At 71.7% G+C, this 57,671-nt stretch carries 49 protein-coding genes and 1 pseudogene (2 of these 50 only partly in view); 28 read left to right on the top strand and 22 right to left on the bottom strand.

All coding sequences use genetic code 11. The annotated features are described in order from the left end of the window. The 3 genes in view from QWI33_RS22805 to QWI33_RS22795 are tightly spaced (each overlapping or abutting the next) and all read left to right on the top strand, a layout consistent with a single transcriptional unit that may run on beyond the window. On the top strand, positions 1-1,260 hold the 3' portion of the coding sequence (locus QWI33_RS22805) for a hypothetical protein (protein WP_289959229.1). The gene continues 255 nt to the left of window position 1, outside the view; only the last 1,260 of its 1,515 coding nucleotides appear in the window; its start codon lies beyond the left edge, outside the window; the stop codon is at positions 1,258-1,260. Beyond that, positions 1,235-1,507, top strand: a complete 273-nt coding sequence (locus tag QWI33_RS22800; protein WP_289959227.1) for a hypothetical protein — start codon at positions 1,235-1,237, stop codon at positions 1,505-1,507. The genes QWI33_RS22805 and QWI33_RS22800 overlap by 26 nt, the downstream gene beginning before the upstream one ends. Further along, complete coding sequence (locus tag QWI33_RS22795; RefSeq protein ID WP_289959226.1) at positions 1,479-2,003, top strand: hypothetical protein; 525 nt, start codon at positions 1,479-1,481, stop codon at positions 2,001-2,003. The genes QWI33_RS22800 and QWI33_RS22795 overlap by 29 nt, the downstream gene beginning before the upstream one ends. Before the next feature lie 61 nt (positions 2,004-2,064). Here QWI33_RS22795 and QWI33_RS29465 read toward each other — a convergent pair. After that, positions 2,065-2,247, bottom strand: a pseudogene (locus tag QWI33_RS29465) (LuxR C-terminal-related transcriptional regulator); the annotation flags it as partial. 323 nt (positions 2,248-2,570) lie between these two features. On the opposite strand from QWI33_RS29465, the gene QWI33_RS22790 reads away from it, so the two are divergent. Beyond that, positions 2,571-5,882, top strand: coding sequence for an AfsR/SARP family transcriptional regulator (locus tag QWI33_RS22790; RefSeq protein WP_289959225.1), 3,312 nt, complete (start codon positions 2,571-2,573; stop codon positions 5,880-5,882). On the opposite strand, the gene QWI33_RS22785 is transcribed toward QWI33_RS22790, so the two are convergent. Further along, positions 5,866-6,558, bottom strand: coding sequence for a response regulator transcription factor (locus QWI33_RS22785; protein ID WP_289959224.1), 693 nt, complete (start codon positions 6,556-6,558; stop codon positions 5,866-5,868). The two genes, QWI33_RS22790 and QWI33_RS22785, sit on opposite strands and share 17 nt — an antisense overlap. After that, positions 6,549-7,700, bottom strand: a complete 1,152-nt coding sequence (locus QWI33_RS22780) for a sensor histidine kinase (RefSeq protein WP_289959223.1) — start codon at positions 7,698-7,700, stop codon at positions 6,549-6,551. Before QWI33_RS22780 ends, QWI33_RS22785 begins: the two co-directional genes overlap by 10 nt. Before the next feature lie 155 nt (positions 7,701-7,855). On the opposite strand from QWI33_RS22780, the gene QWI33_RS22775 reads away from it, so the two are divergent. Then, positions 7,856-9,067, top strand: a complete 1,212-nt coding sequence (locus QWI33_RS22775; RefSeq protein WP_289959222.1) for a serine hydrolase domain-containing protein — start codon at positions 7,856-7,858, stop codon at positions 9,065-9,067. A 68-nt stretch (positions 9,068-9,135) separates the two neighbouring features. Here the strand turns inward: QWI33_RS22775 and QWI33_RS22770 are convergent, their stop codons facing one another. After that, a complete protein-coding gene (locus QWI33_RS22770; RefSeq protein ID WP_289959221.1) occupies positions 9,136-10,293 on the bottom strand; it encodes a serine hydrolase domain-containing protein in 1,158 nt (385 codons plus the stop codon). A gap of 160 nt (positions 10,294-10,453) precedes the next feature. Between QWI33_RS22770 and QWI33_RS22765 the strand changes: the two genes are divergently transcribed. From QWI33_RS22765 to QWI33_RS22705, 13 genes are all read left to right on the top strand, one after another. Next, positions 10,454-10,960, top strand: coding sequence for a hypothetical protein (locus QWI33_RS22765; protein WP_289959220.1), 507 nt, complete (start codon positions 10,454-10,456; stop codon positions 10,958-10,960). Between the two features lie 117 nt (positions 10,961-11,077). Continuing rightward, the gene (locus QWI33_RS22760; protein WP_289959219.1) at positions 11,078-11,818 is read left to right on the top strand and encodes an SDR family oxidoreductase; all 741 of its coding nucleotides are present in this window, start codon (positions 11,078-11,080) and stop codon (positions 11,816-11,818) included. Positions 11,819-11,830: 12 nt separating this feature from the next. Further along, positions 11,831-12,415 carry a TetR/AcrR family transcriptional regulator gene (locus QWI33_RS22755; RefSeq protein WP_289959218.1) on the top strand — a complete coding sequence of 195 codons (585 nt, stop codon included), beginning with the start codon at positions 11,831-11,833 and terminating at the stop codon, positions 12,413-12,415. A 4-nt stretch (positions 12,416-12,419) separates the two neighbouring features. Continuing rightward, complete coding sequence (locus QWI33_RS22750; RefSeq protein ID WP_353895546.1) at positions 12,420-13,400, top strand: NADPH:quinone oxidoreductase family protein; 981 nt, start codon at positions 12,420-12,422, stop codon at positions 13,398-13,400. After that, positions 13,397-14,131 (top strand): glucose 1-dehydrogenase, encoded by a 735-nt coding sequence (locus tag QWI33_RS22745; RefSeq protein ID WP_289959216.1) that lies wholly within the window; start codon positions 13,397-13,399, stop codon positions 14,129-14,131. Before QWI33_RS22750 ends, QWI33_RS22745 begins: the two co-directional genes overlap by 4 nt. A gap of 116 nt (positions 14,132-14,247) precedes the next feature. Then, the gene (locus QWI33_RS22740) at positions 14,248-14,976 is read left to right on the top strand and encodes an ABC transporter ATP-binding protein (RefSeq protein WP_289959215.1); all 729 of its coding nucleotides are present in this window, start codon (positions 14,248-14,250) and stop codon (positions 14,974-14,976) included. After that, positions 14,973-15,689: an ABC transporter ATP-binding protein gene (locus tag QWI33_RS22735; RefSeq protein WP_289959214.1), complete on the top strand. Its 717-nt coding sequence runs from the start codon at positions 14,973-14,975 to the stop codon at positions 15,687-15,689. Before QWI33_RS22740 ends, QWI33_RS22735 begins: the two co-directional genes overlap by 4 nt. Positions 15,690-16,140: 451 nt before the next feature. Beyond that, positions 16,141-17,019: a branched-chain amino acid ABC transporter permease gene (locus QWI33_RS22730; RefSeq protein WP_289959213.1), complete on the top strand. Its 879-nt coding sequence runs from the start codon at positions 16,141-16,143 to the stop codon at positions 17,017-17,019. Beyond that, on the top strand, positions 17,016-18,029 hold the full coding sequence (locus QWI33_RS22725) for a branched-chain amino acid ABC transporter permease (RefSeq protein ID WP_289959212.1): 1,014 nt from the start codon (positions 17,016-17,018) through the stop codon (positions 18,027-18,029). The genes QWI33_RS22730 and QWI33_RS22725 overlap by 4 nt, the downstream gene beginning before the upstream one ends. A gap of 5 nt (positions 18,030-18,034) precedes the next feature. Next, positions 18,035-19,312: an ABC transporter substrate-binding protein gene (locus QWI33_RS22720; protein WP_289959210.1), complete on the top strand. Its 1,278-nt coding sequence runs from the start codon at positions 18,035-18,037 to the stop codon at positions 19,310-19,312. Positions 19,313-19,339: 27 nt separating this feature from the next. Then, positions 19,340-20,389, top strand: coding sequence for a phosphotransferase family protein (locus QWI33_RS22715; protein ID WP_289959208.1), 1,050 nt, complete (start codon positions 19,340-19,342; stop codon positions 20,387-20,389). Continuing rightward, entirely contained in the window at positions 20,365-21,615 is a 1,251-nt protein-coding gene (locus QWI33_RS22710; protein ID WP_289959207.1) for an acyl-CoA dehydrogenase family protein, read from the top strand. The genes QWI33_RS22715 and QWI33_RS22710 overlap by 25 nt, the downstream gene beginning before the upstream one ends. Beyond that, positions 21,612-23,195 carry an AMP-binding protein gene (locus QWI33_RS22705; protein ID WP_289959206.1) on the top strand — a complete coding sequence of 528 codons (1,584 nt, stop codon included), beginning with the start codon at positions 21,612-21,614 and terminating at the stop codon, positions 23,193-23,195. Before QWI33_RS22710 ends, QWI33_RS22705 begins: the two co-directional genes overlap by 4 nt. Here the strand turns inward: QWI33_RS22705 and QWI33_RS22700 are convergent. Further along, positions 23,192-23,617, bottom strand: coding sequence for an acyl-CoA thioesterase (locus tag QWI33_RS22700; RefSeq protein WP_289959205.1), 426 nt, complete (start codon positions 23,615-23,617; stop codon positions 23,192-23,194). The two genes, QWI33_RS22705 and QWI33_RS22700, sit on opposite strands and share 4 nt — an antisense overlap. Before the next feature lie 93 nt (positions 23,618-23,710). Between QWI33_RS22700 and QWI33_RS22695 the strand changes: the two genes are divergently transcribed. Together QWI33_RS22695 and QWI33_RS22690 are read left to right on the top strand one after the other, a co-directional pair. Further along, positions 23,711-24,895, top strand: coding sequence for an acyl-CoA dehydrogenase family protein (locus tag QWI33_RS22695; RefSeq protein ID WP_289959204.1), 1,185 nt, complete (start codon positions 23,711-23,713; stop codon positions 24,893-24,895). 11 nt (positions 24,896-24,906) lie between these two features. Next, positions 24,907-26,127 (top strand): acetyl-CoA C-acetyltransferase, encoded by a 1,221-nt coding sequence (locus QWI33_RS22690; RefSeq protein WP_289959203.1) that lies wholly within the window; start codon positions 24,907-24,909, stop codon positions 26,125-26,127. A 55-nt stretch (positions 26,128-26,182) separates the two neighbouring features. Here the strand turns inward: QWI33_RS22690 and QWI33_RS22685 are convergent, their stop codons facing one another. The 13 genes from QWI33_RS22685 to QWI33_RS22625 all read right to left on the bottom strand — a co-directional run bounded on the left by QWI33_RS22685 (position 26,183) and on the right by QWI33_RS22625 (position 41,482). Continuing rightward, positions 26,183-26,644 carry a MaoC family dehydratase gene (locus tag QWI33_RS22685; protein WP_289959202.1) on the bottom strand — a complete coding sequence of 154 codons (462 nt, stop codon included), beginning with the start codon at positions 26,642-26,644 and terminating at the stop codon, positions 26,183-26,185. Further along, positions 26,641-27,393, bottom strand: a complete 753-nt coding sequence (gene fabG / locus QWI33_RS22680) for a 3-oxoacyl-ACP reductase FabG (protein WP_289959201.1) — start codon at positions 27,391-27,393, stop codon at positions 26,641-26,643. Before fabG ends, QWI33_RS22685 begins: the two co-directional genes overlap by 4 nt. 38 nt (positions 27,394-27,431) lie before the next feature. Further along, on the bottom strand, positions 27,432-28,520 hold the full coding sequence (locus tag QWI33_RS22675) for an alcohol dehydrogenase catalytic domain-containing protein (RefSeq protein WP_289959200.1): 1,089 nt from the start codon (positions 28,518-28,520) through the stop codon (positions 27,432-27,434). A 268-nt stretch (positions 28,521-28,788) separates the two neighbouring features. Further along, complete coding sequence (locus tag QWI33_RS22670) at positions 28,789-29,712, bottom strand: LppU/SCO3897 family protein (RefSeq protein WP_289959199.1); 924 nt, start codon at positions 29,710-29,712, stop codon at positions 28,789-28,791. Between the two features lie 74 nt (positions 29,713-29,786). Then, positions 29,787-30,857: an alpha/beta hydrolase gene (locus tag QWI33_RS22665; RefSeq protein WP_289959198.1), complete on the bottom strand. Its 1,071-nt coding sequence runs from the start codon at positions 30,855-30,857 to the stop codon at positions 29,787-29,789. Next, a complete protein-coding gene (locus QWI33_RS22660; RefSeq protein ID WP_289959197.1) occupies positions 30,854-31,969 on the bottom strand; it encodes a serine hydrolase domain-containing protein in 1,116 nt (371 codons plus the stop codon). Before QWI33_RS22660 ends, QWI33_RS22665 begins: the two co-directional genes overlap by 4 nt. 161 nt (positions 31,970-32,130) lie before the next feature. Next, positions 32,131-34,398, bottom strand: coding sequence for a helix-turn-helix domain-containing protein (locus QWI33_RS22655; RefSeq protein ID WP_289959196.1), 2,268 nt, complete (start codon positions 34,396-34,398; stop codon positions 32,131-32,133). 118 nt (positions 34,399-34,516) lie between these two features. Then, on the bottom strand, positions 34,517-35,557 hold the full coding sequence (locus QWI33_RS22650) for a LacI family DNA-binding transcriptional regulator (RefSeq protein ID WP_289959195.1): 1,041 nt from the start codon (positions 35,555-35,557) through the stop codon (positions 34,517-34,519). 91 nt (positions 35,558-35,648) lie between these two features. Then, positions 35,649-37,424: a glycoside hydrolase family 35 protein gene (locus QWI33_RS22645; RefSeq protein ID WP_289959194.1), complete on the bottom strand. Its 1,776-nt coding sequence runs from the start codon at positions 37,422-37,424 to the stop codon at positions 35,649-35,651. A 104-nt stretch (positions 37,425-37,528) separates the two neighbouring features. Further along, positions 37,529-38,848 (bottom strand): ABC transporter substrate-binding protein, encoded by a 1,320-nt coding sequence (locus QWI33_RS22640; protein WP_289959193.1) that lies wholly within the window; start codon positions 38,846-38,848, stop codon positions 37,529-37,531. A 73-nt stretch (positions 38,849-38,921) separates the two neighbouring features. Continuing rightward, on the bottom strand, positions 38,922-39,824 hold the full coding sequence (locus tag QWI33_RS22635; RefSeq protein WP_289959192.1) for a carbohydrate ABC transporter permease: 903 nt from the start codon (positions 39,822-39,824) through the stop codon (positions 38,922-38,924). Position 39,825: 1 nt separating this feature from the next. Next, positions 39,826-40,743 (bottom strand): carbohydrate ABC transporter permease, encoded by a 918-nt coding sequence (locus QWI33_RS22630; protein WP_353895544.1) that lies wholly within the window; start codon positions 40,741-40,743, stop codon positions 39,826-39,828. 265 nt (positions 40,744-41,008) lie between these two features. Continuing rightward, entirely contained in the window at positions 41,009-41,482 is a 474-nt protein-coding gene (locus tag QWI33_RS22625) for a GNAT family N-acetyltransferase (RefSeq protein WP_289959190.1), read from the bottom strand. A gap of 167 nt (positions 41,483-41,649) precedes the next feature. Between QWI33_RS22625 and QWI33_RS22620 the strand changes: the two genes are divergently transcribed. From QWI33_RS22620 to QWI33_RS22585, 8 genes are all read left to right on the top strand, one after another. Further along, positions 41,650-42,642, top strand: coding sequence for an NADP-dependent oxidoreductase (locus QWI33_RS22620; protein WP_289959189.1), 993 nt, complete (start codon positions 41,650-41,652; stop codon positions 42,640-42,642). A gap of 47 nt (positions 42,643-42,689) precedes the next feature. Continuing rightward, entirely contained in the window at positions 42,690-43,547 is an 858-nt protein-coding gene (locus tag QWI33_RS22615) for an alpha/beta fold hydrolase (RefSeq protein ID WP_289959188.1), read from the top strand. Positions 43,548-43,556: 9 nt separating this feature from the next. Beyond that, the gene (locus QWI33_RS22610; RefSeq protein WP_289959187.1) at positions 43,557-44,351 is read left to right on the top strand and encodes a hypothetical protein; all 795 of its coding nucleotides are present in this window, start codon (positions 43,557-43,559) and stop codon (positions 44,349-44,351) included. A 119-nt stretch (positions 44,352-44,470) separates the two neighbouring features. Beyond that, the gene (locus QWI33_RS22605; RefSeq protein WP_289959186.1) at positions 44,471-45,073 is read left to right on the top strand and encodes a TetR/AcrR family transcriptional regulator; all 603 of its coding nucleotides are present in this window, start codon (positions 44,471-44,473) and stop codon (positions 45,071-45,073) included. Between the two features lie 120 nt (positions 45,074-45,193). After that, a complete protein-coding gene (locus tag QWI33_RS22600) occupies positions 45,194-46,414 on the top strand; it encodes a sulfotransferase family protein (RefSeq protein WP_289959185.1) in 1,221 nt (406 codons plus the stop codon). Between the two features lie 185 nt (positions 46,415-46,599). Next, positions 46,600-47,643: an ABC transporter permease gene (locus QWI33_RS22595; protein WP_289959184.1), complete on the top strand. Its 1,044-nt coding sequence runs from the start codon at positions 46,600-46,602 to the stop codon at positions 47,641-47,643. A 42-nt stretch (positions 47,644-47,685) separates the two neighbouring features. Continuing rightward, a complete protein-coding gene (locus tag QWI33_RS22590) occupies positions 47,686-48,720 on the top strand; it encodes an ABC transporter substrate-binding protein (protein WP_289959183.1) in 1,035 nt (344 codons plus the stop codon). Further along, entirely contained in the window at positions 48,717-49,511 is a 795-nt protein-coding gene (locus QWI33_RS22585) for an ATP-binding cassette domain-containing protein (protein ID WP_289959182.1), read from the top strand. The genes QWI33_RS22590 and QWI33_RS22585 overlap by 4 nt, the downstream gene beginning before the upstream one ends. A gap of 35 nt (positions 49,512-49,546) precedes the next feature. Here the strand turns inward: QWI33_RS22585 and lacZ are convergent, their stop codons facing one another. The 4 genes from lacZ to aztC form a co-directional block, all read right to left on the bottom strand. Beyond that, positions 49,547-53,296, bottom strand: coding sequence for a beta-galactosidase, LacZ type (gene lacZ / locus QWI33_RS22580; protein ID WP_289959181.1), 3,750 nt, complete (start codon positions 53,294-53,296; stop codon positions 49,547-49,549). 19 nt (positions 53,297-53,315) lie between these two features. Then, the gene (locus tag QWI33_RS22575; RefSeq protein WP_353895540.1) at positions 53,316-56,159 is read right to left on the bottom strand and encodes a glycosyl hydrolase family 95 catalytic domain-containing protein; all 2,844 of its coding nucleotides are present in this window, start codon (positions 56,157-56,159) and stop codon (positions 53,316-53,318) included. 256 nt (positions 56,160-56,415) lie between these two features. Then, positions 56,416-57,567 (bottom strand): zinc metallochaperone AztD, encoded by a 1,152-nt coding sequence (gene aztD / locus QWI33_RS22570; RefSeq protein WP_289959179.1) that lies wholly within the window; start codon positions 57,565-57,567, stop codon positions 56,416-56,418. A 53-nt stretch (positions 57,568-57,620) separates the two neighbouring features. Further along, positions 57,621-57,671, bottom strand: the 3' end of a protein-coding gene (gene aztC / locus QWI33_RS22565; RefSeq protein WP_289959178.1) for a zinc ABC transporter substrate-binding protein AztC. It continues 876 nt past the right edge of the window; the window shows 51 of its 927 coding nt (coding positions 877-927); its start codon lies beyond the right edge, outside the window — the gene reads right to left on this strand; the stop codon is at positions 57,621-57,623.

Genomic DNA, 57,671 nt, shown 5'->3' with positions numbered 1-57,671 from the left:
ACCGTGAAGGTGCTCTTCGTGAACGCGGACGGGCTGCTGGAGCTGAGCTTCCAGATGCCGGTGACCAACCGCGAGCGGTCGCTGGCGTTCCTCCTCTACGAGGCCGCGATGACCGGCGTGGTCGCCGCCGCGGGAGTGTTCGCACTGGTCGCCAATGCGGTCATCCTCCTCGGGCCGGCCTCGTTCGGCCCGATCACGGTCTCGGTGGTCCTGCCCGCGGTCCTCGCCTACCTCGTGCTGTCCGTGCTCCACCAGCTCATGACTCGACTGTGGACACTCGCGCGGCTCGAGCGGGTCGCGAGCATCCTCAACATCCTGGTCCTCTTCGTGCTCGTGGCGGTGTACGCCTCCCTCTCCGGCTCGATGATCACCCGCATCACCACCGCCTTCCTCGACGAGGAGCCCTCCCGCCTGTGGGCCACGGCGATCGCGGACGCAGCGGACGACCACGGCCTGGTGCCGGTGCTCACCGCATCGGTCACCGCGGCCGCACTCCTCGCCGTCCTCGCCGTCGCACTCTCCCCGAACCGCCACATTCGACAGTCCCGGTACCTGAACGTCCGGGCCGGCTCATGGGGCCGCAGGCTCCTCTCGCCCTACGACTGGTGCCTGATCCGCAGCTCCCACACCGCCACCGCCGCGATGCTCGCCGTCGCACTGTTCATCTACCTGCTGCTGACCGGCGCCGCCAACCCGATCTGGGCGCTCTCGCTCCTCACCGTCGGCGGCCTGTACCAGTTCACGGCCACCGCGGTGCTGCGAGCGATCCCCGGCACCCGGGTCCCGGCCCGGCGGGTGTTCGCCCGCCTGCTGCGCGCCCAGTGCGTGCTCATCAGTGTGTTCGCGGTCCCGTTCACGCTCACCGCGGCCGTCGTCGACCCCGACTGGGCCGCGGACGGCTGGCAGATGATCGCGGCCGCCGCCGCGAGCGCGGTCATCACCACCGGCATCGGCGTGATCTTCCCGGCGGAGAAGGACAACCCGCTCTCGGTGTTCCTCGGCCTCTCGGCCGTCGCCGTCGTCGCGGGCCTCGTCGTCATCGGGCTCGGCGTGCTCAGCCTCTCCCCGTGGGCGATGGGCGCCGTCCTGGCCGGCGCCACCGCGCTCTTCGCCGCATACGCAATCCAAGGCATCCACCTCGACGAATCAAGGAGGCGCAATGAGAAAGGCGCTGCTGGTCATCAACTCCGTAGCCGGAGCGGGACTGCTCACCCTCGTGATAACGGTCGGCGCCATGCTGGTGCTGATGTTCACCGGTGACAACAGCGGTGACGTCCACCGGACGGGCCTGTTCGGGGCCTTGAAGTTCGACGCCGTCGAACGCCCCGACGGGGTCGTGGACATCACCGCCGGGGTGGGGAACCCCGTGCCGATCATCATCATCTTCGCGGTGCTGGCCCTCCAGCTCGCCCTCATCCAGGTCATGTTCCGGCGGCTGAAGCAGCGGCGCGAACACCTGCTCCAGGAAATGCGCGGCCGTGGCGCGGACAACGTACCCGCCGGGTGAACTGCGGGTCCTCCGAGTGGCCTGGGCCGTGGCCGCCTCGGTCTGGCCGCTCGCCGCGTTCCTCGGGCTCCTCACCCTCGCCGCACTGGCCTGGTGGGCGCGCTCGGGCGACTCCGGCCTGGTCCTCCTGGCGCTCCTGTGCGCCAAGAGCGGGATGCTCGGGCTCGTCGCCTCGTTCGCCCTGCACGAGTCGGCGCACGCCATGGTGCTCAAGACCCTCCCGGGCATCACCGGTGTCACCGTGGAGACCACCGCATGGCGGACGTCCCTCATTCCAGAAGGGACCATCACACGCGGTGGGAACGCCCTCGTCGCGCTGGCGGGGCCGCTCGCCTGCGCCGCGGTCGGCGCCGTCCTCTGGCTGACCGGCACCGACCGCGACCTGGCCTGGTGGTACTTCCTCCACCTGGCGTTCCTCCTGCCCGTCTTCGGTGACGGGCAGGCGCTCTGGCGCTGTTTCCGGGGCGCTCGTGCGGCACCGCACGAGCGCCGCTGAAACCGAGATCGCCCTCGATCACGACCCCCGCCCGGTACGCGAGCGCACCCAGCTCCTCAGGGGACGATGCCCCGAGCGTGCGGATCATGCCGCGGATGTCCCGGTTCACGGTGCTCCGCGACAGGAACAGGTCGTCGGCGATGACCGCTCTGGTCTTGCCGCGCAACAGGTGTATGAGGATCTGCCGCTGGCGCGGGGTGATGTGGTCTATCGGCTCGAGATCGGGGTAGCGGCTGCCGGGCATAGGAAGTGTTCCCTTCTACACGACCGGCTCGCGATCGGCCTGCGACCGCGGCGCCCGCGCGCAGACCACTGCGCTCGGACGCCGCGGCGGTGGGGAGGCTGACGGACCGTCCGGGACCGTGGACGTCACGTCGGCGAGCCGGAGCTTGACCTGCCTCCCATGATGCCGAACCCCGCTTACAACTCCCTTACAACCGGCCTACAGCGCCGCCCGCCCGGCACCCGGCGCGGCGGACCGGATTTCGCCCCGGGGCCGCGGAAGCGGCTTCGTACTATCCTGTCCGAGACACGCACTCCTTGCGAGGCTGGTGAATCGTGCAGGCAATGTCGGATGCGCTCCAATTCAAAGTCCTCGGTCCCATGTCGATCGCCCGCGACGGCGATCCGTTACTCGTCCGCGCGCCGCTCCAGCGCCGACTCCTCGCGGCCCTGCTGGCCAGATCCGGCCAGGTGGTGACGCTCGAAGCGCTGGCCGATGCGGTCTGGGGCGAGACCGTACCCGATAACGCCCGAAACGCCCTTATGGTCTATCTGCATCGATTGCGGCGGGCGCTCGGATCCGACGGCCGGATCGTCCGCGAATCGACCGGTTACCGCATGATCGTGACGGCGGACGACTTCGACGCCAAGGCTTTCGAGGAATGGTCGGCCGCGGCGAAGCACGCGTCCAAAGAGGGCCGCCTCGAGCAGTCGGCCGCACTGTATTCGCGCGCCCTGGGGTTGTGGCACGGCGAGCCGTACGCGGACGTGCCCTCGCTCGGACTGGTCGCCGCCGAGGCCCTCCGGTTGAGCGAGCTGCGCTCGCTCGTGCACCAGGAATCGCTCGAACTGCGTCTGGACCTCGGGCTGCACGCCTCCGTGATCGGCGAGTTCGAGGCCCTCGCGAGCGACCACCCGTTCCGCGAGCGCCTCACCGCCCTGCGGGCCGTGGCGCTGTACCGGTCCGGCCGCCAGGCCGAGGCGCTCCAGGTGTTCCGCGAGAGCCGCAAGGCGCTGCGCGAGGAGCTGGGCATCGACCCGGGGCTGCTGCTCCAGCGCGTCCACGACGCGATCCTCAACGGCGACAAGCGGCTCGACACGGTCTCGACCGACAGCATCGAGGGCGAGTGGGCCCCGCCCGCCGAAGCGCGGATCGAGGTCGCTCCGGCGGCGGCGGTGACGCCCCGGGAGCTGCCCGCGGAGGTCGCCGCGTTCACCGGGCGGGCGAGCGAGTTCCGCGAACTCGAGGCCGCCCGCCTCGGCGACGAGTCCGAGGGCATCCCGCCCGCCCCGATCGTGGTGCTCTCCGGCATGGCGGGTGTCGGCAAGACCGCCTCGGCGGTCCACTGGTCGCGCCGCATCGCGCACGACTATCCGGACGGGCAGCTGTTCCTGGACCTGCGCGGCTACTCGGCGGTGCCGGCGCTGCGCCCGATCGAAGCGCTCGCGGCGATGCTGCGCTCGCTCGGCCTCGCCGACGACCAGGTCCCCGTGGACGTGGACCAGGCCGCCGCGCGGCTGCGCACCGAGACCGCGGACCGGCGCATGCTCGTCCTGCTCGACAACGCGCGATCGGCCGAGCAGGTCGCCCCGCTGCTGCCCGGCGGCCCGGGCTCCCTGGTGATCGTGACGAGCCGCAACCGCCTCGGCGACCTGCTCGCGCGCCACGGCGGCGTCCACCTCGCCCTCGCCCCCCTCGTGTCGGAGGACGCGATCTCGCTGCTCAAATCCCTGCTGCGGCTGCCCCGCTCGGCCCTGGACCGCGACATCGACCAGCTCGCCCGCCGGTGCGGCTACCTGCCGCTCGCGCTGCGGATCGCGGCCGCGAACCTCGCGGACCGCCCGCACGGCGTCGGCGAGTACACCGACCGGCTCTCAACGGGCGAGTTCCTGGCGGCCTTGCAGATCGGCGACAGCCCCGAGACGGCGGTCAAGGCCACGTTCGACCGCTCGTACGCCGCGCAGCCCGACGAGGCCCGGCTGGTGTTCCGCATGTTCGGCCTCGCGCCGGTCGGCTCCCTCTCCGTCGACGCGCTCGCCGCGGTCGCGGGCACCACCTGGGCGGCGGCCGAGCGCGCCGCGGCGCAACTGGTCAACGCCAACATGGTCAACCGGGACGGCCGCGGCAGGCTGCTGCTGCACGACCTGGTGCGCGACTTCGCGAACGGCCTCGTCGGCGCCGACGACCCCCTGCGCGCCGAGGCCCTGGAACGGCTCTTCGCGTGGTACCTCGAGACCGCCGACGCGGCCAGCGCGAGCCGGTACCCCGCCAACGCCCGGCTGCTGCATCCCGAACCGGCTCAAGGCCCCCCGCGGTTCGACACCCCCGAGGCGGCCACGCGATGGCTCGAGGAGGAGCGCGACCAGCTCATCGCGATCGCCCGCTACGCCGCCGAACACGGCCGCGGGGCCGTGGCCTGGCGCCTCGCGGACGCCCTGAGGGCCCACGCCTGGACGTCGATGGACCGCGTGGACTTCCTGGCGCTCGCGGACGCGGCCTTGACCGGTGCCCTCCAGGAGCGGAGCGGGCCGGGCGAGGCGGTGGCCGAGCTGTGCCTCTCCACCGCGTACGCCAAGGCCCGCGAGTTCGGGAGCGTGGTCGAGCACGCCGGCAGGGCCGCCGAGCTCTCGCGCCGCATCGGCTGGGTTGCGGGCCAGGCCTCGGCGCACCACAACATGACGCTGGCGTGCTGGCTGATCGGGCGGCCCCAAGTCGCGCTCGAGCACGGGACGGCGGCGCTCGAGATCAACCGGGCGCACGGGAGGCGGCGCGGCCAGAGCGTCAACCTCGGTGCGCTCAGTTCGGTCTACGGGATGCTCGGGGATCTGCGCCTGAAGGTGCTGCTGCGCCGGGAGGGGCTGCGCATCGCCGAGGAGATCGGCGACGTGCGGCTGCGGGAGTCGCACCTGTGCGGCCTCGTGTCGGCGTCGGTCGAGCTGGGGGACTTGGCGACCGCCGAGCGGCTCATGGACGAGGTCATGCGGATCGAGACGGCCTCGGGGCGCGGCGAGCTCACGCCGCTGGCGACGGGCAGCCTTGCGGAGGTCTACTCAGGACTCGGCAAGCACGAGGACGCGCTCCCGTACGCCGAGGCGGTGGCGCGGGCGGGGGTGGCGGGCTGCGACCGGCGGCACGAGTCGGACGGGCTGGTGGCGGTCGCCTTCTCGCTCAACCGGCTCGAACGCCATGCGGAGGCGGTGGAGGCCGCGAACCGGGCCCTGACGTCGGTGAAGACCGACCTCAAGGGCACCGAGATCCTCGCGTTGATCGAGCGCGCCATCGGCCGCCTCGGGCTCGGGCAGGTCGAGGCCGCGCGGAGGGACGCCTCGTCGGCGCTGGACATGGCCCGCGAGGTCGGCGACCGCATCCGCGAGGGCCTGGCGCTCAACGCACTGGCGGAGGCGGCGCTGCGCCTTGAGGAGACCGCTCTTGCGCGCGAACACGCCGAGCGCGCAAGGGATCTGCTGCGTCCCATCGGGCACTTCGCCGGCGGGACCTGGTCGCTGTGGCTCCTCGGGGCGGTCGCCCGCGCCGAAGGCGACGAGGCCGCGGCCCGCCGGTGCCAGCGCGAGGTGGAGGACGCGTACGCCCAGGCGGAGGTGCCCTTGCCGAGCCGGTACGACGTCGGCCCGCAACGGTCTACTTCGGAGGAATGAGCTCGGTGCGGCGGTCCGTCCCCGCGTTCCCGGTGTCGCCGTGGCGGCGGAGGTAGGCCAGCACGGCGAGGACCCGGCGGTGGCCGCTGTCCTCGACCGACAGGCCGAGTTTGAGGAAGACGTTGCCGATGTGCTTGTGGACGGCGTTGTCGCTGATGAACAACCGCCTGGCGATGGTCGCGTTGTCGTGCCCCTCGGCCATCAGCGCGAGCACCTCGCGTTCGCGCGCGGTCAGGGCGTCCACCGGATCGCCTTGCGCGAGCAGCTGGGCGATGACCTCGGGGTCCATGGCGGTGCCGCCGTCGGCGACGCGGCGCAGCGCCTCGGTGAACTCGGCGACGCGGCTGACCCGGTCCTTGAGCAGGTACCCGATCCCGCCCCGGGTGTCGGCGAGGAGGCGGCTCGCGTACGCCTGCTCGACGTACTGCGACAGGACCAGGATCGGCAGGCCGGGGTGGTCGCGGCGGGCCTGGACCGCGGCCCGGATGCCCTCGTCGCGAAAGCCCGGGGGCAGGCGTACGTCCACGATGGTGACATCGGGCCGATGGGTCTTTACGGCGGCAAGGAAATCCGGGGCGTCGGCGGCGATGGCGACGATGTCGAACCCCTTCGACTCGAGCAGGAGTTCGAGCCCGGACGAGAGCAGGACGTTGTCCTCGGCGATCACTACGCGCACGGCAGCTCCAAAGCGATGATGGTCGGTCCGCCCGGCGGACTGCTGATGGCCACGGCGCCGTCGAGGGCGGCGGCGCGGCGGCGGAGGCCGTCGAGGCCCGAGCCTCGGGAGGGGTCCGCCCCGCCGGCCCCGTCGTCGGTGATCCGGGTGCGCAGCAGCGCGCCGTCGCGGGTGACGCGGATCGAGGCGCCGGTGGCGCCGCTGTGCCGGGCGATGTTGGCGAGGGCCTCCGTGACGGCGAAGTAGGCGACCGCCTCGACCGCCGCGGGCACCTCGCCGAGCGGGCCGACATCGAGGCGGGTCGGCACCCCGGCCCGCGCGGTCACGGTGGTGAGCGCCCCGGAGAGGCCCTGGTCCGCGAGCACCGGCGGGTAGATGGTGTGGATGACCGAGCGCAGTTCGGTCATGGCGTCCTCGGTCTCGGTCTGCGCGTGGCGCACCAGGGCCGCGGCCGCTTCGGGGTCGTCGGCGTAGGTCTCCCCGGCGACCGCGAGCCGCATCGCGATGGCCACGAGCCGGGCCTGCGTGCCGTCGTGCAGGTCCCGCTCGATCCGGCGCAGCTCCGCGCTGTGCGCCTGGAGGACGTCGACGCGGGTCCGCGTGAGTTCGGTGACGCGCTCGACCAGCTGGTCTGCGGGTGAGGGCGCCAGGATCGCCAGGCAGCACCGGGCGTGCACGCGGGCGAGCAGCGGGAGGACGGCGGCGGCCAGCGCCGCCGGGACGACCAGGTTCACCGTGCCGAGCGACAGCGCCGCGCCCCAGCCGGTGATCGGGTCGCTGACCACGGGCAGCCACGGCGCCCGCGGAAGCGCCCACCAGAATCCGGCGATGAGCGGCGTGACCAGCAGGCAGCCCGACAGCAGCAGGGCGAGGGCGCCGGCCGGCAGGCCGAGAACGACCTGCGTTGCGAGCCAGGCGAAATTGCGGAAGGCGGCGCGCGGACGCGGCTCGACCCGCTGCCCCAGTAGCGCGCTCGCAAGCCGGCGGTGCCGTTCCGCCCACGGCCTCGCCAGCGCCGGAACGCACCAGAGGGGGAGCGCGGCGAGTGTGGCCAGTGCGGCGGCGAAGGTCTCCAGCAGGTATCGACCGCTGCGCCACGTCCTGAGCGCCCAGGTGCGGGCCGCGGCGAGCGCATCGAACACGGTCTCGTCCTCCCTTGTCGTAGATGGGGGATCGCCTATGACAGGCGGTTCACCCTAGATCGCCGGGCGGTCCGTTGGCACTACAGCTGGCTGTAGGTCGCGGACGGGAGTCCGGGGTAGCGACTCGCAGTACGGTGTCTTCCTAGCGTGGGGGCATGGAATCGACCAGTACCACCTCTTCCGGTCCGAGCACCTCCCGTCGCCGCGGCAAGTGGTGGCTCGCCGCCGCCGCCCTGGCCCTTGCCATCGGCGGCACGGCCGCAGCCGTCCACCTGCCGGACGACACCTCCGAAACCGACGCTCCCGCTTACGGCCTGGACGATCTCCAGCGGGACGCCGAGGCGATCGAGGCGCTGGGCGTCGTCGGCGTCCAGGCGCGGGTGACCACCGGCTCCGGCCCGGACCTGGTGGCCACCAGCGGTACCGCCGAGGCCGGCACCGACCGCCCGGTGGACGGCGACGGCTACTTCCGGATCGCCAGCACCGGCAAGGCGCTCGTGGCGGCCACGGTCCTGCAACTGGTCGACGAGGGCGACCTCTCCCTTGACGACACAGTGGACCGGTGGCTGCCGGGCCTCGTGACCGGCAACGGCAACGACGGCCGCCTGATCACCGTCCGCCACCTCCTCCAGCACACCGGCGGCCTCCACGACGACCTCCCCGGCTACGCCGACCACCAGGAGTACCTGGAGCACCGGTACGACACCTATACGCCCCAGCAGATCGTCGAGCGGGCGATGGGGCACCGGCCCGACTTCGAGCCCGGGACCGCCTGGGGCTACTCCAACACCGGGTACGCCCTGCTGGACCTGATCATCGAGGAGGCCACCGGCCGCCCCTGGCACGAAGCGGTAGCGGCGCGGATCCTGGATCCGCTCGGGATGGAGCACACCTACCTGCCGGGGGACGACCCCGCGATCCGCAGCCCCCACGCCCAGAGCTACGAGGTCTACCCTTCGGGCGAGCGGGCGGACGTCACCGAGGTGATCGTTCCCGATCCCGGCGGCTACGTCTCCACGACCGCGGACGTCAACCGCTTCTTCCAGGCCCTGCTCGGCGGCGAGCTCCTCTCCGCGCCGATGCTGGCCGAAATGCAGGACACCGTCCCGGTCGGTGAGGAGATGCAGGCGTTCTGGCCGGACGCCGGCTACGGGCTCGGCCTCGTCGGCCGGCCCCTCTCCTGCGGAGGGGGCTACTGGAGCCACGAGGGCGGCGAGAGCGGCTTCATCACCCTCAACGGCGCCACCGAGGACGGCGGCCGCGTCGTCACCGTCTCCATGTCCACCGCCCTGGGCGACGACCTCCTCCGGCAGGAGCAGACCGCCAGCGCCCTGGTCGACCGCGCGCTGTGCGGCAGCCCCGGATAGGCCGTGCAGCGGCCGAGCACTCCAAGCCGGCCAGGCCCTCCGGGCGGGGCGCACTGGTCAGGACTCGACTAGACATCGAGCTTGGCGGCGGCGGCCGTGACGGCGGCGGCGAAGCGGCCGCGTTCGGGGGCGTCGAAGGCGAACGCGGCGAGGCTGCGGGTGTAGCCGATCGCGATGCCGCGCAGCGGGTCCGCGATGCCGTCCGAACCGGCCGAGCCGGTGTGCCCGAAGGCCCGGGCGCTCAGGAACGGGTGGATGAGGCCCTTGGCCTCGAAGCCCAGAGCGAACGGGGAGTCGGGACCGGTGACGAGATTCGTGCCGGTGGAGTGGATCGCGGTGAACTCGGCGAGCGTCTCGCTCTTGAGCAGTGGCGCGCGTCCGTCGACCTCGCCGATCATCGCGGTGTACAGCTTCGCGATGCCGCGGGCCGAGGCGACCCCTCCGGCCGAGGCCGGCCCGGCCGCTCGGACGATGCGGGCGTTGGGGAAGGTCATCACGGTCTGCGGGGTGAAGCCGCGCTCGCCGAGGTTGTAGCCCATGCCGGCGATGCCGTCGGGGTTCGGCGAGTACGCGGCGAACGCCGCTTCCTGCTCGGGGGTCGCCGTCCACGGCCGGATCGGCCGGTATCGGGGTTCGAGCGCTTCGGGCAGTCCGAGATGGAAGTCCAGCCCGAGCGGTTCGCGGACGCGTTCGCCGTAGACCTCCTGGACGGTCTGGCCGGTGGTGCGGCGGACGACCTCGTTCAGCAGCGCGCCGACGGTGAACCCGGCGTAGCCGTGCGCGGTGCCCGGGCGCCAGAGCGGTGCTTCGGCGGCGAGGCGGTCGGCGACGAAGGGCTCGTCGACGAGTTCCTCGACGGTGAAGCCGCCCGGTATGCCGATCACGCCGCTGCGGTGGGCCATGACGTCCCGGACGGTGATGGCGCTCTTTCCGGCCCGGCCGAATTCCGGCCAGTACCGGGCGACGGGCAGGTCGAGGTCGACCAGGCCGTCCTGGAACAGCAGCGCCATCACCAGGCCGGTGGCGCCCTTGGTGACCGAGTGGACGCCGGTGAGATCCTCAGGGCCGGCGTCGCCGGTCCACAGGTCGACGACGAGCCGGCCCCGATGGTAGGCCGCGAGCTGCGAGCCGGTCTGACCGTCGGTCTCCTGGACGAACGCGGCGACCTCGTCGCGGACGGTTTCGAAGCCGGGCGCGACGGCGCCCTCGATGCGGGTGGTGTTCATGGTTTCCTCACTGTTGCTCGGCAAAGGAAGCTGACGCACACGCATGACGAACCAGCGCGCGCGGATGTGACCGCCTGCCGGGGAGCCCAGGCGCGCGTCGCGTCATTCGGCAGGTGGAACGGCTTTTCGGGCGCGGTGCGTGATCGGGGATAGTTGCAGGGTGACCGGTGCCTTCCTCCACCCCGACTTCCACGCCGCCGTCGCGCGGGTCCTCGTCGATGAGGTCGGCGGGCGGCTGACCGGCGTCTACCTTCCCGACGACCGGGTGCTCACCGACCTGTGGGCGATCGGACGCACGCCCAATGGCGGCGACCGGCTCAACCCGTACCGCGATGTCGCGCGCAACGTTCGCCTCGAAGGCGATCGCGCGGTGTACCTCGCGGCGGACGGCGCCCGCACGGCACTGCCCGTGCCCCGCGGGGGCATCGCCCCGCACGACGAGCCGCTGGCGCCGCGCGCGCTCGCGGCCGGTGTCTGGTCGAGCTTCCCCGAGGCGGACACTCGCCTCTACGTCCCGGTCTCGGGGACGTTCGACCTCGGCGGGATGGCCGACCTGACCGCGGTCGCCGGCGGTGTGGTCTACCGGGTGACGGTCGATGCCGGACCCCGCACGCTCAAGCGCTTCGTTCCCGATGTCTCGCAAGGCTTCCGCCAGAGTCCGCGGTAGACCCGCAGGGCGCATCGAGCGGCCCGGAGGCGATGAGTCCCGGGTCGCGGCCCGTTTACGAGTGGCCCGAGCGGTGGTAGAGTCCCCACATACCGACCAGACGGTTTGGAGTCGTGCATGCAGAGGTTCGAGGGCAGCGTCGCCCTGATCACCGGGGCGAGCAGGGGCATCGGCCTCGCCATCGCCCACCGGCTCGTCAGCGAAGGCGGGTCGGTGGTCATCACCGGCCGGGACGAGGACGCGCTGAAGGCCGCGGTCGCCGAACTCGGCGAGGAACGCGCATCCGGCGTCGCCGGCAAGGCCGACGACCCCGACCACCAGGCCGCCGCGGTCGCGCACGCCGCCGAACGCTTCGGCGGCCTCGACCACCTCGTCAACAACGCCGGCATCAACCCCGCCTACGGGCCCCTCACCGGCATCGACCTCGACGCCGCCCGCAAGATCCTCGAGGTCAACGTGATCGCCGCACTGTCCTGGACCCGCCGGGCCCATGCCGCGGGCCGCCTCAAGGCGGTCGTGAACATCGCCTCCATCGCCGGCACCGCCGCCAGCCCGGGCATCGGGTTCTACGGGATCTCCAAGGCCGCCTTGATCAACCAGACCGAGCAGCTCGCGGAGGAACTGGCCCCGGCCGTGCGCGTGAACGCGCTGGCGCCCGCGGTGATCAAGTCCCGCTTCTCGAAAGCGCTGTACGAGGGCCGCGAAGCGGAGGCCGCGGGCGCGTACCCGCTCGCCCGCCTCGGCGCGCCCGACGACGTGGCCGGACCGGCCGCGTTCCTGCTCTCCGAGGACGCCGCCTGGGTCACCGGGCAGACGATCCTCGTGGACGGCGGCGCGAGCGCGCGCCGCTCCTGGTGAAGGATGGGATCCATGAAGACCAAGAACGTGGCCGACGAGGTCCTCAGAGCCGCACTCGAACTGTTCGCCGAGCAGGGGTACGCCAACACCAGCGTCCAGCAGATCGTGCAGGCCGCCGGTGTCACCAAGGGGGCGATGTACCACTACTTCACGTCCAAGGACGACCTGCTCTTCGCGATCTACGAGCGGATGCTCTCGCTCCAGAAGCGCCGCCTCGACGAGATCACCGCCCAGGGCGGCGACACCGAGGCGGTCCTGCGGGCCGTGTGCGAGGACGTGGTCGTGACCTCGATCGACTTCCTGCCGGAAGGCACCGTGTTCTTCCGCAGCCAGCACATGCTCACCCCCGAGCGGCAGGCCGAGGTCAAGCGCCGCAGGCGCGAGTACCACGACAAGTTCGCCGAGCTCATCGTGCGCGGCCAGGCGGAGGGGCGCTTCCGCGACGACGTGCCGGTCTCGGTCCTCATCGCGCACTTCTTCTCCGACATCCACTACCTGCCCCACTGGTACTCCCACGACGGGCCCGAGAACGAGGCCGAGCTGGCCGCCCAGATCACCGAGCTGTTCCTGCGGAGCCTGCGGAGGACCGATGGCTGAACCCATGATCGCGTGGCGGGTCGCCGCCCACGGCGAGCCCGCCGACGTCATGTCGGTCGAGGAGGTCCCGGTCCCCGAACCGGGCCCCGGCGAGGTCCTGGTGCGCAACCGGGCCGTGGCCGTGAACTTCCCCGACGTGCTGCTGGCCCGCGGCATGTACCAGGAGCGGCCGCCGCTGCCGTTCACGCCCGGCATCGAGCTGTGCGGCGAGGTCGCCGCGCTCGGACCCGGTGTCGATGGCGGCGTCGACGGGATCGCCGTGGGGCAGCGCGTGGTCGCGACCGCGATCGGCGTCATGGCCGAGTACGCGGTCGTCCCCGCCACCTCGGTGCATCCGGCGCCCGAGTCGCTGGACGACGCCGCCGCGGCGGCGTTCCTCATCGCCTACCAGACCGCCTGGTTCGGGCTCCACCAGCGCGCCCGTCTCCAGAGTGGAGAGACGCTGCTCGTCCACGCCGCCGCGGGCGGCGTCGGCACGGCCGCCTGCCAGCTCGGGGCCGCCGCTGGAGCGAACGTGGTCGGCATCGTCGGCGACAAGGCGAAGACCCCGGTCGCCGAGACCGCCGGAGCCTCCCGGGTCCTGCTTCGCGGTGACGACTGGATCGGTGCGGTCAAGGCGGAAGGCGGGGCCGATGTCGTCTTCGATCCCGTGGGCGGCAAGGCGTTCGCGGGTTCGACGAAGGTGATCGCCTTCGAGGGCCGCATTGTCGTGGTGGGTTTCGCCTCGGGCGAGGTCCCGCCCGTGCGCGCCGATCACGCCCTGGTCAAGAACTACAGTGTGCTCGGCCTGCACTGGGCCCTGTACCAGCGCAAGCGCCCGGACCTCGTGGCCGAGGCGCACGCCGCGCTCACCCGGCTCGCCGCCGACGGCGCGGTGCGCCCGGTCGTGTCCGAGACCGTGCCGTTCGAGGACGCGGCGGCGGCGGTCCAGCGGCTCGCCGACGGCAACACCACAGGGCGGCTGGTCGTGGCGGTGGGGGAGTGAACGGGCTCGAGGGGCGCGTCGCGATCGTGACCGGCGGCGCGCGCGGCATCGGGGAGACCTATGTGCGCGCGCTCCACGCCGAAGGCGCGCGCGTCGTGATCGCCGACATCCTTGCGGAGCAGGGCAACGCGCTGGCCGAAGCACTCGGCGGCCGGGCCACTTTCTGCAGACTCGACGTCGCCGACGAGGCGGCCTGGGATCGCGTCGTGGCCGAGACGCTCGAGAGGTTCGGCGCGGTCGACGTGCTCGTGAACAACGCGGGGATGGCGAACGCGGCCCCGATCGAGCACTTCACCCTCGCGAAGTGGAACGCGGTCCTGGCGGTGAACCTCACCGGGACGTTCCTCGGCTGCCGCGCGGTCGTGCCGGCCATGAAGGCCGCCGGGCGCGGCTCGATCGTCAACGTGTCTTCAGTGGAGGGTCTGCGCGGCAGCGAGCGCCTCCACGGCTACACCGCCTCGAAGTTCGGCGTCCGGGGCCTCACGAAGTCCCTCGCCGTCGAGCTCGGCCGCGACGGCATCCGCGTCAACTCGATCCACCCCGGCTTCATCGAGACCGACATGACCACCCGCATCGACCCCTCGCGGCTCCTCATCCCGCTCGGCCGCCCCGGCGCCCCAGGCGATCTGGCCGGGGCCGTCGTGTTCCTCGCCGGGGACGCCTCCGCCTACGTCACGGGCACCGAAATCGTCGTCGACGGCGGCATGACCGCCGGCATCCCCCACACCTGAGCTGCCGCAAGACCCGCAACATATCGAAATGGATTCACTGTCCACAGCACATACCGTCCGGTCGGTATCTGGGGTATGGTGAGTCTACTCCGACACGAAGAGGTGCGAGTACCACGATGAACACCCCTCTCCCGCCCCGGCTCTCAGTGAGCGGCCTCGAGGTCGCCTTCGGCGGCCTCACCGCCCTCGACCGCGTCTCGTTCGACGTCCACGACGGCGAGACCGTCGCGCTCATCGGCCCCAACGGCGCCGGCAAGACCACGGTCTTCAACGCCGTCTGCGGACTCGTCAAGCCCCGCAACGGGACCGTCCGCATCGCCGGGCGCCCCGCGCCCGCCAAGGCCACCGGCCTCCTCAAATCCGGCGTCGCCCGGACCCTCCAGGGGCTCGGCCTGTTCGAGCGCATGAGCGTCCTCGAGAACGTGCTCGTGCCGCTCACGAGCCTGCGCGATCCCGGAGCGGTCGCCAAGGCGCTCGGCGTCCTCGCCGAACTCGACCTCGTGCACCTCGCCGCCCGGCCCGCCGGGACGCTCCCGTACCCCGAGCGCAAGCGCGTCGCCCTCGCCCGCGCCCTCGCGACCGATCCGAAACTGCTCCTCCTCGACGAGCCCGCGGGCGGCCTCGGCACCGCCGACATCGACGCCCTCGCCGATCTCGTCGCCCACGTCGCCGCCTCCGGCCGCGCCGTCCTCCTCGTCGAGCACCACGTCGACTTCGTCATGCGGGTCGCCGACCGGATCGTCGTCCTCGACTTCGGCCAGGTCATCGCCTCCGGCACTCCCGAAGCGGTGCAAGGCGACCCGGCCGTCGAAGCCGCCTACCTCGGGCTGGAGGCCGCCATATGAGCGCACTCTCCTGCGAGGGCCTCACGATCGGGTACGGCGACGGGGCGCCCGTCATCGACGGCCTCGACCTCGGCATCGCCGAGGGAGCCGTCGTCGCCCTCCTGGGCGCCAACGGCGCCGGCAAGACCACGCTCCTGCGGGCGCTCGCCGGGCTCGAACCCGTCCGTGACGGACGAATACTGCTCGGCGGTCGCGACCTGACCGACCGATCCACTGAGGACCGGGTGCGGTCGGGCCTCGCGCTCGTCCCCGAGGGGCGCAGCGTCGTCGTCGAGCTCACGGTGGATGAGAACCTGCGCCTCGGCGGCCTCTGGCGGCACAAGTCGAAGGCCCGCAAGGCCGCCGTCGCGCAGATGTACGAGCTGTTCCCGCCGCTCGAACGGCGGCGCGGCGCGGCCGGGCACACCCTCTCCGGCGGCGAGCGGCAGATGCTCGCGCTCGCCCGCGCGCTCCTGGCGCGGCCCGAGGTGCTGCTGCTCGACGAACCCTCGCTCGGCCTGGCGCCCAAGGCCACCGCGCATCTGCTCGGCGTGCTCCGCGAGACGGCGGCGCGCACCGGCCTCACGGTGCTCCTCGCCGAGCAGAACGTCACCGGCGCGCTGTCGGTGGCCCAACGCGGCGTCGTGCTCTCCCTCGGGTCGGTCGTCGCCGACCGCCCGGCGGCAGCGCTCGCCGCCGACCCCGCCCTCCGCCACGCCTACCTGGGGTTCTGATGGACCGACTCCTCGCCATTTCCGCCCGCACTGGCCGCCGAACCGAGGCGCGACCGCGTCGACGAGCCGCCACGACACGGTTCCCTTCGCCCGCCTCGCGGGGGCGCGGAACCCGGTCGCCGGCGCGCCCACGGCCCGTCCGCGCGGTCGCCGCGCAGCCGCATGGCCGATCGGGAGGGCCGTGCCGACACCGCGTGTCCTCCGAGGGACCGGTGTCGGTCGCCTCCGACCGCCGACTGCCCGTCTGCGCGGTCCGCCGACGGTCCGCTCTCGCCATGGCCGCGCAGCCGCATGGCCGATCGGGGGCGCCGTCGCGCCGACGCGACGCGTCTCCCCATACGCCGCAGCGGTTCAGCACGGTGGCGCTCCTGGCTCCCGAACGCCTCCGCCAGCGCCCGACGGCGATGCGCACTGGTCGAGCGGCGCTCGCAGGCGGATCGGGGTCGTCCTGATGGACCGGTTCGTCTTCCTCCTCTCCGCCGGGCTCGCCCGCGGGGCCGTGCTCGCGCTCTTCGCGCTCTCCCTCGTGATCGTCTGGCGCACTGCGCGAGTCGTGAACTTCGCGCAGGCCGCCATGGCCGTCGCGGCCGTTTACGCGGCCTTCGCCGTCACCGCCGCGACCGGGTCCTACTGGGCCGGCCTGCTCACCGGCCTCGCCGCCGGGGCGCTCCTCGGCGCGGGCGTGGAACGCGGCCTCATGCGCCGCCTCCCCGCGCACGCGCCCCTGCCGGGCATCATCGTCGCGATCGGGCTCGTCATGGTCCTCCAGGCCGGGCTCGCGATCGCCTTCGGGCCCGAGCACCGGCCGATGCAGCCGCCGTTCTCGCAGCGGCCCTTCATCATCGGCGGCATCCCGGTGCTCTCGCCCTACGACCTGTTCACGCTCGGGTCCGCCGCCGCGGTCATGGCGGCGCTCGCGCTCCTGTTCAACCGCACCTCCCTCGGCCTCCGGCTGCGGGCCGCCGCGTTCGCCCCCGAGACCGCCCGGCTCCTCGGCGTCCGGGTCCCGCGCATGGTCACACTCGGCTGGGCGCTCTCGTGCGCCGCCGCCTCACTCGCCGCACTCCTGCTGGTCCCCACCGAACTCGGGCTCAACCCGCACGCCGTCGACCTCCTCTTCGTGAACGCCTTCGCCGTCGCGGTCATCGGCGGGCTCGACTCGCCCGCCGGGGCGCTCCTCGCCGGGATCGGCGTCGGCCTGCTCGTCAGCCTCGTCACCGGGTACGCCTCGGCCTCGGCCGCGCCGCTCGCGGTGCTCGCCCTCATGACCCTCGTCCTGCTCGTCCGCCCCGGCGGCCTGTTCGCCCCGAAGGAGGCGAGGACCGCATGAGGACCACCTTGCGCGCCTTGATCATCACGCTCCTGGCGATCGGCGGGACGTTCGCCCTCGACCCGTTCCGCAACTACCAGCTCGCGCTCGCGGCGGCGTGCTTCGCGGCCGTCGCCGGCCTCACCGTCCTGGTCGGACTCACCGGGCAGCTCTCGCTCGGCCACGCCGTCCTCATGGCCGCGGGCGGCTACGGCTTCGCCTTCACCGCCTCGGCGGTCGACGGCCCCTGGCCGTGGGCCCTGGCGGTAGGCCTCGCCGCAGCCGCGATCGTCTCGGGCCTCCTCGGCCTGCTCCTCGGCGCGGCTGCGGCGCGGCTGCGCGGCCCCTACCTCGCCGGGCTCACGCTCGCCCTCGTCATCGCCCTCCCCGCCGCCGCGAACACGCTGCCGCTCGGCGGCGACCAGGGCGCTCCCGCACCGTTCTTCCCGGTCCCTGAAGCACTTTCGGCCCTCATCGCGGTCGAGCAGTGGCACGCCTGGCTCGCCATCGTCGTCGCCGCCATCGCGGTGGCACCCCTGGTGGTCCTGCGCTCGGGCCGGGCCGGACTGCGGATGCGTGCGGTCCTCGACGACGAGACCGCCTCCCGACTGTCCGGAGTGGACCCTGGCTTGGTGAAGACCGGCGCGTTCGCCGCCAGCGCCGTCCCCGCCGGGCTCGGCGGCGCGGTCCTGGCCATCGCCACGCAGCAGGTCACACCCGGCGGCTACGGCCTGGCGTTCTCGCTCCTGCTCGTCGTCGCCGCCGTCATAGGCGGCCTCGGCAGCATCGGGGGTGCGGCCATCGGGTCCGTCCTCGTGACCGTCCTGCCCTGGTTCATCGACGAGCTCGCCGCATTCGCCCCCGAGGACCTCGGCCGGCGCCTGGACGGCAACCTCGCGCTGCTCCTCTTCGGCGCCGGTCTCATCGCCTTGACCACCGCCTGGCCGGGCGGCGCCGCCCGCCTGCTCGACCGGCTCCGCGCCGCCCGGCCCCTCCGCTTCGCAACCCCTTCCACGACCACAGAGAGGTGATCGTCATGCGAATCCCGACGTCGTTCAAAAAACCCTTGAAGAGCGCGGCCGCGCTGGCCGCGGCGGCGGCACTCGGCCTCGCCGCGTGCAGCACGCCCGACAGCGACGAATCCGTACCGGGCGTCACCGACGACACGGTCACGATCGGCACCCACCAGCCGCTGACCGGCCCTGCCGCGGCCGGCTACGCGACCATCTCGGCCGCCACGGCCGCCTACTTCGAGTACGTGAACGCCAACGGCGGCATCAACGGCCGCGAGATCGAGTACCTCGTCAAAGACGACGGGTACGACCCCTCCGCGACCCAGACCGCCGTGCGCGAGCTGGTGACCGAGGAGAAGGTCTTCGCGATCGTCAACGGGCTCGGCACGCCCACGCACTCGGCCGTCCTGGACTACCTCGACCAGCAGGGCGTCCCCGACCTGTTCGTCTCCTCCGGATCGCTCACCTGGAACCAGCCGGACGTCTACGAGAACACCTTCGCGTTCAACGCCGACTACGTGACCGAGGGCGCGGCCCTCGCGCAGTACGCCGTCGACCAGCAGCCCGGGGCGAAGATCTGCGTGCTCGGCCAGGACGACGACTACGGCGACGGGATCATCGAGGGTGTCGAGACCGTCCTGGGCTCCAACGAGATCACCGACGTCCAGGTCTACTCGACCTCGGCCGAGGACCTGACCGCGCAGACGGGCGCGATGATGGCCGCCGGCTGCGAGGTGAACGTCCTCGGCACCATCAACGGCTTCACCGCGATGGCGGTGGGCACGGCCGCGCAGATGGAGTGGTTCCCGAAGTGGTACGTCTCCTCCTCGGGCGCCGACTACCCGACCCTCGCCGGCTACCTCGGCGCGGACCTCGCCCCGCAGCTCCTCCAGGGCATGGTGAGTGTCAACTACCTGCCGTTCAGCCCTGACGGGGAGTGGGTGGCGCTGTTCGAGGAGATCAACGCCGAGTACAACGACGGCGCGCCGTTCACCGGGAACACGGTGTTCGGCATGAGCGTGGGCTACCTGTTCGCCGAGGCGCTGGCCGCGGCCGGGGACGACCCGACGCGCGAGTCCCTGGTGGCGGCGGTCGAATCCGGAGACCTGGTGGGCAACGGGATCGTGCCGCTCTCCTTCGGGGAGGGCGACCACGCGGCCTACCGGTCCGTGGGCATCACCGTCGTGAACGAGGGCGTCCAGGACTACGTGGGCACCACGTACGAGGTCGGCGCGGGCAGCGTGTCCGCGGTCGAACCGAACCCCGTTCCGCTGGCGAACGAGGGCATCCCGGGCAGCTAGCCCGCAGCAACGAGGCGAAGGAGACCGATGACCGACGTGGACGTGCCGGGGCTGGACACTGCGGGGCTGGCCCGCTGGCTGGCCCGAGAGCACCCCGGGCTGGCCGGGGACGGCCCGCTGCGGGCCGCGCTCATCGACGGCGGCCGCTCGAACCTGACGTACCGGGTCGACGGCGCGAAGACGCCGCTGGTGGTGCGCCGGCCCCCGCTGGGCCACGCCCTGCCGACCGCGCACGACATGCGGCGCGAGCACCGGGTGATCTCGGCGCTGCGCGGCACCATCCCAGTGCCGGCCACAGTGGACGTCGTCGACGACACCGGGGCCGGCGAGGTCACCGGCACGGTCTTCTTCGTCATGGAGTTCGTCGACGGCGCCGTCCTGAACCATCCGCGGTGCAACGCCGACTGGACTCCCGAAGGGCTGCACCGCCTCGGCATCGAGGTCGCCGAGATCCTCGCCGACCTGCACGCCGCCGAGCCCGAACCGCTCGGGCTCGGCGGCTTCGGCAGGCCGGACGGGTACCTCGACCGGCAGATGCGCACGTGGCGGCGGCAGCTCGACGCGTCCCGCTCCCGCGAGGCGCCCGCGCTCGACGCGCTCGGCGAGCGGCTCGCGGCGGCCGTTCCGGACTCGGGCCGGTCGGGGATCGTCCACGGCGACTACCGGCTCGACAACATGCTCGTGGCCGGGGCGCCGGACGCGCCGCGCGTCGCGGCGGTCCTCGACTGGGAGATGGCCACCCTCGGCGACCCGCTCGTGGACCTCGGCATGCTCGGCATGTACTGGCACATCAGGGAACTGCCCGGCGGGGAGCGGGCCGCCGGCCCGATCGTCGCCGGGGCCGGATACCCCGCGTTCGACGAAGTCGCGGACGCGTACGCCGCCCGCGCCGGGACGCCCGTCCCGGACCTGCGCTGGTACCGGGCCTTCGCCTGCTACAAGCTCGCCGTCATCCTCGAAGGCGTCCACTACCGGTACACCAAGGGGCAGACCGTCGGCGAGGGATTCGATGCGATCGGCGCAATCGTCGCGCCGCTGGCCGAGGAGGGCCTGTGGATTTCCGACCGGACGAGATGACCGTCGCCTTCACTGACGAGGCGCGCGCGTTCCTGGACGAGCACGTGCTCCCCGCCGAACCCGTGCTCGCCGAGCAGATCGAGGACGGCCCGGGGGACTGGACCGTGCGGCCCGTCGTGCGCGCCCTCCAGGAGACCGCGCAGGAGCGCGGCCTGTGGAACCTGTTCCTGCCGCCCGGCCCGCACGGCTACGGCGGCGGCCTCTCGAACCTGCGGTACGCGCCGGTCGCCGAGCTCACCGGCCGCAGCCCCCGGCTCGCTCCGGCCGCCATGAACTGCGCCGCCCCCGACACCGGCAACATGGAGCTCCTCGCGCACTTCGGCACCGCCGAGCAGCGGGAGGCCTGGCTCGAACCGCTCCTGGACGCCCGCATCCGCTCCGCGTTCTGCATGACCGAGCCCGGCACCGCGTCCTCCGACGCCTCCCAGATCGGCACCCGCATCCACAAGGACAGGGGTGCGGGAGGCGCGGACGAGTGGGTGATCAACGGCCGCAAGTGGTTCGCCACCGGCGCGATGAACCCCGACTGCAAGCTCCTCATCGTCATGGGCAAGACCGACCCGAACGGGCCGCGCCACCGGCAGCAGTCCATGCTCCTGGTCCCGCGCGACACCCCCGGCGTCCACATCGTCCGGCCGCTCACGGTCTTCGGCTACGACGACCGCGACCACGGCGGCCACGCCGAGATCCTGTTCGAGGACGCGCGCGTGCCCGCCGCGAACCTCCTCGGCGGCGAGGGCGACGGCTTCGCCATCGCCCAGGCCCGCCTGGGACCGGGCCGCATCCACCACTGCATGCGGGCGCTCGGCATGGCCGAACGCGCCCTCGACCTGATGCGCGGCAGGGCGAACGACCGCGTGGCCTTCGGCGGCCCCCTCGTCCGGCAGGGGGTCGTGCGCGAATGGGCCGCGGACGCCCGCGTCGAGATCGAGGCACTGCGGCTCCTGGTCCTCAAGACCGCCTGGCTCATGGACACCGCCGGAAACCGCGCCGCCATGAAGGAGATCCAGGCGATCAAGGTCGCCGTCCCCCGTGCGGTGCAGCGCACCCTCGACCATGCGATCCAGCTGTTCGGGGCCGCCGGGCTCACCGGCGACCACCCGCTCGCCGAGATGTTCGCCGCCGCGCGGTCCCTGCGCCTCGCCGACGGCCCCGACGAGGTCCACGCGGCCGCGCTCGGGAAGACCGAACTGGCGCTCAAACCATTGGAAGGAGTGGCGCGATGACGCACCGCAACGACCCCGCCGTCGACGGCCCCGGACACGGGACCCTCTCGATCGCGGCCATCCTCGCCGAGAGCGCCCGCCGCCGGCCCGACGCCCCCGCCCTGCACTTCATGGGGCACACCGTGCACTACGGCGAACTGTGGGACCAGACCCGCGCCTACGCCGGGGCGCTCGCCGCCCGCGGCATCGGGCGCGGCTCCCGCGTCGCCATGCTCGTGCCCAACGTCCCCGACTTCCCGCGCGTCTACTACGCCGCGCTCGCGCTCGGCGCCGTGATCGTCCCGATCCACCTCCTGTTCAAGGCCGAGGAGATCGCGTTCGTGCTCGAGGACGCCGAGGCCGACCTCCTCGTCGCCGCCGCGCCGCTCCTGGCCGAGGCCGCCCCGGCCGCCGCCCGCGCCGGTGTCCCCCTCGTCTCCGTGCTCGCCCCCGAAGGCCTCGAGGTCGGCGGCCACCCGCTGCCGCGACTCGAAGCCGAAGCGGCGCAAGCCGAACCGATCCAGCGGTACGCCTCGGTCAACCCGCTCGACGCCGCAACGATCCTGTACACCTCCGGCACCACCGGCACGCCGAAGGGCGCGGTCGGCTCGCACCTGGCGATGATCGAGCAGGTCCACGTCTCGCTCATCGACTCGTTCCCCCTGCGCGCCGACGACGTGGTCTACGGCGGCCTGCCGTTCTTCCACTCCTTCGGGCAGATGGCCGTGCTCAACATCGCGTTCCGCCGCGGGGCCGCGATCATCCTGCTCCCGAAGTTCGACCCGGACGAGGCGCTGGCGCTGCTCAACCGGTACGGGGCGACGGTGTTCACCGCGGTGCCGACGAACTTCGCCGGGATGGTCGAGGCCGCCGGGCGCTCGGCGCACCGGCCGCCGCTGCGGTACGCCGTCTCCGGCGGCGCGGCGCTGCCGGTGGCGCTCCTGGAGGCGTTCGAGCGGGCCTTCGGCGCGCAGGTCCACGAAGGCTACGGCCTCACCGAGACCGCGCCGTCGTGCACGTTCAACAAGGTGGACGAGCCGATCCGGCCCGGCACCGTGGGCACCCCGATCTGGGGCGTGGACGTCGCGGTCGCCGATCCCGACACGGAGGACCGGATCGACCTCCTCGGCCCCGGGGAGCTCGGCGAGATCGTCGTGCGGGGCCACAACCTCATGAAGGGCTACCTCGGGCGCGCCGACGCCACCGCGCAGACCATCGTGGACGGCTGGTTCCGCACCGGCGACCTCGGCACCGTCAGCGCCGAGCACATCGTCACCATTGTGGACCGGAAGAAGGACATGATCATCCGCAACGGCTACAACGTGTACCCCACGGAGGTGGAGGCCGTCCTCGCCCGCCACCCGCACGTCTCGATCGCGGCCGTCTTCGGCGTGCCGCACGAGACGCACGGCCAGGAGGTGCACGCCGCGGTCGTCCCCGCCCACGGCGCCGCCGTCGACGCGGCGGAGGTCGTGGCGTACATGAAGGAGAAGGTCGCGGCGTACAAGTACCCCCGGGTCGTGCACGTGGTCGAGGAGCTCCCGCTCGGGGCGAGCGGGAAGGTCCTCAAGCGCGCGCTCGTCGAGGAGTACGGATCCTAACCGGCCGCCTCGCCGATCCGCAGCTCCGCTTCGACGGCGGCGCGGATCGGCGGGGGCACCGGCACCGGGCGCCGCCCGGCGCGGTCCACGAACACGTGCGTGAACCGCCCCAGCGCGATCGGGGCGTCCCGGTCGGGGGCGCCCTCGCGCAGGATCGCCAGGTCCCACGTGATCGAGGTGGTCCCGAGGCGGGCCACCGCGATGTCCACCTCCAGGACCTCGGGGAAGGAGGCGGGCGCCAGGAACTCGCACGACGAGGCCCGGGCCAGCCCGATCACGTCCCCGGCCGGGTCCAGGGCGGCGCGGTGCACCATCCAGGAGTTCACCGCCGAGTCCATCGCCTCGTAGTACACGGTGTTGTTCATGTGGCCGTACTGGTCGTTGTCGTTCCAGCGCAGCGGGAACAGATGGCGGTTGGTCACGGTCGCTCCTCAAAGTGGACGTCTCGCACCTATACTAGTAACATACCGACCGGTCGGTTTCGACGGCTCGGTCCGGAACCCACAGGAGACACCATGACCACCGCGCCCACCGGCCTCGACGCCGACTTCTACCACTTCCAAGACCTCCTCACCCCCGTCGAGCAGGAAGCGGCCCTGCGCATCCGCGACTTCATGGAACGCGAAGTCCGCCCCATCGCCGACGACTACTGGGAACGAGCCGAATTCCCCCACCACCTCATCCCCGGCATCGCCGCCACCGGCGTCATCGGCACCATGTGGCCCGAATCCCGCACCTTCGAGAACAGCGCCCTCTTCCGCGGCTGGGCCGCCGTCGAGATCGCCCGCGTCGACGCCTCCTTCGCCACCTTCGTCGGCGTCACCTCCGGACTCGCCATGGGCGCCATCGGCGTCGGCGGCTCCGACGCCCAGCGCGCCCAATGGCTCCCCGCCATGGGCCGCGGCGAGGTCATCGGCGCCTTCGGCCTCACCGAACCCCTCGCGGGCTCCGACACCGCCCGCGGCCTGCGCACCACCGCCACCCGCCGCGGCGACACCTGGATCCTCGACGGCGCCAAACGCTGGATCGGCAACGCCACCTTCGCCGACATCACCCTCATCTGGGCCAAGGACATCGACGACGGCCAGGTCAAAGGCTTCATCGTCCGCAAGGACGCCCCGGGCTTCACGCCTGCGAAGATCGAACGCAAGCAGTCCCTGCGCGGCGTCCAGAACGCCGACATCACCCTCGAAGGCGTCGAAGTCCCCGAGACCGACCGCCTGCAGCGCATCGACTCCTTCAAAGACCTCGCCGGCGTCCTCGGCCCCACCCGCATCGGCGTCGCCTGGGAGGCCATGGGCATCGCCGTCGGCGCCTACGAGGCCGCCGTCCGCTACGCCAAGGAACGCGAGCAGTTCGGCCGCCCCATCGCCTCTTACCAGCTCGTCCAGCAGAAACTCGCCGAATCCCTCGCCGACGTCACCGCCGGCCTCGCCGTCTGCGTCCGCGTCTCCCAGATGGACGACGCCGGCACCCGCCGCGACGAGCACGCCGCCATGGCCAAGGCCTTCTGCACCGCCCGCATGCGCGACACCGTCGCCCGCTGCCGCGAAGTCCTCGGCGGCAACGGCATCCAACTCGACCACGGCGTCGCCCGCTTCTTCGCCGACGCCGAGGCCGTCTACTCCTACGAAGGCACCTACGACATGAACACCCTGATCGTCGGCCGGGCGATCACCGGACACCAGGCATTCGTCTGAAAGGAACCGACATGACCGAGGCCTACATCGCCGCCACCGCCCGCTCGCCCATCGGGCGCGCCCACAAAGGCTCCCTCAAGGACACCCGCGCCGACGACCTCGCCGCGCAGATGGTCCGCGCCGCCGTCGACAAGGTCCCCGGGCTCGACCCGGCCCGCATCGACGACCTCCTCCTCGGCTGCGGCCTGCCCGGCGGACGCCAGGGCATGAACATGGCGCGCATCGTCGCCGTCATGCTCGGCTGGGACACCGTCCCCGGCGCCACCGTCACCCGCTACTGCTCCTCCAGCCTCCAGACCACCCGCATGGCCTTCCACGCCATCAAGGCCGGCGAAGGCGACGTCTTCGTCTCCGCCGGCGTCGAATCCGTCTCCGGCATGGACATCGGCTCCGCCGACGCCATCCCCGGCACCGACCTCGAGAACCCCGCCTTCAACGATGCGATGCTCCGCACTCTGAAGCGGGCCGGAGGCGCCGCCGACTGGACCGACCCCCGCGACGAGGGCCTCCTCCCCGACCCCTACATCGCCATGGGCCAGACCGCCGAGAACGTCGCCGCCCTCCGCGGCATCACCCGCGAAGAGCAGGACGCCTACGCCGCCCGCAGCCAGCAGCGCGCCACCCGCGCCACCGCCGAAGGCTTCTGGGCCAAGGACATCACCCCCGTCACCCTCGCCGACGGCACCGTCGTCACCGCCGACGACGGCCCCCGCCCCGGTACCACCATCGCCGCACTCGCCGACCTCGACCCGGTGTTCCGCCCCGACGGGACCGTGACCGCCGGGAACGCCTGCCCGCTCAACGACGGCGCCGCCGCACTCGTCATCGTCTCCGACCGCGTCGTCGCCGAACTCGGCCTCCAGCCGCTCGCCCGCATCGTCTCGACCGGCGTCGGCGGCATCTCCCCGGAGATCATGGGACTCGGGCCCGTCGAGGCCTCACGGCGCGCACTCGCGCTGGCGGGCATGGGGATCGAGGACATCGACCTGGTCGAGATCAACGAGGCGTTCGCCGCCCAGGTGATCCCCTCCGCGCGCGACCTCGGCATCGACGAGGACCGGCTCAACGTCAAGGGCGGCGCGATCGCCGTCGGGCACCCGTTCGGGATGACCGGCGCGCGGATCACCTCGACGCTCCTGAACGCCTTGGAGGACACCGGCGGGCGCTACGGCCTGGAGGCCATGTGCGTCGGCGGCGGGCAGGGCATGGCGATGGTGCTCGAACGACTCTGACTCGTTCCCACGCGAAAGCGGCGCAGGCTCACGAGGCCTGCGCCGCTTCGGCGTCCTATTCGGGGACGTAGAGCGTGATGGTCCTGGCCACGAGCGCGGGCTTCTCGGCGCCCTCGATCTCCACGGTCACGTCGTACCCGGCGCGCACGCCGCGCCCGGTGGTCTCGGCGGAGGCGAGCGCCACGACCGCCCGGACCCGGGCTCCGGCCGGGACCGGCTGGAGGAACCGGAGCCGGTCGAGGCCGTAGTTGACGGACATCGCGAGCCCGCCGATCGCGACCAGGCCCTGGAGGAGCCGGGGGAGGAGCGAGAGCGTGAGGTACCCGTGGGCGATCGGGCCGCCGAAGGGCCCGGCGGCGGCGCGCCCGGGATCGGTGTGGATCCACTGGTGGTCGCCGGTGGCGTCGGCGAACGCGTCGATGCGGTCCTGCTCGACCGCGAACCACTCGCCGGTCGCCTCGGCGCCCAGTGCGTTCTGGAGGTCCGCGGGCGAAGCCGCGGTGATCGGGCCGCTCATGCCTTGGGTCCTCCCGCCACGTACAGGACCTGGCCCGAGACGAACCCGGCGTCCTCGGAGCAGAAGTAGGCGACCGCGGCGGCCACGTCCTCGGGCTGCCCGACGCGCCCGACCGGGGCCTCCTTGGCGGCGTGGGCGAGGAAGTCCGCGAACGGGACGCCGATGCGGTCGGCGGTGGCCTTCGTCATCTCGGTCTCGATGAACCCGGGCGCGACGGCGTTCGCCGTGATCCCGAAGCGGCCCAGTTCGATCGCGAGGGTCTTGGTGAGGCCCTGCATGCCGGCCTTCGCGGCGGCGTAGTTCGCCTGGCCGCGGTTGCCGAGCGCGGAAGTGCTGGAGAGGTTGACGATCCGGCCCCATCCGGCGTCCACCATGGACGACTGGACGGCGCGGCTCATGAGGAACGCGCCCCGCAGATGCACGTTGAGGACCGCGTCCCAGTCCCCGGCGCTCATCTTGAACAGCAGGTTGTCGCGGAGGATCCCGGCGTTGTTGACGAGGATCTGCGGCGGGCCCAGCTCGGCGGCGACGCGCTCGACCGCGGCCGCGGCGGCGGCCTCGTCGGCGACGTCCGCGCCCACACCGACGGCCTTGCCGCCCTTCGCGTTGATCGCTTCGGCGGTCGCGACCGCCTGCTCCTCGGCGAGGTCGAGCACGGCGACGGCATGCCCGTCGGCGGCGAGCCGACGGGCGGTGGCGGCCCCGATGCCGCGCGCGGCACCGGTGACGATGGCGGTCCTAGAGGTCATTGAGCACCTTTTTCATAGGAGGGTCGGTAGGAGGAAGGTCAGAACACGATGAGCTGGCGCAGCGCCTCGCCCGAGGCGAGGCGGTCCAGGGCGGCCGGGAGGCCGTCCAGGTCGATCCTGTCGGAGACGAGCCGGTCGAGCGGGAGCCGTCCGGCGCGCCACAGGTCGGCGTACCGGGGGACGTCGTCGCCGGGCACCGCCGAGCCGAGGTAGGAGCCGACGACGGTGCGGGCCTCGGCGGTCAGGAGCAGCGGGGAGACCTCAGCGCGCGCGTCAGGATGCGGCAGGCCCACAGTGACGGTGGTGCCGCCGGGCGCGGTGAGCGCGAACGCGGTCTCGAACGCCCGCGCCGACCCGGCGGCCTCCACGACCACGGGCGCCCGCAGACCGCCGACCTCGTCGGGAGCGCAGGCTTCGGCGCCGAGCGAGCGGGCCAGGTCGAGCTTCGCCGGTACGGTGTCGACGCCGACCACCTGGTGGCCCAACGCCTGCGCCACGAGCAGCGCCGCCATGCCGACGCCGCCGAGGCCGACGACGACCACCGTCTCGCCCGCGTTCGGCCTGCCCGCGTTGACGACCGCGCCGCCGCCCGTGAGCACCGCACAGCCCAGAAGCGCGGCGATGTCCGGCGGCACATCGGCATCGACCGCGACCACGGAACTCTCGCTGACCACGGCGTGGGTGGCGAAGGCGCTCACGCCGAGGTGGTGGCTGACGCGCTCGCCCTCGCGGCCGATCCTGACGGCGCCGCCGACGAGGGTGCCGGCGGCGTTCGCGGCACTGCCGACCGAGCAGGGGAGCCGCCCGCCGGTGCCGCACGCTTCGCAGCTTCCGCAGCGCGGCAGGAACGTGAGCACGACCCGCCGCCCGACCGCGGTAGCGGTGCCGGGCCCGGCCGCCTCGACGATCCCGGCGGCCTCATGGCCCAGGAGCATCGGCACCGGCCGCACCCGGCTGCCGTCCACGACGGAGAGGTCGGAGTGGCACAACCCTGCGGCCTCGACGCGGACCAGCAGCTCCCCGGGTCCGGGCGCTTCGAGTTCCAACGGCCCCACCGTGATCGGCCGCGACTCGGCGTAGGGCGCGGGCGCGCCGCAGCGCTCCAGCACGGCTCCGGTGATTCGCACGGCGACCTCCTCGTCGTCACGTCCGCTCAGTCCACGACAGCATACCGACTGGACGGTTTGTGGCGCTACCCCTCACCGGGACAACCTCGGCAGGGAACGAACCGCCCCTGCGAGACTGCCCTGTCACCGCCCTCGCCCGCCCCTGGCATCGCACGCCTCGAGGACGGCGACGTCCTCGCCACGGGGTCCAGGACGGTCTGACCTCCGGGGCGCATGCGGTGCGGCGGTGACGATCGCGAGCCGGACGCAGCTGCCCGCAACGGGGTTGTCAGAGCCAGGCCCAGCAGACCGTGTACGAGTGGTCGGGGAAGGCGGTGCTCTGCCAGGTGGACCAGCCGTAACCGTCGCAGAAGTCGTAGGCCTCGTAGTCGGAGGTGCGGCCGGTGACGTAGACGTTCGACTGCGAGCAGTCGGCGAATGCGAAATGCATGTCGTCGTCGGCGCCGGTGGCGTACATGCAGGTGTCGACGCCGGCGAAGCCGATGTCGTCGGGGTACACGATCCGCATGCACAGCAGCAGGTCCTGTTCGTCGATGTAGCCGGGGAAGTCGACCGAGCCGTTGTAGTACTCCCACTCGGAGCAGTCGTACGAGCCCTCCTCGCCCCAGATCCGCTCCAGCACCTGGTAGTCGCCCGGGTCGCAGTCGGTGATCGCGTAGGCGCCGTCGTCGAGGAGGGTGACGCACTCGCCGGGCTCGGCGTAGTAGGCCTCGCCCCAAGGGTGGAGGTAGGTGAGGCAGAGGATCGCGCCGCCGCCGCCGGGGTCGTGGCTGAACAACGATCGGGGGACGCCGTCGCAGTCGTCCGTGTCGCCTCCGCTGTAGACGTCGGCCACTTCGAAAGCGCCCGGGTCGCAGCTCGAGGACTCCAGCGCGAAGACGTCGGTCGTGCCCTCGTTCGTGAAGCAGTCGCCCGCTTCGGGGACGGCGACGGCGTCGGTCGTCGTCTCCTCGGCTTCCGGTCCTGTCGGGAAGGGGGACTGCGACGGCTCCTCATCGGGAAGCACCGGTTCGTATGTCGACTCACGTGGGGCGGGCGGTTCGTAGATCGGCTCGTCCTCGCCGCCGAGGGCCAGGAACCCGATCACGAGTCCGGCCAGCACCTCGATCACGATCGCCATGCCCACCTTGCCGAACAGGCGGGAACCGGGCGAATCGTCGCCCTGGTCAGGGCCGTTGTGGGGGTTCGTCACGCTCGCCTCCTTTCCGCAGCGGGGGAGCGTATGCGGCGCGGCGATGTGGGTCGCCGCGCCGCCTCGGTGGTGGGTCAGGGGTGCTCGAGACCGGCCATGATCAGCGAGACGAAGTGGTCCATGTCGGCCTGGAGGCAGGCTTGCTGCGAGTGCTTGCCGGTGCATCCGGGTGCCCACGAGCTGCCGTCGCCGTAGTCGAGGAACTCGTGCGCGATGCCCGCGGCGTCGAGGTAGTCCGAGGTCACCACGGCCGTCTGGCGGGCGCGGTGCTCCACGATCGCCTGGATCGGATCGACGGTGAGGTCGCCGCCGTTCCCCGCGTACAGTGCGATCCCCATGCCGCGCAGGGATTCGACGTGCTGCGCCGGGCTCAGTCGGTTCCAGCCGCCGTCGAGCGGCCAGAACGGCGGGCCGAAGATCGCGTCCGGAGCGACCGTCGGGGTCCCGAAGGCCGCCAGCTGGGTCGAGCCGAGCACGGCGGCGCGCATCTCCTGGTTCAGCAGGTCGAGCCCGCCGGAGAACGACCCGACGTAACTGAACAGGTCGGGGCGGCGTTCGGCGTATCCGAGGGCGCCGAAACCGCCCATGGAGTGGCCGGAGACGGCCCGTCCCTCCTTGCCGGCGATGGTCGAGAGGTTCGCGTCGATGAACGGGATGAGCTGCTCGAGGTGGAAGTCCTCCCAGTTCTGCAGGCCGAGCCCGCCCGGGTACCGCCAGTTCGTGTACCAGCCGCGGCCGCTGCCGTTGGGGGACACGGTGATAACCGGTTCATCCGCAGTGGACGACTCGACGATCGTCCTGAGCCGCGCGCTGTTCGGGTAGTCGCCGCCGCCGTGGAGCGTGTAGTGCACCGGGTATTCGATGCTCTCGTCGTAGCCCTCCGGCAGCGTCACCATCACGACGTGCTCGCCCGAGACCTGGCCCGGCATCACCGCGTACTCCGGGACCTCCGCGGTGGCCACGGTGAACGTGAACGTGCGGTCGCTGCCTTCGGACCACTCCGGCTGCTGAAGGACGGTGAGCCCGTGCTCGTCGTTGAACTGCGGCAGCGCGGTCGCCGCGTGCGCTGCGGGGGCGGCGAGGCCGCCTGCCGCCGCGGCCGCGACCGCGGTGACCAGGCCTAGTGCCCGAGTCAAGCGCCTCATGCCGCCTCCCCTTCGCACAGCGCGGCGTCGAGGACTGCGACGCGGGTCGGGGCGGGCGGGTCCTTGAGGAACGCGTTGGTGACGAGCGAGGCGAAGCGGCCGTCGTCGGTGACCATCGTGATCGACGAGGCGCCGGTGGTGAGGTTCCCGGCGTGGCCCCACGCCTCGCCGCCGCACGAGAGATCCCAGCTCATGAGGCCGAGCCCGTAGTCCGCGCCGTACACGGTGGAGGGTACGGCCGTGCGCATCTCGGCGAGCGAGCCCGCGGACACGACCGATCCGGCCGCGAGCGCCCCGTAGAAGGCGACCAGGTCCTCCATCGTGGAGGTCATGGCGCCGGCGGTGGCGTTGAAGGACATGTCCTCGATGAACGTGACGTCGTACCAGTAGAAGAACGGCCCGAGCCGGCCGCCCGTGTACCCGGGAAGGTACGGGCTCGGCAGCGTCCCGTCGTCGGGCACGGGGAACGAGGTCCCGGTCAGGCCCAGGGGCTCGATGATGCGCTGCGTGATCGCCTCGGCGGCGCTCACGCCGGTGAGCTCCTCGATGAGCATGCCCGCGAGGTGGTAGTTGATGTTGGAGTAGCCCCAGCCGCTGCCGGGGGCGAACTGCGGTGGCTGCGCCAGGCCCGCCCGCACGAGCTCGGTGAGCGTGTAGGACCCGTCGGGCTCGGGCGCGGCGTTCAGCGCGTCTCGGGCGATCCCGCTGGTGTGCTGGAGGATCTGCCGCACCGAGATCGCGTTCCCGTCGTAGTCGCCGGTCAGCACGCCCGGCAGGTACCGTTCGATCGGCGCGTCCAGCTCCACCAGGCCCTCGTCGACCAGCTGCAGTACCACTGCGGCGGTGAACGTCTTGGTCTGGCTGGCGATGCGGAAGTGGTCGCCGGCGGTGATCGGCCGGTTGGCGAAGATGGTCGCGGACCCGCTGGTCAGCGTCCACGATTCGGTGCCTTCGCCGGCGTGGAGGCCCGCGCCGGGGCCCGCCTGCGCCTGGTACTGGTTCAGCAGCGCCTGCGTCGCGGCGTGGTCGGCCGCCTGCGCCGGCGCGGCGGGAAGCACCGCGGCGACCGCGAACGCGATCACCGGGAGCCATTGCCTGATCGTTCTCGTCATGGTCTGCCCCTCGCTCATGACAGCGGGGCACCAGGGCGGTCGTGCCTCCGGGTGTCCGCTGTCCTCCTGCCGCCGAACGGAAGTCGGCGGCATCGACGCCTTCGATACTTCAAGGGGCGGCGTCGGACCGGAAGGACATCGACCCCGACAAAATCAGGACATCAGCGCCGACCTGCGGTTCGGTACGATGCGGCGAGGTGGTCCTGGAGCCGCGCGTGCCGGAACTGGTAGACCACGCCGGACCGCCGCAGGATGCCGAGACGGTACGCGTCGTCCAGGAATTCGGGCACCGCCCACGGCAGCCGACCCGTCAGCGGCAGCCAGAAGCGGCCGAAGACGGCCCACTGGCCCCACGCCGTCAGGCCCAGCACGTAACCGAGGGCGCCGAAGCCGGCGGCGTACAGGCCCAGGATCATGCCCTCCCAAGGGCTCCAGTGCCATTCGCCGAACCGGGGCGGGAGCAGCTGGAGGAGTTCGACCAGCCCCCAGACGGTTCCGGGGACGACGGCCGCGAGCGCGGGGGCGAACAGCAGCGCCTGCACGACGACCGTTCTGCGGCTGGAGCGGATGAGGCCGGCCGGGCTCTGCACGGAGGCCAGGTCGAGCGGGCGCTCCCACAGCGACAGGAACATGTAGGTGACGCCCGCACTGAACCCGAAGACGAGGGCGAGCAGCAGCGAGTTCACGATGACGAGTTCGAAGACGGTGTTCGGGTCCAGGCCGAGGATGAGGCCGCGGATGATCTCGCGTGTGGCGCCGTAGGCGAGTCCGAGCAGGACTCCGGCCGCGAATCCGATCCTGAACCGGCGCGCGAAGTTCCGTCGCGGGCCGGACCGCGCGCCGCGCAGCCGCATCTGGATGCCCGACGGTTCGAACGCGGCGCCCCGGTGCTTGGCCAGGAGGCCGTGCGCGATCCCGACCGCCGCTCCGGCGGCGAGGTCGATGACGACGCCGCCGGTGAACTGCATCGGGTCGAAACCCAACAGGAGGCCCGCCAGGACCCCGTCGGCGAAGGCGAAGACCAGGCCGAGCGCCAGCGCCATGGCGAGGACGCGCGTCGGCCGCGGCATCGAGGTGCCCAACCGCCACCAGGCGAGGTCGTGCTCGCCGAGCCGGTTCAGGTGGTCGGCGAGGTAGCCGAGCCAGCGTTCCGCCCGCTCGGGTTCGAAGCGCCGCTGCTCGGTCCGCACCCGGTAGACCGTGGGGACGAGGTTCCCCAGGAGGTGCGCTTCGACGGCGTCGGGGGTGGGGAACGCCGTTTCGTCCAGGAGCTCGGCCGGGTCGTGGGTCGGCGTGTCGCTGTAGATGGTGCGGGCCAGGGCGACCATGAGCGGGGTGGTGAACACGGCGGCGAGCGTTTCGCCGGCCTCGGTGCGCGGCTCGCTGCGGAGTTCGTCGAGGAGCGGCTGCCAGAGCGGGGTGCCGTCGCCGGACTTGCGGACGGTCGTGCGCGGCAGGTAGCGGGCCAGGTCGTCGACGGTGAGGTCGGTGAGCCGGATGCAGGCCGCCGCCGTCAGCACGTCCGACTTGGCTACGGCCGCACGGTATTCAGCAGCCCGGCTGGTGAGGACCAGCGGCATGCGGGCGGTGCGGTTGAGCTTCTCCAAAGGGTCGCTGACGAGGCCGCCGGCGATCTCGTCGAAGCCGTCCATGACCGGCAGGATGAGGTCGTTCTCGACGAGCGCGGCGGCCAGCGTCGACTCGTCGGGCAGCACCTGCCCGAGGCCGGGATGGTCGCGCAGCAGCTGCGCGGTGAGCCAGGCGCGCAGGTCGACCGCGGGGTCCCACGAGCCGAGGCTGAAGACCACCGGCACGGGCTCGCCGGAGCGGCGGGTCTCCAGCAGGCCGGTCACCAGCCGGAGGGCGAGCACGGTCTTGCCTGACCCGGCCCTGCCGAGCAGCACCAGCCGTCCGGAGGGGACGCGCCGGTAGACCTCCACGATCTGCTCCAGCTCGCCGTCCAGGTCGGGCGGGGTGTGATCGCCGGGCGTCTGCAGTCCGAGCACGTTCTCCCAGTGGTCGCTCAGGTCCGCGTCGGTCAGCCACCGGATGGACAGCGGATCCGGGTCGAGGACCTGGCGATGCTCCACCTCGCGTTTCCAGTGGCCGCCGACCGCGGCCGCGAGCTTGTCGGCGGCCTCCACGAGCCGGGCCTTGAACAGCGGTTCGGCTCGCGGCGGCGCGCCGTCCGCTTCGGGGGCCCGGCCGGTGCGATACCCGGCGGCCGCCAGCAGGTCCGCCTGCTCGTCCGGCGTCAGCTCCAGTGCCTCGGCGAGCAGTGCCGCGGTGTCGCGCTTCGGGAGGTGCTCGGTGTTCTCGTACCTGCTGATCATGCGGACGGACACGCCGGACCGCTCCATCAGCCGGTCCTGTGAGAGCCCCGCGCGCGACCGGAGGTCTCGGAGCTGCTTGCCGAAGGGGGTGGACACCGGACGATTCTACGTTCGCGCGCGATCCCGGACACCCCCAAGGGAGGTCCCCAATGCCCGGACGCTGGTCCCGGGTTCGTTGCCGCGCAGTGGCATCGGGACCGTGTGAGCCGCTGCCTCAGGCGGCGGGGGGCGCGGTGCTCTCGCGCACGATGAGTTCGACCGGGACGGTCTCGTGCACGTCTTCGAGCCGCTCGCCGTTGCGGATCTGGCGCAGGAGCAGTTCGAGCAGGCGCTCGCCGATCTGCGCGAAGTCCTGGCGCACCGTGGTGAGCGGGGGCCAGACGTCGGCCGCGAGGGCGATGTCGTCGAACCCCACCACTGAGACGTCGGCGGGGACGCGGCGGCCGGCCTCGTGGAGGGCGTGCATGACGCCGATCGCCGTCTCGTCGTTCGCGCAGAAGACCGCCGTAGCCTCCCCGTCGCGGGCGATCCGCTTCCCGGCCTCGTAGCCGGACCGGCCCGTCCAGTCGCCCCGGATGATCGGCGGCGCCGGTCGTCCGGCCCGGTCGAGCGCGGCGCGCCATCCGTCGATGCGCAGCTGCGAGGGGCCGGAGCTGTCGGGTCCGGCGACGTGATGGACCGTGCGGTGGCCGAGTCCGAGCAGGAGTTCGGTGGCCCGCTGCGAGCCCGCGAACTGGTCGGCGCCGACGGCGGGGTGGTGGCCGACGAAGCGCGAGTCCGAGACGACGACCGGAAGCCCGGCCGGTATGGAGAGCGTCGCCGGAGTCACCGATTCGGCCCGGATGATCACCAGCCCGTCGATCGACTGGTTGGAGAGCCGGGTGACGGCGTCGGAGACCTCCGTCGACACCGGACTCTCCACGTCGACCAGCGTGACGGTGTACTGCGCGCTCCGGGCCGCCTCGACGATGGCCTCGACGGTCCGGGACTCGCCGGTGCGGCTGAACTTGTGGGTGATGACCCCGATGGTCTGGAACGTGCCGTAGCGCAGCGCCCGGGCGGCCGAGTTCGGGGAGTACCCCAGCTCTGACATGGCGGCGAGGACCTTGTCCCGCGTCGCGGGGCGCACGTTCTCGGCGCCCATCGACACCCGCGAGACGGTCTGGGCGGAGACGCCCGCGAGGACCGCCACGTCGAACATCGAAGGCTTCGACTTGGACCGCGCGCGCTTCCCCGAAGCCTCACCGTCATCCATGGGAACGCTCACTTTTGCTGTCGCCGGCCATTCGTCCTTGAGGATACCGCCGCCCGGGCGCTGCCGGCCGCTCACACCGGCAGGGCCCGGGTCAGAGCGATGTGACGCCGAGGTCGGGGGCCTCGGTGAAGCTCGCCGTCCGCGTTGCCGCGCCGTGGAGTTCGAGGACCACGAGCTCGTTGCCGCGCTCGCGCAGGAGCGGGCCGGGCACGTACAGCGTGCCGGTCGGGCCCGCGCTCCAGAAGCGGCCGAGCAGCTCGCCGTTGATCCACGCGAGCCCCTTGGTCCAGCCCACGAGCCGCAGGTGGTGGTCGGCGCCGGCGACGGTGTCGAAGACGCCGCGCGCGAGGACGGGCCCCGCCAGCGGAACTCCCGCGGGCCCCTCCCGCCAGGGGCGGGCGGCCAGGCGTTCGGGGGCGCGCTCGAGCGCGAGCGGCGCCGCCTCCCACTCGGTGAGGGTGCGCGTCGCCGTGCGCGCGCTTCCGATGAGGCCCTTCGGTTCCCCGATGCGCGGACCGTAGTTGACCCGGCCCTGGTCCTCGATGAGGAGTTCCAGCAGGCCGTCGCGTTCCGGCAGCGCGATCGCGCGGGTGTGGGTGCCGCGGTCCAGGACCCCGACGGGTTCGCCGTCGAGCATGACGACGGCGCGGTCGCGGATCTCGTCGACCACCAGCACCGCGTCGTCGGCGCGCACCCGCGTCCGGTACAGCGCGAACCCGGACCACTGCCGCATCGCGTCCATGGTCGGTGCGGGGCCGAAGAAGCGCATCGGCTCCAGCAGCTCGGCCGCCTCGCCCAGGGGCAGGTGCTCGGTGAGCGCCACGTCGAACGCCGGCGCGGGTGCGGGCGGCTCGGGAAGCTCGTCGGGCACCGGGGCGTGCTTGTTGATCACTGACCGCATCGCGTGGTACTTCTCGGTGACGGCGCCGTGCTCGGCCAGGGGCGCGTCGTAGTCGTACGAGGTCGCGATCGGACGGTACAGGCCTTTGTCGTTGGCGCCGTTGGTGAAACCGAAGTTGGTGCCGCCGTGGAACATGTAGAGGTTGACCGATCCTCCCGCGGCGAGCAGCTCGTCGAGGTCGCGCGCGTTCGTCTCGGACGGCGCGAGGTGGTGCTCCATGCCCCAGGAGTCGAACCAGCCGTTCCAGAACTCCATGCACATCAGCGGCCCGGTGGGCTGGTGGCGGCGCAGCGTCGCCAGCCGCTCGGTGCTGCGGGAGCCGAAGGTCGCGGTCTTGTGCAGCTCGGGGAGGCCGCCGCGGGTGAGCATCGCGTCGTCGGCCTGGTCGCACGTGAACAGCGGCACCTCGATGCCCTGGGCGCGAGTGAGGTCGACCAGCGCGCGGAGGTAGCGCTCCCGGTCGGGCGCCGGGTCGTCGCCGTACGCGCCGTACTCGTTCTCGATCTGGACCATGAGGACCGGCCCGCCGCGGGTGACCTGGCGTTCGGCGACCACGGGCAGGAGCCGCTCGAGGTAGTACCCGACCGCCGCCATGAACCGCGGCTCGTACCGGCGCATGCCCACGCCCTCGTCGGCGGAGAGCCAGGCCGGCAGTCCGCCGCCGTCCCACTCCGCGCAGATGTAAGGGCCGGGCCGCACGATCGCGTGCAGGCCCGCGTCCGCGACGAGGTCGAGGAACCGGCCGAGGTCGCGCCGGCCGGTCAGGTCGAAGACCTCGGGCTCGGGGGAGTGGAAGTTCCACGGCACGTAGGTCTCGATGGTGTTGAGGCCCATGAGCTTCGCCTTGCGGATGCGGTCGGCCCAGAGGTCGGGGTGGACCCGGAAGTAGTGCAGGGCGCCGCTGATCACCTGGTGGGGGCGGTGGTCGAGCAGGAAGTCCTGCTCGCCGATCTCGAATGTCGGCATGGAGGTCTCCAAACGGTGGTGGGAGGGTTCGGCTCGGTCGGCGCGGCTCCGCCCGGCCTCCCCGGTTCGCGGGGGGTCGGGCGGAGCCGGGTTCGGTCTGGGGTCTAGCCCATGGTGAAGCCCTGGTCGGAGCCGTACGTGGTGCACTGCTCCTGCCAGGCGGCCAAGCCTTCGTCGAGGGTCGTGTCGCTGACGTACGCCTGCCCGACCGTGTCGTTGAAGATCGAGTTCGCGTAGACCTGGAACGGCAGGTACTGCCAGCCCTCGACGACGTTAGCCGCCGAGTCGGCGAGGATCTCGTTGACCTTCTGCCCGCCGAAGTACTCGAACTCCTTGCCGCGGAAGTCGGCGGACTCGAGCTGCTCGGTGGTCGCCGGGAAGGCGCCGCCGTCGACGCGGGTCTGCGCGCCCTCGCCGGTGGTGGCGTACTCGGTGAACGCGTAGGCCAGGGCGCTGTTCGCGCTCGCCGCGGGGACGGCCAGCGAGGATCCGCCGTTCTCGGAGGTGGCGTGCGCGCCGGCCTCCCACTGCGGCATCTCGGCCACGCGCCAGGCGCCGGAGCCCTGCGGCACACCGGATTCGAGGTTGGCGGGCATCCAGGCGCCGATGGTGAGCGAGGCGATCGTGCCGCCGCCGAGGCCCTGGTACCACTCGTCGCTCCAGGAGCCGACCGGGGCGAGGAGTTCCTCGTCGATCAGCTGCTGCCACATGGCGGTGAAGGCCTTGGTGCCCTCGTCGGCGAAGTCGACGCCGACCTCGGTGCCGTCCACCTGGTAGGGCTGCCCGCCGGCCTGCCAGATCATGCTGGTGGCGAAGCCCGCGTCGCCGATGTCGTTGGTGATGTACGCGTTCGGGTCGGCCGCGTGGATCGCGCGGGCGGCTTCGAGGTACTCGTCCCAGGTGGTCGGCACGGCGACGCCGAGGCGGTCGAAGACCTCCTGGTTGTAGAACAGCGCCATCGGCCCCGAGTCCATCGGCAGGCCGTAGAGGCCCTCGCCGCTGTGGACCGAGTCCCACGGGCCGGTGCTGAAGGTGCCGTCCAGTTCGGACGCGCCGAGCGGGCCGAGGTCGGTGAGCGACTCGGAGATGGCGAACTGCGGCACGGCGTAGTACTCGATCTGCGCGACGTCGGGCACGCCGTCGCCGGCGGAGATCGCGTTCTGCAGCGCCGTGTACTGGTCGTTGCCGGTGCCGACGTTCTCGAGGTTGACCGTGACGTTCGGGTACTTCGCCTCGAAGTCGGCGACGACGGCCTCGAGTGTGGGCTCCCAGGCCCAGACGGTGATCTCGCCGCCCTTCTCGAGGGCCGAGGCGGTGTCGACGGGCCCTTGCTCCTCGGGGCCGCCGCCGCAGGCGGTCAGCCCCAGGGCCAGCAGCCCGGCGACGGCGGTGCCGGCCAGGGCGCGGCGCGGTCGTGTGCTCATTGGTCTCTCACTTCATCGTGTGATGGTCGGGCGGTGCCGGAGGCCCCGCCTGTGGACTGTGGGTGCCGGCCGTTCACTCCTTCACGCTCCCGAGCGTCAGTCCCGACTGCCAGTAGCGCTGGAGCAGGAGGAACGCCGCGAGGAGCGGCAGGATGGTCAGCAGGGAGCCGGTGATCACGAGGTTGAAGATCGCCTCGCCGCCGGCGGTCGAGGCCTGCGCGTTCCAGGCGTTGAGGCCCAGCGTGAGCGGGTACCAGTCGGAGTCGCGCAGCATGATCAGCGGCAGGAAGTAGTTGTTCCAGGTCGCGACGGTGGTGAACAGCAGCACCGTGACGGTGCCGGGCGCCAGGAGCGGCAGGCTGATCTGGAAGAAGGTGCGGAACTCCCCGGCGCCGTCCATGCGGGCGGCCTCGAGCAGCTCGGCCGGGATCGACTCGGCGGCGAACACCCACATGAGGTAGAGCCCGAACGGCGAGATCAGGGACGGGATGATGACGGCCCACGGTGTGTTCGTCAGGCCCATCTGGCTGAACATGAGGAACGTCGGGACCGCCAGCGCCGTGCCGGGCACGGCCACGGCCCCGATGACGAGGGCGAACACGCCGCGCCTGCCCGGGAAGTCGAACTTCGCCAGTGCGTACCCGCCGAGGACGGCCAGGAACGTGGCGCCGCCCGCGCCGGCCACCACGTAGAGCACGGTGTTGGCGAACCAGCGGCCGAAGACGCCGTCGTCGTAGGCGAGGGTCTGCTGGATGTTGTCCCACAGCGCGAAGTCGCCGCCGAACCACAGTCCGAAGGAGGCGAACAGGTCCGCCTGGGTCTTGGTGGCGTTGATGAACAGCCAGGCCAGCGGGGCCAGCGAGTACACCAGCACGATGAGGGTCAGCGCCGTCAGCAGCGGGCTGCGCCGGGGCTTGGTGAGGGAGCGGCGCTGCGGGCGCAGGCGCGGTGCGCGCTTCACGGTGGAGGTCGTCATGTCACTGCTCCTTGCGCATGCCGCGCAGCTGGACCGCGTAGGCGACCGCCATGGTGACCAGGCCCATGATGATGGCGACCGTCGCGGAGTAGTTGTACTGCTGCCCGGAGAACGAGAGCGAGTAGGCGTACAGGTTGGGCGTGAACGCGGTCGTGATGGCGTTGGGCGCCAGTGACTGCAGGATGGTCGGCTCGTTGAACAGCTGGTAGCTGCCGATGATCGAGAAGATGGTGGCCACGACCATGGCGCCGCGGATCGCGGGCAGCTTGATCGCGGTGATGACGCGCCACTCCCCGGCGCCGTCGATCGCCGCGGCCTCGTAGAGCGAGTGCGGGACGACGCGCAGCGCGGCGTAGAAGATGAGCATGTTGTAGCCAACGAACTCCCAGGTCACGATGTTGCCGATCGAGGCGAGCACGAGGCCGGGGGAGAGGGGGTCGGGCAGGTCGGTGCCGAACGCGTCGTTGAGGTTGGCCACGAGGCCGAACCGCGTGCCGTACATGAAGCCCCACATGAGGGTCGCCACGACGGCGGGGACCGCGTAGGGCATGAAGACGGCGACGCGGAAGAAGTCGCGGCCCCAGAGGCGCCCGCTGTCGATCGCGAGGGCAACGAGCAGGGCGATGCCGAGCATGATCGGGACCTGGACGACCAGGAAGAGGCTGACCCTGCCGAGGCCCTCCCAGAACTGGGCGTCCTGGAGCGCCCGCGCGTAGTTCTCGAGGCCGACGAACCTGGTGCCGCCCACCATCTGGGTGCGGAACACGGAGAGGTAGATCGAGTAGGCGATGGGGGCGAGGAAGACCAGCGCGAACACGGCTATGAACGGACCGACGAACAGCCATCCGGTCCAGCGCCGCCCTCTGCGGCGCCGGCGCGGGAGGGCGCTCGCCGCCGGCGACGCGGGCGTCTCGGCGATTGCGGTCACGGAGCACTCCTTCAGCCGATAACAAAATGTTTACGTAAACAATCAACGCGAACCATAGTGCTTCGGGCTGGAGGGGTTGTCAAGCGGGAAGGATTCCAGTTCGGTCACGAAGCGGCGACACGGTTCGCGCACCTGCGCGACCCTCGACTCGCCGCGCTGACCGGCGCGCAGGAACCCGCGCCGGACCGCCGCACGGACCGTTCGCGCCGGAGGCGGTGACCGTCCGCGGCCCGCGATTCGCGGTGCCGCGCCGGGTCTAGAGGGCCTTCTCCAACTGCCGGGTCCCGTCGGCGTCCTGCGTACCCTGCAGGTCGCGGAACCCGTTGCGCCGGTAGAGCGCCGCGGCGGCGGTGTTGCCCGCGGCCACGGACAGGAGCAGGCTGCGCGCCCCTGATCGGCGCGCCCACTGCTCGACCGCCGCGATCAGGGCGTCGCCGACGCCGCGACCGCGGGCCTGGGGCGCCACCCACATGGCGATGAGTGCGACGGCGGCCGGGTCTGCGGTCTCGATGCCGCTGGCCATGCCGACCGGGGTGCCGCGGTCCTCGGCGACGAGGTCGTGCGTGTTCGACCCGGACAGGCGCGCGCGCCAGCGCTCCTCGGTGCCCGAGGGCCCCTGCCAGTCGGCGAGGCGGGAGGCGAACGCATACGGCGCCTCACCGAGCGCGGCCAGGCGCAGGTCTCGCCACAGCCGCCAGTCCTCGGCGCCGAGTGCACGAACTTCGATCACGTCGAACAGTGTGCCGTCGCCCCCGGTCATCGATCCACTGGGTTTCAGGCGCCGGGACGGCCTTGTGGCTCACACTGCGATTCCCTTGACAGAATTTCTGAGTGGAGTCATACTTGAGTTCACTCATAAAAATGGGTGGACCGGGAAACGGAACAGGAGCAGGGATCGTGAAAGCGTTCGTCGTCGACAAGTACAAGGACCCGATGCGGCTCGCAGAGGTCGCCGAGCCGCAGGTCGGTGACCGCGACGTGCTCGTCGAGGTCCAGGCCGCCGGGCTCAATCCCCTCGACGAGAAGATCCGGATCGGCGAGCTCAAGGCGATCCTGCCGTACCGGCTGCCGCTCGTCCTCGGCAACGACCTCGCCGGCACCGTCATCGGCGTCGGTTCCAAGGTCCGCGGCTTCGACCTCGGCGACCAGGTCTACGCCCGGCCCGGCAAGGACCGCATCGGAACGTTCGCCGAGCGCATCGCCGTCGCCGAGGACGACCTGGCCCTCAAGCCGCGATCGGTCACCATGGAGGAAGCCGGTTCGCTGCCGCTGGTCGCGCTGACCGCATGGCAGGCCCTCGTCGAGAAGGGGCGCGTGCAGGCGGGGCAGAAGGTCCTCGTCCACGCCGGCGCCGGCGGCGTCGGGTCGATCGCGATCCAGCTCGCCAAGCACCTGGGCGCCCAGGTCGCCACCACGGCCAGCGCCGCCAACGCGGACTTCGTGCGCGAGCTCGGCGCCGACATCGTGATCGACTACCGCACCCAGGACTTCGAGCAGCTGCTGGGCGGGTACGACCTGGTGCTGGACAGCCTCGGCGGCGAGAACCTCGAGAAGTCCCTGCGCGTGCTGCGCCCCGGAGGCAAGGCGATCAGCATCGCAGGTCCTCCGGATGCGGCCACCGCGCGCGAGCTCGGCGCCAACCCGGTGGTGCGTCTGGCGGTCACCGCCATGAGCGCCGGGATCCGCCGCCAGGCCAAGAAGCTCGGCGTGACCTACGAGTTCCTCTTCATGCGCGCCAGCGGCGCGCAGCTCGGCGAGATCACCGCCCTCATCGACGGCGGCGCGCTGCGCCCGATCGTCGGCAAGTCGGTCTCCTTCGACCAGCTTCCGGAGGCCCTCGACGCCCTGGAGCGGGGCGGCATCCGAGGCAAAGCCGTCGCAACCGCCTGACCTGGCCGCAGACCGACAGTACGCTCAACCATCTACGGGGAGTAACCATGAACATGCACGACAAGCCTGTCGCTTCGTACATCGAGGCGCCGACGAACACCGTCACCGCGAACGGCGTCACCTTCGTCTACCGCGAGCTGGGGCCGAAGGGCGGCATCCCGGTCGTCTTCTTCGTCCACCTGGCCGCGACCCTCGACTACTGGGACCCGCGGATCGTGGACGCGATCGCGAAGGACCGCCATGTCATCACCTTCGACCAGCGCGGCGTCGGCGCCTCCACCGGGGAGGTGCCGGACAGCATCGAGGCGATGGCCGACGACGCCTACGCGTTCATCACGGCGCTAGGCTTCGACCAGATCAACGTCTTCTCCTTCTCACTGGGCGGCATGATCGCCCAAGCGCTCATCGCCGAGCACCCGGACCTGGTCCGCCGGCTGGTCCTCACCGGCACGGGCCCCAAGGGCGGCAAGGACATCGACAAGGTCGCCGGAGTCACCTACCTCGACATCCTGAGGGCGACGCTGACGAGGTCGGATCCGCGGGAGTTCCTGTTCTTCAACCGCGACGCCGCCGGCAAGCTCGCCGCGAAGGCGTACGTCGAGCGGACCACCGGTGCGCGCACCGAAGGGCGCGACGCGCCGATGAAGACGAAGGGCTTCCAGACGCAGCTGAAGGCCATCAAGCAGTACGGGCGCGGGGAACCGCACGACCTCTCGAAGTTCACCCAGCCGACCTTGATCGCCAACGGCGACCACGACCGCATGGTGCCCTCGGTCCTCTCGGAGGACCTGCACCGCCGCATCAGCGGCTCCGAACTGGTCATCTACCCGAACTCCGGTCACGGCGGGATCTTCCAGTACCACCAGGACTTCGCGCCCGTCGCCGCCGAGTTCCTGAACCGATGAGGCCGGACCATGACACGCGCACTGCGTTACACCAGGAAGCCGTTCGTCTCCTCGATCCCGCTGTGGATGCGCGAGGACCGGCCCCGCCGGCAGGGCATGGACCGCTGGAAGGGCCCGCACTCCAAGATCATCAGCGCGACACCGGGACTCGAGGAGTACCGCCAGATCCACCTGGCCGAGGACAACCCCGGCCTGTGGCCCGCGATCGACGGCGTCGAGACGGCGATCCCCGCCGGCCGCAGGATCGACGGGGTCGCCGAGGTCACCATGACGTCGCTGCTCTCTCCGCTGCTGGGCCGCGAGCAGACCAGGCTCGCCCACCTGGACGAGGTGAACCTGTTCCGGCGCACCGTGTTCTACGCGGGACCGCCGTACTCGGCCCGCTGGTACGACGTCGCGGAGCCCGGCGAGCGGGCGGGCGCCCGAGCGCTGGTCTACCTCAGGAGGAAGGAGGGCGTCGGCACCGGCGCCTTCCGGAACGTCGTCACCGACCGGCTCGTCCCCGCGCTCGCCCGCGGCGCCGCGCTGAAGGAGCTGCGGACCCAGGTGTTCATGCCGTGGCGCAGAGGCCTCTGGAACTCGCCCAACGTCGCCCACGACAACCCCGCCGACCAGCAGTTCCACGCCTCGCTGCTCCTGGGGTTCGCCGATGCGGACGGGCTGCGGGCGTTCTTCACCGGCGGTGTGGTCGCCGAGCTGTCGTCGCGGCTTCCCGCGTTCGCATCGGCGGTCCACGCCTACGAGGTCGAGACCGCACTCACCTTTGTGGAGCACGGCCGGGCGCTTCCCGAGCCTCACGGCTGAGCGGTCACGCGCATGCGGTCCCGGGCCGCCGTGGGAGAATTCCCCGCGGCACTCCCGGGCCCGCCCGGCAAGCGGCCGCACTCGCGGCCGAGACCAGCCAGATCCCGAAGGACGCACCCATGACAGCCGCCCCGCAGCGAATCGGGCGGCGTGAGCGGAACAAGCAGGAAAAGCTCGACCGCATCACGGCCGCCGCCAGTGAGCTCTTCGCCGAACACGGCGTCGACGAGGTCACCACCCAGCAGGTCGCCGAGAAGGCCGACATCGGCACCGGCACCCTCTTCCTCTACGCCAAGAACAAGGGCGAGCTGCTCCTGCTCGTGCAGAACTCCACCTACGCCGAAGCGCTCATCGAAGGCAAGGCCGCCGCCGAGGACGTCCCCGACGTCCTCGAAGCGGTCATGGCGATCCTCGGCCCGGTCGTGGCGTGCAACCGCAAGCAGATCGACAACGGCCGCACCTACCTGCGCGAGATGGTCTTCGGCGACCCCGCCGAACCCCACCACCGCGAGGCCCTCTCGCTCATCGTCCAGACCGAGAGCGCGGTCGCCCAAGTCCTGCAGCGGAACCCGCGCATCGACGCCGACGCCGCCGCCACCCTGGCGCACATCGTCTCCGCGATCATGTTCATCAGCATGGCCGCCACCGTCAACATCGACCGCTCCGTCGACGAGATCATCGGCGAAGTCCGCGAGCAGGTCCGGGCCCTGCTGCCGCGCTGACGAAACCTGACAGAATGTCCGCAGCGGCATGAACGGGCGTCCCCGCCCGCCGCGGTACCAACCCCTCGGGACCGCCGGCCGGCACGCACCAACGGCGGCCCCCACCCTGGAGGTTCTGCCATGCACCGTTCCCGCACCACTGCCCGCCTGCGCTTCATCAACACCGCACTGCGGCCCATGACCAGAAGCGCGAACGACCCCGAGCGCGCGTGGGCGAAAGCCGTCCGCGAAGCGCAGGACGCGACCGGGCTGCGCGCGGACGCCGACGACCAGGCCTGGATCGCCGACTTCCAGTACCTCGTCTCCTGCGCCGCCCGCGTCCCCGGGCTGGCCCCGGTCGGCTGGCTGACCTCCATCCTCGACGCCAAGGCGCGCCTGGTGAACCGGCTGCGCATCCGGGAGCTGCACCGCCGCGACCCCGCCATCGCCAGGGAGCGCATCGAATCGCCGGTCTTCGTCGTCGGCCTGCCGCGCACGGCGACCACCCTCGCCCACCAGATCCTCGCGGCCGCACCCGAATGCCGCGGCCCGCTCCTGTGGGAGATGGTCCACACCGACCTCGAACTGCCGGCGGAGGACACCGAGCGGATCGTCAGGTCCGCGAAGAAGCAGTTCCAGGCCACGAAGTACGCCCCCGACTTCGGGCACGTGCACCCCGTCGACCCCGAGCGGCCCGAAGAGTCCATGTTCCTGCTCCCGCACGGGCTCTACCACGTCCTCTTCCACGCACCCATGCCCGACTACCAGGCCTGGTTCGCCGCCCGCGACACCACACCCGACTACGAGTACCTTCGCATGGCCCTGCAGGTCCTCCAGTACGGCCGGGAGCGCAGGCGCTGGGTCCTCAAGTACCCCATGGACCTCGGCCAGCTCCCGACCATCCGGAAGGTCTTCCCCGGCGCGCGCGTCGTCTGGACGCACCGCGACCCGGCCACCGTCATCGGGTCCACCTGCTCCCTCGCCGACCTGTGCCAGTCGCTGTTCGTCACCCGCCCCGACCGGGAGGCGATCGGGAACCTCGTCCTCGACGTGCTGCCGAAGACCGTCGACGCCGGACGCCGCTTCCGGCAGCAGCACCTGGGCGACGTGATCGACGTGCCGTACTTCCAGCTGGTCTCCGACCCGACCCGGGTCATCCCCGAGCTGTACGACCGGCTCGGTCTCACCTGGACGCAGAAGGACGGCGAACGGCTCAGCGGAATCCTGCGCAACCCCGCCCGCGACCGCAAGCACGAGTACGCCCTGGGCGACTACGGCCTGACCCCCGAACGCGTCGAGGCCGCGTTCGAGGACTACCTGCCGTGGATGAACACGGTGAACTTCAGCCGCATCGGAAAGTGAAGGGCCACTGGGACTCGCGAGGCCCGCGAGGTCGTCCGACGTATCGCCGCGACCGGCCTCCCGAAACGGGACTCGAACGCTTGCCATAGGGATATCGACATGAAATGATGACGACTGCTCGTGTATACGTCTGACCTTTGTGCCGCCGTGCGGCGGACCGCGGTCAGGAGGAGGCAGCGTTGCCCATGCGTCGGAAACCCCACGCCGGACAGCCGGAGACCGCCGCGACCGACGTCGAACCGGCCCCGGTGACACGCGGCCGCCTGCACGAGTGGTTCCAGGAACACCTCGCCCACGCCGTCTCCGAGTTCACGGCCGCGACCGCGCTCGTCGTCCTGTTCATCGCCCTCAGCTTCGCCAGCCCCAACTTCCTCACCGCCGACAACCTGTTCAACATCGGATCCCAGACCGCCGTCATCGCGATCATCGCCGTCGCCCAGACGATGATCATCATCACGAAGGGCATCGACCTCTCGGTCGGCTCCGTCGCCGCGCTGGCCGGCGTCGTCGGCGCCATCGTCGTCCGCGACCTCGGCTTCTCCGTGTGGGAGGCCACCGTCGTCGCGATCGCCGTCGGCGCCGCGGCAGGGCTCGCCAACGGCCTGCTCATCGCCGGCGCGCGGCTCCCGCCCTTCATCGCCACCCTCGGCATGATGTCCGCCGGACGCGGCCTCGTCTTCATCATCACCGGCGCCGTCGGCGTCTACAGCCTGCCCGCATCGTTCCAGCTCCTCGGCAACGGCCAGATCGCCGGCATCCCCTTCGCCATCGTCATCACGGCGGTCGTCGCCGTCGGCGCCGCGTACCTCCTGTCGCAGTCCCGCTTCGGCCAGTACGTCTACGCCATGGGCTCCAACATGGAGGCCGCCCGCCGCTCGGGGATCGCCGTGCGCCGCAACCTCACCGCCGTCTACGTGCTCGCCGGCGCGCTCGTCGGCCTCGGCGGCATGGTCGCGGCCTCCCGCGTGAACTCGGGCCAGCCGAACTACGGCATCGGCCTCGAACTCGACGTCATCGCCGCCGCGGTCATCGGCGGCGCCAGCCTCTTCGGCGGCCAGGGCCGCATCGCCGGCACCCTCATCGGCGCGTTCCTCATCGCCGTGGTCCGCAACGGCTCCGTGCTCCTCGGCATCAACATCCACTACCAGCAGGTCATCGTCGGCCTCATCATCTGGGCCGCCGTCTACTTCGACCAGTTCCGGCGGCGGCGCCTCGAAGCCCGCGGGTGAGACCCCACCGCCGACCACCGCTCACGACGGAAGGACCACGCCATGTCCAGCAGCACGAGAACCCGCAGAGGCCTCGCCGCACTCGCGGCCCTGGCGGCCATGACCGCCGGCGCCTGCGGCGGCGTCCAGGTCCGCGACGAATCCGGCGACGGCGGCGACACGACCACCGACGGCCCGCTGGAGCTCGCCGTCGTCCCCAAAGCGGTCGGCCACGAGTTCTGGAGCACCGTCCAGGCCGGCGCCGAATGCGCCGCCGAACTCGACGGCGACGTCACGGTGAACTGGGACGGCGTGGCCGCGGAGACCGACGTCGAGGGCCAGGTCAACCTCATCCAGAACTTCGTCACCCAGGACGTCGACGGCATCGTCTACGCCGCAACGGACTCCGCGGCCCTCGCCCCCGCGACCCAGCAGGCGCTCGACTCCGGCGTCCCCGTCGCCATGATCGACTCCGGCACCGACCCGCAACCCGACGAGGTCCCGCTCTACGCCACCGACAACCGCGCCGGCGCCGCCGAGGCCGCGAACCTCCTCGCCGAAGCGCTGGGCGAAGGCGACCACGACGTGGCCCTCATCGAGTTCCAGCCCGGCTCGCAGACGAACACCGAGCGGGTCGAGGGCTTCACCGAAGGACTCGCCCAGCACGCCAACCTGACCCTGGTGGGCCAGCAGCCCAGCCACAGCGACGTCAACGAGGCCCGCCGCGTCACCGAGGACCTCCTCATCGCCAACCCGGACCTCGCCGGGATCTTCGCCGCCAACGAACCCAGCGTCCTCGGCGCCGTCCAGGCCGTCGAAGCCGCGGGCCGGACCGGCGAGGTCGTCATCATCGGCTGGGACGCCGCCCCGGACGAGATCGCCGGCCTGCGCGCGGGCCAGATCTCGGCGCTGGTGGTGCAGAACCCGTTCCGGATGGGCTTCTTCGGCGTCCAGAACATGGTGGAGCACCTCCGGGAGGGCACCCCGATGGCGTCCGCCGACACGGGCGTCACCTTCGTGACCCCGGAGAACATCGACACCGAGGAGGTCAAGGCCGTGCTCGAACCCAGCTGCGACAACCCGCCGGTGGACCAGTGAGCGAGGAGGAGAACGCCGACCTGCCGGTGCTGGAGGCGCGCGGCATCGTCAAGCGCTTCGGCCACGTCGAAGCGCTGCGCGGCGCCGACTTCGCCGTCCACCGGGGCGAGGTGGTCGCGCTGATCGGCGACAACGGCGCCGGGAAGAGCACCTTGATCAAGGTGCTCTCCGGGGCGCAGCCGCACGACGAGGGGGAGATCCTCATCGGCGGGAGCCCCGAGCGCTTCGGCTCCCCAGTGGATGCCCGGCGGGCGGGCGTGGAGACGGTCTACCAGGACCTCGCCGTCGCCGACGACCTCAGCGTCGCCGCCAACCTCTACCTCGGCCGCGAGATCATGCGCGGCGGACTCGGGGGACTGCTCGGCCTGCTCGACAAGCGCGCGATGCGCCGCGGCGCGGCCGAAGCCCTGGCGCAGCTCGGGGTCAGGATTCCGCGCGTCACGACGCCGATCGCCATGCTCTCGGGCGGCCAGCGCCAGAGCGTCGCCGTCGCCCGGGCGGTCATCTGGGCGACGAGCGTGGTGATCCTCGACGAGCCGACCGCGGCGCTCGGCGTGGTCCAGACCCAGCGCGTGCTGGAGGTCATCGACCGGGCCCGCGACGCCGGGATGTCGGTCGTCCTGGTCAGCCACAACATGCCGCAGGTCCTGGAGATCGCCGACCGGGTCGAGGTCATGCGGCTGGGCCGGCGCACCGCCCGCTTCCGGGCGGCGGACGCCACCACCGACGACCTGGTCGCGGCCATGACCGGGGCGCTCGTGACCGAGCCGGAGGACGCGGACCTGGGCTGAGGGCCGGCGCGCCGATGGCGCGCCGGCCCTCAGCGTCACATGCGCTGGAGGTTGAAGCGCTGGTTGGCGCCGCCGCCCGCGTTCCACTGGGAGATGCGCGCACCGTCCGCAGTGGAGGCGCTCCAGACGTCCATCGCGAGGCCGCTGGCGCGGTTGACGAATCCGACCGTGCCGCCGCCGTGGTCGACGACCTGCCACTGCTGGCTCGTCGCACCGGAGGACGGCTGCTGGGTGATGTCGGCGCCCGTGCCGGTGCCCGACACCTGGAGCACCAGGCCGGAGTGCCGGGCCCTGATGCGCCAGTACCCGCTCCCGGCGTCCACGAAGTCGAACTGCTGGTTGTTGCCGCTGTTCGCGGTCCATTGCACGAGTACGGCCCCGGCTGCGGTGGAGGCACCGGTGATGTCGGCGGCCTTCCCGCTGTGCTGCGCCACGAGCCGGTAGTGCACGCCCGGCTGGACCGGCCCGCCGCTGCCGCCGCCGGTCTCCGTGGGCCGGTGGAACAAGGACATGGCCTGGTCGACGGCGGGCAGCGGCTTGAGGCGGTAGGTGTACGAGTAGTCGCGGTTCGGGAAGAGCTTGTACTGGTCGAGGGGGTGCGCGCCCCAGCTGTTGTCGCCGCCCACGCCGGTCTGCCGGTGGTTCAGTCGCAGCACCACCTCCTGGCGCGGGGTCAGCTGGTAGTCGTGCCGGGTGCTGCCCGAGAGGTCTTCGGGCGTGTAGTGGGAGGCGTTCACCTCCAGCGGCGCGTCGCCCGCGGCGAGCAGGCCGCGTCCGGAGCCGTCGACCAGGGCGACCCAGCGGACGTCGGTCTTGTTGCCGTTCTCCTGCGGCCGGAGGTAACCGGTCCACTGGTCCCGCACGGTGGAGGAGTACCGGCCGATGTCCGAGCCGGTGCGGCGGTCCCAGTGGTTCTCCTCGGGGCCGCGCCCGTAGTAGTGCAGCTGCTCCAGGGCGGCGGGCAGGATCAGGATCGTGCCGACCTCCGGGATGTAGGGCAGGCTCGACGAGCCGGGTCGCAGCGTGCTGTCCACTTTGATCTCGCCGTTGCCGTAGACGGTGTACGTCAAGGTGAACGACGATTGCGTGCTGGTCGGGAGGGTGCCGGTGACGGTGATCCTCCGGGACCGGTCGGAGGGCCGCGCGACGGCGACGCCCGTGACGGTGCGGTTGCGTCCGGCGGCCCGCCAGGTGCCGTTGCGGCTCGGGTGGCCGTTGCCGCGGTCGTTGTCGGTGGGGGCCCGCCAGTAGTTGGGGACCGGGCCGGAGTTCACCAGGCGCATCCCCATCGCGTCGTACGAGGTGATCTCGCCGGTCGTCTTCGAGACGGCGACGGCGAAGCCGCTGCCGGTGACGGTGATCCGGTCGCCGGTCTCGGTGTCGGTCAGCGTCGGGAGGTTCCCGAGCGGGACCGGGACGACCGGCGGGCTGTCGAAGTCGACCGGGAGCTGCTGCGCGGCCACCTCGTGCCCGGCGTCCGCCCAGACCGTGGCGGTCTTGAGCTTGAACGAGAGCTCGAGGAAGTGCTCGGTGCCCGGTGGGATCGAGGCCGGACGCTGGATCGGCACCTGGATCACCTTGCTGGACAGCGGGGCGACGTCGAGCTGCTGGGCGGTGAGGGCGCCGCTCTGGATCACGGTGCCGTCGGCGACCAGCGCCCAGGAGCCGGTGAACTCGTTGACGTTGGCGAAGGCGAACTCGTTGGTGATCCGCACGTCCCCGGCGGCGATGTTGCTGCCGGCTGCGGCGTTGATCGCCTGGTAGACCCGTTTGACCTCGGCGGACTTGCCGGTCTCCGAGCGGTCGGCCAGGACGATGCCGTTGCCGCTGAAGTTGCCGTCGTTGGGGTTGTCGCCCCAGTCGCCGCCGTAGGCGAGGTAGGTCGCCCCGCCGCCCATCGGGATCGGCCAGCGCAGTGCCTGGTCGGTGAAGTCCCAGAGGTAGCCGCCCTGCAGGACCGGGTACTGGCGGATGACGTCCCAGTACTCCTTGAGGTTGCCGTTGGAGTTGCCCATGCCGTGGGAGTACTCGACGAGGATGTAGGGCCGGGTGTCGCCGGTGTCGTTGGCGCGGTCGCGGATGCCGGCGGCGGTGTTGTACATCTGGGAGCGGATGTCGCTGACGGAGGCCCGGTTGTCGCCCTCGTACTGGACGATCCGGGTGGGGTCGGCCGCTTTGATCCAGTCCCGCATGGCGACGAAGTTGGAGCCGCCGCCGGCCTCGTTGCCGAGGGACCACATGACGACCGACGGGTGGTTCTTGTCCCGGTGGACCATCTGGGCGGCCCGGTCGAGGACGGCCGCGGTCCAGGCCGAGTTGGACGCCGGGTAGTTGTCGCGGATGCCGTGCGTCTCCAGGTTCGCCTCGTCCATGACGTACATGCCGTACTCGTCGGCGAGGTCGTACCAGTCGGGATGGTTGGGGTAGTGGGAGGTGCGCATCGCGTTGATGTTGAGCCGCTTCATGAGCGCGATGTCGCGGACCATGTCCTCGCGGGTCAGGGCCGCGCCGCGGTCGGGGTCCATCTCGTGCCGGTTGGTGCCGCGCAGCGAGACCGGTTTGCCGTTGATCCGCATGAGGCCGCTGCGGATCGCGAACTCGCGGAAGCCGATCCGCGCCGAGACGGTCTGGGTGACCGCGCCGGAGGGGTCGCGCAGCCGCAGCACCGCGGTGTAGAGGTGGGGGTGCTCGGCGGACCAGAGCTTCGGGGCCGCGACGGCTTTGGTGCCGCGCGCAGTGGCGTCCTGTCCTGGTGGGACGGAGCCGATGGCGACCTGCGTCGCCAGCGGTGCGGGCCAGACCGGCTGGTCGTTCGCATCGTAGAGCTGGGTCTCGACCGTGTAGGTGCCGGTCTGCTGGGCACCGCGGTTGCGCACGGCGACGGCGACGGCCAGGTCGGCGTTGGTGTAGTTGTCGCGCAGCGGCGTGTCGATCTTGAAGTCGCGCAGGTGGACCGCGGGCAGGGAGTACAGGAAGACCGGCCGGAAGATCCCGGAGAGGCGGATCATGTCCTGGTCTTCGAGCCAGTCGCCGTCGGGGAAGCGGTAGACCTCCACGGCGATGAGGTTGGCGCCGGCGCGCACGTGGTCGGTGATGTCGAACTCGGAGGGCGTGTAGGAGCCCTCGCGGTAGCCGACCTTGGTGCCGTTGACCCACAGGTAGAAGCCGGACTTGACGCCTTCGAAGTGGAGGTGGACGCGCCGGCCCTGCCAGGCGGCGGGCAGGTCGAAGGTGCGGCGGTACTGGCCGACCGGGTTGAACCGGGTGGGCGCGAAGGGCGGCTGGGCGTTCTCGTGCTGGCCGTTGGCGCCCCACCAGGGGTAGGTGACGTTGAGGTAGATCGGGAAGTCGTAGCCGGCCAGCTGCCAGTTGGAGGGCACCGGCATGGTGTCCCACTCGCTGTCGTCGCGGTCGGTGCGCCAGAACTCGGTGTCGCGGTCGGCGGGCCGGCCGGCGTGCTGGAACCGCCAGTCGCCGTCGAGGCCGAGCCGGTAGGGGGAGTCGGTGCGGTCGGCCCTGAGGGCCTGCTGGAGGTCGGCGTACGGCATGAACGTGGCGTGGGCGGGCTCGGAGCCGACCTGGAAGATCCCCAGGTTGTTGTTCCACTCGGGGTAGCCGTTCGGCGGGTCGGTCCAGGCCGCCGTCGTGACGCTGCCGGGGAGGTCGTCCTGGGCGGCGGCCGGATCGGCCCCCACCGGAATAGAAGCGCTCCCAAGAGCGGCGAGGCCGCTCCCGAGAAGGGTGCGGCGCCGCGCTCGGGCGCGCCTGACGGGTTCTTCGGACATGGTCGGTCTCCTTGGGGCTTCAGGCGCGCCGGAGTTCGAAGCGCTGGTTGCTGCTGCCGGTGTAGTTCCATTGGGAGAGGCGGGCGCCGTCCGCAGTGGACGCACTCCAGACGTCCATCGCGAGACCGCTGGCGCGGTTGACGAGGCTGACCGTGCCGCCGTGGTCGTGGACCTGCCACTGCTGGCTCGTCGCGGTGCCGCCGGGCTGCTGGGTGATGTCGGCGCCGGTCCCGGTCCCCGACACCTGGAGGAACAGCCCGGAGTGCCGGGCCCTGATCCGCCAGTACCCGCCCCCGGCGTCCACGAAGTCGAACTGCTGGTTGGTGCCGCTGTGGATCGCCCACTGGATCACCGCCGCACCCGCGGCGGTGGACGCCCCGTTGACATCGGCGGCCTTCCCGCTGTGCTGCGCCACCAGCCGGTAGTCGACGCCGGGCTCGACCGGCGAACCGCCGCCGAGGGACGTCGCGCGGTAGGTGCGGCCGGCCTGTGCGTCGAACTCGATCACGTCGCCCTCGGGCTCGCGCGGCACGATCAGCGCGCCGTTCGACTCGTCGACGAGCTCGAAGTCGCCGGTGAACATCCGGCTGCGGACCTTGACGACTCCGGTGCGGTCGGGCGTGACGGTGAGCTCATCGATCGAACCGCCGCTCCAGGCGGCGCCCACGGTGTACCCGCCGCGCCCGCGCAGGCCCGACACGGACCCGGCCGGCCACGCGGGCGGCAGCGCCGGCAGCAGGTGCAGCTCATTGCCGTGGCTCTGGAGCAGCATCTCGGCGATCCCCGAGGTCGCACCGAAGTTCCCGTCGATCTGGAACGGCGGGTGCAGGTCGAACATGTTGGGCGCGAGCCGCTCCGGCGTCACCAGGTGGCGGATCAGGTCGTGCGCCCGCGTGCCCTCCTCCAGACGCGCCCAGTAGTTGATCTTCCAGGCCAGCGACCACCCGGTGCCTGCGTCACCGCGCAGCTCGAGGGTGCGGCGCGCGGCCGTGAACAGCTGCGGGGTGCCGCGCTTGGTGATCTGGTTGCTCGGGTGCAGCCCGTAGAGGTGCGAGACGTGCCGGTGCTGCGGGTCGGTCTCGATCCAGTCGTGCAGGTACTCCATGATGTTGCCGCGCGAGCCGACCCGCATGGGCGCCAGCCGGTCGCGCGCCGCCCGGACCTGGCCCCGGAAGTCCGCGTCGACGCCGAGGACCTCGCTGGCACTCGCGCACCCGTTGAAGAGGTCGCGCAGGATCTGGTTGTCCATGGTGGGCCCGGCGCACACCGTGGCGTCGTTGTGGTGCAGCATCTCCGGCGAGTTCGACGGATTGGTCACCAGCCAGCCCAGGCTCGGGTGCTCGACCAGGGTCTCCAGGAAGAACTGCGCCGCGCCCTTCATGGCGGGGTAGTTCGCCTCGAGGAACCCGCGGTCGCCGGTGAACCGGTAGTGGTCCCAGATCATCGTCGCCAGCCAGGCGCCGCCGGTCGGCCACATGCCCCAGCGGGCGTCGTCGACCACTGAGGACCCGCGCCAGCCGTCGGTGTTGTGGTGCGCCACCCAGCCGCCCGCGCCGTACTGGACGTCGGCGGTGCGGGCGCCGGTGGCCGTGAGGTCCTCGATCATGTCGAACACCGGCTCGAAGCACTCGGCCAGGTTCGTGGAGTCGGCCGGCCAGTAGTTCATCGGCAGGTTCGCATTGAGCGTGTACTTCGACTCCCAGGACGGCGTCATCGAGTCGTTCCAGATGCCCTGCAGGTTCGCGGGCTGCGTCCCGGGCCGCGACGAGGCGATGAGCAGGTAGCGGCCGTACTGGAAGAGCAGGGTCGAGAACTGGGGGTCGGCGGCCGTGCCGTGCCGGGAGATGCGGGTGTCGGTCGGCTGGTCGGCCGCGGCGGTGCGGCCGAGGTCGATCACGGTGCGGTCGAACAGCTCCCGGTAGTCGGCCACGTGCCGGGACCGGAGGTCGGCGTACGACCGGTTCGCGGCGGCGTTGAGGTGGCCCCAGGCGATCCCCTGGTAGTCGCCGTTCACGCGCTGGTAGTCGACGTAGCTCGTCCCGATCGAGACCAGCAGCGTGACGGCGTTCGCGTTCGTCACCTGGAGGGTGCCGCCCGAGGAGCTGGTGGTGCCCCCTTCGGCGACGGCCCTGGCGAGTGTGAGGAACCTGACCGCGCCGGGGATGCCCCGGTGGTCGCCCGACCTGCCGTCGAGGGCGATGGTCCGGGAGTCCGGGCTCGACTTGGCGGCGCGCTGCGGGGTGTTGAACGAGGCGGTGAACGAGATCCGGCCGGCGGTCCCGGCGGTGAGGCGCACGGCGATGACCTGGTCCGGGGCCGTGGCGATGACTTCGCGCTGGTACCGCACGCCGTTCGCGAGGTAGCTGACGCCGGTGACGGCGGTGGTGAGGTCGAGCCAGCGTTCGTACTCGGAGGTCCCGCCGATCCCGGGGAAGGCGAGGTTGAGGTCGCCGACGGGCTGGTAGGCGAGTTGGCCGGCGGGCTTGCCGAGCATGGTCTGGTTGATGAGGTTCTGCGCCTGGCCCCACTGGTCGGCGAAGACCAGCTGCCGGATCTGCTGGAGCGAGTTCGCCCCGGCGGTGTTGCTGTAGTCGTGGGGGCCGCCCGCCCAGACGGTGTCCTCGTTGAGCTGCAGCCGTTCCGTACCGCTGTTGCCGAACACCATCGCGCCGAGGCGGCCGTTGCCGACGGGGAGGGCGCGCAGCCAGTCGGTGCCCGCCTGCTCGTCGTACCAGAGGGCCAGGTCGCCGGCGGCCTGGACCGCCGCTGGAGCGGCCGAAGCCGTGCCCACCCACTGGAGCGGCGCCGCGAGGGCGCCGGCTGCTCCGTACTTGATCACTTGTCGTCGCCGCAGCGCTGCCATTCGATCCTCCGAGGGGTGGTCGCGAGCGCGGCCAGGGGTGAATATCGAAGACAGTCTATATAGGTTGGATCTTTGTAGTCAAGTATGTACATATAGAGGCGTATGGGGCTGGTGTGCGGCCGCCGGACAAGCGAATCATCGGATCTATGGGGCCGTTTCGGGGCGCTCACCTGGCCGGATACAGCACGCGGCCGCCGCAGGCTCCCTTGAGGAGGCCCGCGGCGGCCGCAGTGCTAGCGCGGGTTCAGAGACGTGCTCAGGCGCCGGTCATCTCATTGGCCGGCTTCGGGAGCGCCACTTCGGCGGTGACCTCGCCGGTCGCCACGTCCACTGCGAGGATCTTCGAGGTGGTCGGGTCGTTCACGTAGACGGTGCCGCCGCGAACGAAGACGGAGGGGCGGGCCTCCTGCCATTCGAGCGGTTCCTCCCAGGCGCCGACCACCGGGTAGGACGCGGTGACCGCGGCGTTCGCCATGTCGATGACATGGAGCGATCCGTCGGTGCCAAGCAGCAGGCCTTCGCCCTCCGGCCCGCGGGCCAGCGACCGGAAGCTGTAGCTGGTCCCCAGATCGAGGAGGCGGAGCCCGCCGGTCTCGGTGTCGATGATGGACACGCGCTCGGGGCGTTCGAGTTCGGCCTCGGGGTCGACCTTGTAGTCGCCGAGGATGAACGGGGACTCCTCGTGCCCGCGCGTGTTGCCGATGCGGCCGTATGCATCAGGGCTCGCGACCTTGGTGATGACGCCGTCGCGGTAGATGAGGACGCCGTCCTCGCAGCCGACGACGATCGCCTCGTGCAGCGCCGCCGATTCGCCGTGCACGCCGGGGCACTCCTCGTTGCGGGTGATCTCGTTGCGGTCGGCGTCGAGCACCTTGATGCCGGTCCGGGTCTCCTCGTCGCCGAGGGTCACCAGCAGTTCGCCGTTCTCGAGCTGCACGGCGACGCCGTGGTGCGGCTGCTCGGTCGAGTAGGTCTCGGCCTCCGGCAGTCCGTCCCCGAGGTCGTCGGGATCGAAGACGGTGACCTCTCCGGCGCCGTCGGAGAACAGCGCGGTGACGCCGGCGTGGTTGACCGCGTGGCCGGGCTTGGGGGCGGCGAACTCGTCGTCCGAGAGTTCGGCCGACACCGCGTCCATGACCCGGAACCCGTCCGCGGTCGAGACGAGGACGTGGCGTCCGTCGCCGGCGGGGTTGAGGCGGTTGAAGCCCTCCAAGGGGAGGTCCGCCTGCACTTCGAGGGTCGTGCCGTCGAGGACGTAGATGCCGCCGTCGTAGGTGACGACGACCGGGTCGGCCACTTCGACGGCCTTCTCGTCGGAGGCCTCTTCGGCGGGGGCGGAGCAGCCGGCGAGCAGCAGCCCGGTGGCCAGGAGCGAGGGCACCGCTAGGGTCTGGATTCTCATGCGCATTGCTTTCTTCTTGATGGGAACGGGGAGGTAGGTGCCGGGCGCGGGGCGGACTGTCAGTCCGCGCCGAGGCCTGCGGCGATGGCGTCGGCGTTGCTGCGGGCCAT

The sequence above is a fragment of the Glycomyces tritici genome (assembly GCF_030403505.1).
The sequence above is the reverse complement of the archived record's forward strand: the minus strand, read 5'-3'. Positions and strand labels throughout refer to the sequence as shown.

What these genes read in the sequence shown, in the direction of transcription:
- QWI33_RS22800 (WP_289959227.1), top strand. Translation starts at nt 1,235, where the DNA reads ATGCTGGTGCTGATGTTCACCGGTGACAACAGCGGTGACGTCCACCGG.
- QWI33_RS22790 (WP_289959225.1), top strand. Translation starts at nt 2,571, where the DNA reads ATGTCGGATGCGCTCCAATTCAAAGTCCTCGGTCCCATGTCGATCGCC.
- QWI33_RS22775 (WP_289959222.1), top strand. Translation starts at nt 7,856, where the DNA reads ATGGAATCGACCAGTACCACCTCTTCCGGTCCGAGCACCTCCCGTCGC.
- QWI33_RS22770 (WP_289959221.1), bottom strand. Translation starts at nt 10,293, where the DNA reads ATGAACACCACCCGCATCGAGGGCGCCGTCGCGCCCGGCTTCGAAACC.
- QWI33_RS22760 (WP_289959219.1), top strand. Translation starts at nt 11,078, where the DNA reads ATGCAGAGGTTCGAGGGCAGCGTCGCCCTGATCACCGGGGCGAGCAGG.
- QWI33_RS22755 (WP_289959218.1), top strand. Translation starts at nt 11,831, where the DNA reads ATGAAGACCAAGAACGTGGCCGACGAGGTCCTCAGAGCCGCACTCGAA.
- QWI33_RS22750 (WP_353895546.1), top strand. Translation starts at nt 12,420, where the DNA reads ATGATCGCGTGGCGGGTCGCCGCCCACGGCGAGCCCGCCGACGTCATG.
- QWI33_RS22740 (WP_289959215.1), top strand. Translation starts at nt 14,248, where the DNA reads ATGAACACCCCTCTCCCGCCCCGGCTCTCAGTGAGCGGCCTCGAGGTC.
- QWI33_RS22735 (WP_289959214.1), top strand. Translation starts at nt 14,973, where the DNA reads ATGAGCGCACTCTCCTGCGAGGGCCTCACGATCGGGTACGGCGACGGG.
- QWI33_RS22730 (WP_289959213.1), top strand. Translation starts at nt 16,141, where the DNA reads ATGGACCGGTTCGTCTTCCTCCTCTCCGCCGGGCTCGCCCGCGGGGCC.
- QWI33_RS22725 (WP_289959212.1), top strand. Translation starts at nt 17,016, where the DNA reads ATGAGGACCACCTTGCGCGCCTTGATCATCACGCTCCTGGCGATCGGC.
- QWI33_RS22720 (WP_289959210.1), top strand. Translation starts at nt 18,035, where the DNA reads ATGCGAATCCCGACGTCGTTCAAAAAACCCTTGAAGAGCGCGGCCGCG.
- QWI33_RS22715 (WP_289959208.1), top strand. Translation starts at nt 19,340, where the DNA reads ATGACCGACGTGGACGTGCCGGGGCTGGACACTGCGGGGCTGGCCCGC.
- QWI33_RS22705 (WP_289959206.1), top strand. Translation starts at nt 21,612, where the DNA reads ATGACGCACCGCAACGACCCCGCCGTCGACGGCCCCGGACACGGGACC.
- QWI33_RS22695 (WP_289959204.1), top strand. Translation starts at nt 23,711, where the DNA reads ATGACCACCGCGCCCACCGGCCTCGACGCCGACTTCTACCACTTCCAA.
- QWI33_RS22690 (WP_289959203.1), top strand. Translation starts at nt 24,907, where the DNA reads ATGACCGAGGCCTACATCGCCGCCACCGCCCGCTCGCCCATCGGGCGC.
- QWI33_RS22685 (WP_289959202.1), bottom strand. Translation starts at nt 26,644, where the DNA reads ATGAGCGGCCCGATCACCGCGGCTTCGCCCGCGGACCTCCAGAACGCA.
- fabG (WP_289959201.1), bottom strand. Translation starts at nt 27,393, where the DNA reads ATGACCTCTAGGACCGCCATCGTCACCGGTGCCGCGCGCGGCATCGGG.
- QWI33_RS22665 (WP_289959198.1), bottom strand. Translation starts at nt 30,857, where the DNA reads ATGAGGCGCTTGACTCGGGCACTAGGCCTGGTCACCGCGGTCGCGGCC.
- QWI33_RS22660 (WP_289959197.1), bottom strand. Translation starts at nt 31,969, where the DNA reads ATGACGAGAACGATCAGGCAATGGCTCCCGGTGATCGCGTTCGCGGTC.
- QWI33_RS22650 (WP_289959195.1), bottom strand. Translation starts at nt 35,557, where the DNA reads ATGGATGACGGTGAGGCTTCGGGGAAGCGCGCGCGGTCCAAGTCGAAG.
- QWI33_RS22645 (WP_289959194.1), bottom strand. Translation starts at nt 37,424, where the DNA reads ATGCCGACATTCGAGATCGGCGAGCAGGACTTCCTGCTCGACCACCGC.
- QWI33_RS22640 (WP_289959193.1), bottom strand. Translation starts at nt 38,848, where the DNA reads ATGAGCACACGACCGCGCCGCGCCCTGGCCGGCACCGCCGTCGCCGGG.
- QWI33_RS22635 (WP_289959192.1), bottom strand. Translation starts at nt 39,824, where the DNA reads ATGACGACCTCCACCGTGAAGCGCGCACCGCGCCTGCGCCCGCAGCGC.
- QWI33_RS22615 (WP_289959188.1), top strand. Translation starts at nt 42,690, where the DNA reads ATGAACATGCACGACAAGCCTGTCGCTTCGTACATCGAGGCGCCGACG.
- QWI33_RS22610 (WP_289959187.1), top strand. Translation starts at nt 43,557, where the DNA reads ATGACACGCGCACTGCGTTACACCAGGAAGCCGTTCGTCTCCTCGATC.
- QWI33_RS22605 (WP_289959186.1), top strand. Translation starts at nt 44,471, where the DNA reads ATGACAGCCGCCCCGCAGCGAATCGGGCGGCGTGAGCGGAACAAGCAG.
- QWI33_RS22600 (WP_289959185.1), top strand. Translation starts at nt 45,194, where the DNA reads ATGCACCGTTCCCGCACCACTGCCCGCCTGCGCTTCATCAACACCGCA.
- QWI33_RS22595 (WP_289959184.1), top strand. Translation starts at nt 46,600, where the DNA reads ATGCGTCGGAAACCCCACGCCGGACAGCCGGAGACCGCCGCGACCGAC.
- QWI33_RS22590 (WP_289959183.1), top strand. Translation starts at nt 47,686, where the DNA reads ATGTCCAGCAGCACGAGAACCCGCAGAGGCCTCGCCGCACTCGCGGCC.
- lacZ (WP_289959181.1), bottom strand. Translation starts at nt 53,296, where the DNA reads ATGTCCGAAGAACCCGTCAGGCGCGCCCGAGCGCGGCGCCGCACCCTT.
- QWI33_RS22575 (WP_353895540.1), bottom strand. Translation starts at nt 56,159, where the DNA reads ATGGCAGCGCTGCGGCGACGACAAGTGATCAAGTACGGAGCAGCCGGC.
- aztD (WP_289959179.1), bottom strand. Translation starts at nt 57,567, where the DNA reads ATGCGCATGAGAATCCAGACCCTAGCGGTGCCCTCGCTCCTGGCCACC.